This is a genomic window from Ohtaekwangia sp., from assembly GCF_036786105.1.
In the GTDB taxonomy this organism is placed as follows: Bacteria; Bacteroidota; Bacteroidia; order Cytophagales; family Cyclobacteriaceae; genus Ohtaekwangia.
The window spans coordinates 19814-77484 of record NZ_DAIQRQ010000017.1; the positions used below are offsets into that span (position 1 = coordinate 19814).

Below are 57671 nucleotides of genomic sequence, written 5' to 3' on the forward strand. Positions count from 1 at the left end.
GGTTTGCCGCTAATTACGGCGTGGGTACTTTTATAGAGTGGAAGCTCGAAAACCCCAATACCTATATCTTCTGGAATACACTCTACCTTTTTGAAGTATTGTGTATCCTCATCATTGGCATTTTCTTCTATGCCAACTGGTTGTTCCGTTTCAGAATATATTTCCAGGTTGCCGGCCATGCGGTGGGTGCTATGATGCACTTCCTCATTATGGGTACTTTGTCGTATTACCTGGAAGACTACGTGGAGGGTTATGCCGGTTGGGATTTCTGGAAAGCTCACATTATAGGATTGTTGAAATGGGAAGGGCTTCACTTTCACGACCAGTATATTATCACCGTTGGGGTATATTATGTGATCGGCTACTTCCAGGGCTTGCAGAAACAGGAGCAGGAAAAGAGCGAGTTGGCGTTGAAGAACCGCGAGATGCAGATATCGTTGTTGAAGTCGCAGATAAACCCGCACTTTCTTTTCAATACATTAAATTCCATTAACACGCTGATTGGCTCCAGCAAGGAGCAGGCGCGAAAAGTAATTACGCAGCTCTCGGATATTTTTCGTTATGCGCTCGATTCGCATGGCGACCAGATGGTAAAGCTTATTCAGGAACTTGATTTTATTGACAACTATATACGCATTCAACAAGTACGTTTTGGCGATCGGTTGAAATTTGTGAAGCAGGTAGATTTCTCTTGCCTGAATGTTGAAATTCCCCCGATGATTCTTCAACCCCTTGTTGAGAACTCTGTGAAGTATGGTATAGCACCGAAAGAAGATGGCGGTACAATCATTCTTACCGTGAAGCGTTTCAATAACATGATCTTTTTTGAAGTGAAAGATGATGGATTGGGCTCCAAAGCAAAAAAGGTAATGGATGGCAGCTCCAGTGGTGTAGGGATGAAGAATACAGATCAACGTCTCAAGAGTATATTTGGCCCTGGCTCAGGCCTGCGCATTCACTCCAATGAATGGGGATATTCCGTGAGCTTCTTTATACCATACGAGGAAGTGGTCGAAGAAATGAAAAGTAAAGCAGTGTAACTTATTAAAACTTAATTATACATGAACATAACCTGTGTTATTGTCGATGATGAAAAGTTAGCACGCGACCTCCTGCAAGAGTATTTGCAACAGATGCCAAATATTCAGGTAATTGGCGAATGCTCCAAAGGAAAAGACGCGGTAGAGTTAATAGATAAGGAAAAACCTGATCTCGTTTTTCTCGATGTACAAATGCCCGGCATGACCGGCTTTGATGTGCTCGATGAAATTACGCACGATCCGTATGTGATATTCTGTACTGCCTACGACCAGTATGCACTGAAGGCTTTCGAGAAGAATGCTGTTGACTATATATTGAAACCGCTCGATCAGGAGCGTTTTAAACTGGCGGTTGAACGCGCTATCGCCCGCATGAAGATGGAGCAAAACAATGTTGGCGAACTGCTGCGCAACCTGAAAACTGAAAACAAAACTTCGTACGACTCGCACATCTTTGTGCAGAAGTCTGAGAAGCTGCTGAACCTGCCGGTAGATGAGATTGTATACCTGGAAGCTTCCGGTGATTATACCATTCTCACTACCAAGAACGATCAGTTTGTAAGCTCATCGGGTATTGGTAAGCTGGAAGAAATTCTCAATCCGGAGATCTTTATTCGTGTGCACAGAAGTACCATTATCAACATCAACAGTTTGAAGGAAATTGAAAAACACTTCAACGGTGGTATGGTGGTAAAGATGCAAAACGGTAAGAGCTTCCCTGTGAGCAGAACCTACGCAAAACTTATCCGTAAAAAAGTGGTATAAAAATAGCTCCCACAGATTTCACAGACTTGCACAGAAATCTTTTTGGCATTATTCTGTGTACTTCTGTGAGTTCTGTGGGAAATTTTTTACGGTAAATTTATCTTCTCTGTGTCGGTATACTCTATCGTAACTTCCTTCCCGTGCAGTTTCATGATCTCTTTAATTTTAGCCTCAAAAGATTGCTGCGCCTGTTTTACAAATTCTGCCTGTTCGGCATAGCGCCTGGCATCGGTGATGAACGCATTCATCGCGTTAGATCGATCTTCCGGGTTCACCCAATTCCAAAGACCGTTTTCATCTTTGGATTTTACATCTCCCAGCGATTCGATCGATAACAGCTGTGGGTGAGGCAATGTAACAATTGCTTTATCGTCATTGATGCGAATAGAAAATTTCTGATTCAAATCAAATCCTGCCTTGGCCTCAAACGTTCCGGTGACGGTAATTTTCTTTGTGCTCTTCAACCACGTACTGTTCCATATATACTGATGTTGAAATTTTTGTGATATAGTAGCAAGTTCCAGTATAGGCGTTTGCTGTTGGAGCACAACTGTGTTGTTAACGGTTACTTCGGGAGTAAACTGAAAAGCTTCTTTGAAGTCTCGTCCTATCTGTTTGGCACCTTCATACGATCGTTGTGCTACTTTCGTAGGTATATACACGATTAGTACATAGGCAGTAATGCTTAGCGTAATGAGCAGAACAATGATGAGAATAATCTTTCGGTTGGAGAACATAGCAGTATAAGCAATATAGTACGTCAGTGAATTTGTTCAATAAGTTCAAGGCGTTTCACAATCGAATCGGGTAAAAGAATCGTTCCCGGTGAAAGCACTGCGTTAGCACCAATTTTTGCTCTATCGCCCACCAGTGCGCCAAACTTGGTGGAGGTTGTTATATACTCCTTATTGTTGATAAGCACTTTAATGGTTTTGTCAGAGCGTTCATTGTAGTGATTGGCAATAATAGAGCCGGCTTCCATATTTACCTGCGAACCTACAATAGAATCGCCGGCAAAATTGAAATGCGCGAGTGCCGCCAGCGGCATGATAAAGCTTGATTTTACTTCACAACCCGGACCAATGCTGGCACCTTCTCCGAGAAATACACCACCCCGCAAATATGCGTGCGCTCCTATAAAACATCCGGCCGAAATAATAATCGGACTTTTGAGTACGACATGCTCTTCGATGCGTGCATTTTTATGAATAGCGATGTTGTTTTGGATGCTATATTCGGATGAAAGTGTTTTGATTTTCTCCTCCACCAGCACCGATGCAGACGCTGTGATTTGCCACGGTAGTAATTCTTTTAATCCGGGAAAAAGCTGATTGAATGAGGAAATATAGAGTTGGATGTCAATCATAATTTATAGTTCATATAATTCGAGTGGCAGATTATCAGGGTCGGCAAAGAACGTAAATCGCTTGCCGGTATATTCATCAATGCGAATGGGTTCTGTTGTTACATTTTTATTAGATAATGCTTTTACTGCTTCTTCTATGTTATCAACTTCAAACGCAAGATGACGTAAGCCGCTTGCTTCCGGGCGCGATACACGTGGAGGAGGATCAGGAAATGAGAATAATTCGATCATATAGCGATCGCCTAACGCAAGGTCGAGCTTGTACGATCTGCGTTCGGCCCGGTAATATTCACCCAGTACACGAAAGCCTAGTACTTCGGTATAGAATTTTTTTGATACCTCATAGTTCGAGCAGATGATGGCGATATGATGAATATTTTTGATTTGCAACATGGTATACATAATCAACTTAAATTTCTGTAAAATTCCCGCATCATGGTTATCCTCTGGATTATTCTTGGAATAATTTTACTGCTGGCCGGCCTAGCTGACTGTAATCTTCTGTTTCTGTCAGGTCCACCGTTGTGCTTCATAGCACTGCTGTTGTCAATTAAAAACGGTGCCTTTGGTGCACCACACGGTTCCTGGTTATAGAAGGCTGGCTTTTTATTCGGAACGCTCCTAAAGGTGGTATGTTTGTTATGAGCTGGTACTTTATTGGCAGCCTGATGAAGTCGTAAGTAAAATTGTATATATCTTGTGCCTATAAATATATGGTAACACCTTTTAATCTTCCCATCCAGATACGTTGGTCTGATATAGATCAGAACCGCCACCTTCGCCATTCTGCCTATTATGACTATGGTGCTATGGCGCGTATGATCTTTTTATCGGAGCATGGCATTACGACACAAAAGCTTGATGAATTAAAGATCGGTCCCATCCTCTTTCGCGAAGAAGCCCTCTTTAAACGCGAAATTACCCTGGATGACAAGATTACACTTGATGTAGAGTTAACGCGCGCGGCAAAAGATTTTTCACGCTGGAGCCTGCGTCATAATTTCTTTAAACAAGATGGTACGCTGGCTGCCAATGTAACAGTAGATGGTGCGTGGATTGATCTTGAAAGAAGAAAGCTTGCTATACCGAACGAATTTATTCAGGGTATATTTAGCGAATTTCCGCGCGCAGCAGCGTTCGAGTGGATCATTCGCGAGGAGAAGAAAGCCTAAAGTATATTCTGTATCCACTGCTCGATTACACGCGGGTAATGTGTATACTCCAGCGCATGTACTTTCTCTGCAATCTGTTCCGGAGTGTCACCGGTATGTACCGGGCATGACGCCTGGAAGATAATTTTTCCTTCATCGTAATTGTCATCAACCGCATGGATGGTTATACCTGTTTCGGTATCTCCGGCATGTTTCACGGCGTTGTGGACGTTCATGCCATACATACCTTTGCCGCCATGCTTCGGTAAAAGAGCCGGATGTATATTGATGATCTTATGAGGAAATGCCCGGGTGAGGTAGGTGGGAATAAGCCAGAGAAAACCCGCAAGCACGATGTGTGTTACATTCTTTTCCTGCAACCAATCGAGTATCACGGTTTGCTCACGAAATTGCTGGCGATCGAACACGCGTGTTTCTATACCTGCGTTCCTGGCGCGTTGCAATGCATAAGCCTGTGCATGGTTACTGAGCAATAGCACAACATCGATGGAAGCGTGATCTTTAAAATGCTGAAAGATCTTCTCTGCATTGGTGCCACTTCCGGAAGCGAATACCGCCAGGTGATATTTTTTAGACATAAGCCCGCAAAGATAAGGCGACAGGTTTATTCATGAGTATAAAATTTATTATATACTTGAATCGCATTCAGAATAAGAAATTAACTTTAGCTGATTAACCGGTATAATGACTATGGAAACGTTTGGTGAAAAAGTAAAACGCACTACAAAGAAAGTAACGCGCATCATACTGCTGGTGGTGGTGCTGGGAGGTTTGATAACCTTTTCGGTTTTATACTGGGCAACGTATGAGGACGGTGTAATAGCCGGCACTATTCTGCGCATCAGCGAGAAGGGCGTTATATTCAAAACCTATGAGGGCAAGATTAACCTGGAAACGTTTGGCGCTTTGAAGGGAGCAAGCCCTATAGCAGAGTCGTTCGATTTTTCGGTAGAGAAAGACGAACAGGCGCTGATCAAGGAACTGCAGTCTGTGTCTCTCAGTGGCGAACGCGTTAACCTGTATTTTATAAAGCGCTATGCACGTTTCCCGTGGCGAGGCGACACCAAGTATTTTGCTACGCGGGTAGAGCGACTGGGTAATAAATAAAGGTGGTCTAGCGGTGCTCCATCTGCTGGATAAGCTCAGCCTTCTCTTCCATCAACCGGATGATTTTGCGCAGGTAATCGATCTCTTTGCGCGATAGTTCAAGCTGTCGCTGGTATTCGCTTTCCTGCTCAATGGGCAAGTTGCCGGCGGATATTTGCTCAGCACTTGTTTGAGGTTGATGAGTGTAGTATTGGAAAAAATTGTGATCGAGCACCTGCGATATTCTTAGCAGCAGTCCGGTATCAAGATGCCGCTTCCGGAAGATCCGATAAACATTCTGGCGAACGGTGCCGAGGGAATCAGCAAATTCGGTGAGCTTCATCTGGCGAAGGTCAAAGACCTCTTTGATTTTTGGGCCAATTTCAACGAGTGCCATGATCGTCTTTGTCTTTTTTTGAGATACTAAAGATACGTAAATTATAAGGTTACAGATGCCAGCTCGCTGGTTTACAGGTGTAACCAATAATTTTACAGAGTCGTAAATTGTCGCTAAACTTGTGTAACCAAAGCAAAATATGAGCTTTGCAGAATTTGCTCCGATCCTCAGTAGTTCTGAAAATATGGTAAAAGCCTTTTACCAAGACGAGTATGCTACCATTGAATTGGATGATTCCATTCCATGCATCCGCCTTACGTTAAATGGTGTTCCGCGTTACAGCGAGCACTATAATTTTATTCAGAAGAAGCGCCTGGAGCTCATGCAGCAGGAAATAAGAAACTACCCCAAGCTTCACATGCTCACTGATAGTCGTACAGCAGGCCCGGTATTGGATGAAGATGTATTGCATTTTAAAACGGAGATAATGCCCGCCATGGAACAAGCTGGCATTCGCTTCCTCGCCATTGTAATGCCCAGCAGTAAATTTACACAACTTACCATCCGCGACATGACGGCCCAGCCGAGGGTAATGACGATTCAATACTTTGAGTCGATGCGCGAAGCGAGACACTGGCTTCGCAAGATGACGGCTCTTTGATTCTGAAGCAGAAAGTTAAAAAGCCTGGTAATTATTTTTCGCTTGGATTCTTTTTACCCGCGAGCAGCTTTTCGATAATGGCTGTAAGACGTTTATTCCGTGTTTCTTCTTTTTTTGCATCGCGTATCCAGTTTGCATATTCCTTTCGGTTGGTATAGCTCAGCGACTCGAAGATTTTTTTCGCAGCGGCGTTTTTGGAAAGTGCTTTTTTGAGTTCGTCAGGAACGTCTACCACGCGTTCTTCAGTATCGAGATCTATTTCCACCGTTACTATGTCGCCAACCTTTTTACCGATGCTGGCACGAATGTCTTTACGCACCAATATAACATGGCAGCCAGTACCCATGTTGGCCAGTACTCCTCGATACGGGTGTCCATCAAACGTAGCCTTTACTTTTACCTGCCCCTTGGTTCCATATACTTTCTCAACATCAAACGGTATAGAGACGAATGCAGCGTCCATCGAAGTATCCGGGTTTTCCAGCACTGCTTTAAACACTTGTTTAAATGATTTAGCCATCGCTAAAAATATCTAAAATATTTTTGGATGCGATCACCCTCAGAAAAAACTTGATTCCGAAGAAAATGCTTCGTTTTTGCGGTATGAGTGGTATAAAAAACCGATAAACTGAAACAGGCCGTTGTTTTGTTAGGTGCATGGCGCTATCTTGCATGGCTCGAACCCAAACCCCTTGAAAGACCCTGTCAATTCTACATCAACGTGTTTGCCAGTATAACTATGCAGGATCTTATCAGGCACCTCCCCGCCGTAATCTACGAATACGCAATCTATCCTGATGGTAAATCGAAATTCACATTTGTCAGTGAATCCAGTGAGGCCATCCTGGGATTGACCCCGGAAGCTCTCATGGCGAATGCTGCGTTGCTGGATTCTATCGTACATGAAGAAGATCAGGAGCTGCAGCAAGAATCTTCTGCACGTTGCATTAAGGAAGGAAGGGATTGGACTTGGGAAGGGCGCATGAGGGTAAAGGAAAACAACATCTGGGTGGAAGTAAGATCTAATCACGAGCAACTTGCTGATGGAATCATCATCAGACGTGGCGTAATTCAGGACATAACAGAACGAAAGGAACTGGCGAAGGAAAGCGAACAACGCTATCTTACACTGGTAGACAGGCTCCCGATCGGCATTGTTATACATAAACAGGGCAAGCTGGTATTTGCCAATTCGCAGGCATACCAGATACTCGGCAGCAAAAAAACAACAGGACTTATCGGTACCGATGTGCTCAATTTTGTGCACCCCGATTATCATCAGCGCATAGTACGCAGAATGAAAGAAGGTGGTGGAATTTTATCGCCCATGGTGGAGCAGAAGTACGTGCGCATCGATGGAAAGATTATCGATGTGGAAACCATGTCGTCTCCCTTTACATTTCAGGGTGAAGCCTGCGTGCAGGTAATCTTCCGCGATATAACCGAACGCAAGCAAACCGAAGAACGCATCAAGAAAAATGAAACGCTGCTCACGCAGCTTTTCCAGAATATACCCATGGCGGTTGTGCAGCTAAACGAAATGGGTAAAGTAGAGCAGGTAAACAAAGGCTTCGAAGAGATGTTCGGCTTTACGCTGGAAGAGCTGAAGGGCAAGAGTATAAATGATTTTATAGTGCCCGAAGAACTCGTGCACGAAGGTGTCGATCTCAATAATCTGATCACTGCCAATCGCATTGTGAGTATAGAAACGATTCGCAAGACCCGAAACGGTAAGCTCATCAATGTAATTCTGTATGGAATGCCGGTAATGCTCGACCACCAGACCATCGGTATATATGGCGTGTATGTGGATTTTACCGATCGCAAAAAAGTTGAAGAAGAACTGAAGATCCGAAATACAGAGCTTGATAACTTCGTGTATAAAGTATCGCACGATCTGCGCGCACCACTGTCGTCAATACTGGGCCTGGTAAATCTTGCGCGACTTCCAGGTAATACCGACAACCCGATGGACTACATCGACATCATTGGTGAGAAGGTGCAACACCTCGATCATTTCATTGGTGATGTGTTAAGTCACTCGAAGAACCTGAAGATGGATGTCACTACGAGCCAGGTTGATTTCGAACAGATCATCGATCGCACATTCCAGGATCTCAATTACCTGGATGGTGCCAAAGAGATGGTACGCAATGTAAAGATCGAAGGCAATGTATTTTATAGTGACCCCTGGCGTATATCGGAGATTTTCCGCAATCTTATTTCGAACGCCGTAAAGTATCGCCAGCTTGACCTCACCAAGCCGCAGATCGATGTAAAGATATCGGTAGACAACCACCGGGCCGATATCAGCTTTGCCGACAACGGCATTGGTATAGATGAAGTAAGCCTGTCTAAAATATTTGAAATGTTTTACCGTGCCACCGAGCAATCTGATGGTTCCGGTATAGGACTTTATATTGTGAAGAATGCCGTGGAAAAACTGGGCGGACAGATTGCCGTATCAAGCCAGTTGAATATGGGAACACGTTTCCATATTATACTGCCAAATCGTGTAAATTTGGTGGTGCCAGCGGCGCAATCACAAGTTGTTGAACAACGATGAAAATTATTGAAGTAACTACTCCGCAGCTTGCGCGTGAGTTTATTGTATTTCCGGTTCGCCTCTACAAAAATGAACCGGCCTGGATACGTCCACTGGATAAAGATGTAGAGAATGTTTTTGATCCGGAGCAAAACAAAGCTTTCCGCCACGGACAATGTATCCGCTGGATATTAACCAACGATACAGGCGAAACCATCGGCCGCGTAGCTGCTTTCGTTAACGACAAGATTGTTCACAAAGGCAACGATCAGCCTACGGGCGGTATGGGCTTTTTTGAATGCATTAACGATCGTAATGCAGCGTTCATGTTATTTGATCAATGCAAAACATGGTTGCAATCCAAAGGCATGGAAGCTATGGACGGGCCGATAAATTTCGGGAGCCGCGATCGCTGGTGGGGGTTGCTCATTGAAGGATTTGATCGTGAGCCGAACTATCAATGCAACTATAATTTTTCCTATTATAAGGATTTCTTTGAAGCATACGGCTTCCAGGTGTATTTCTATCAGTTTACGTACGCACGTACCGTACGTGGACCGCTGTCGCCACGCCTGCAGGAAAAGGCAGATATAGCGCGGAGAGATCCGAATTATGATTTTCGCTATTTGCGAAAAGATGAAATGGAAAAACTGCCCGAATACCTGATGACGGTATATAACCGGGCATGGGCTAATCGCTCCGAAAATCCTGAACTCACCATGGCACAAGCGAAAGTGATTGTAAAACAGATGAAACCTATTATGGATCGCAAGCTGTTATACTTTGGATTTTATAAGGGCGAACCGGTTTCATTCTTTCTTTCGCTGCCCGAGATAAACCAGATATTTAAGTATGTAGAAGGAAAGCTCGACTGGTTAGGCAAGTTGAAGTTTATCTGGCACACACTGCGAAGAACCAATAAAAAAGCATTTGGTATTTTATTCGGCGTGGTGCCCGAGCACCAGGGAAAAGGGCTCGATGGCGCCATGATCATTAACGCCCGTGACGTGTTGCAGCCTGACGGCCGCTACGTGCAATATGAAATGAACTGGATTGGTGATTTTAATCCTAAAATGATTCTTGTAGTAGAGCAGGTAGGAGCCGATATTTCCAAGCGTCACGCCACCTATCGCAAGCTTTTTGACGAGACGAAGCCTTTCAAACGCGCACCGATATTAAAATAGCCGCGTTTTGCTTTTTTCCTGAAACTTCTTTTGTGGCAGCGTGTTATACAATTCGTTTACTTGCACGCGAATTTGTATCATGAATAAAACCGGAGTTCTTCTCATTAACCTGGGCACGCCTGATAGCCCTTCTGTGAGCGATGTGCGCTCGTACCTTTCTCAATTCCTCAACGATCCGCGTGTGATCGATATTCCGTGGCTGGCGCGCAAAGTGCTTGTAAACCTCATCATCGTTCCATTCCGTGCCCCAAAGTCGGCTAAAATATACCAGAAGCTCTGGACGGAAAACGGTTCGCCTCTGCTGTACTATAGCGAAGAAGCTAAACGTCTGCTGCAACAAGAGCTGCCTCAAGACTACCAGGTGCACCTGGCCATGCGCTATAAAAATCCTTCTATACCTGATGTGCTGGAGACGATGCGCAAAAAGAACTATAGCCGTATTATAATATTGCCTATGTTTCCACAGTATGCATCAGCTTCTACCGGCTCTGCACTGGAAGAAGTAATGCGGGTTATGAAATCGTGGTGGGTGATTCCGGAAGTGAAAATGATCAGCCAGTATTACAATCATCCAACCTTTATTGATGCCTTTGTGGCACGTGGTAAACAATATACAATCAGCGATTACGATCATGTATTGTTCTCATACCACGGACTGCCTGAGCGCCAGGTAGACAAGGTATATGATAGTGGTCTTTGCTCGGACCACGACTGTGAGCAGGAGATCACACACGAAAACAAATTCTGCTATAAAGCCACCTGCTACGCTACCACACGCCTGCTGGCGGAAAAGCTAAATATACCGGCTGATAAATATACCGTATGCTTCCAATCACGGCTCGATCAGAAATGGCTCAAGCCGTTCTCGGATGAAGTGGTTCGTGAGTGCGGAAGAAAAGGCATGAAGAAGCTACTCGTATTCTCGCCAGCCTTTACTGCCGATTGCCTGGAAACCGTAATTGAAATCGGAGATGAATACCAGGAGATATTTCACGAGCATGGTGGTGAAAAAGTACAGCTCGTAGAAAGCCTTAACGATCATCCGCTTTGGATCAGGTGCCTGAAAGATCTCGTGTTGGCAAACTAAATTAAGGTCTGATGTGGGTGTTAAGCTTTTTGGCCAGTTCATGTTTGTAGAGCGGGCCAATGGGCAATTCGGTTTTGCCGATAAACACCGAATTCAGATTATAGGAGTCGATCTTGTTAAGCGCTACTATGAACGAGCGGTGTATACGCATGAAGTCGTGCTCGGGCAACATTTCTTCCAGCGCTGTAATTGTTTGCTTGGTGATAACTTGTTTCTCTGGCAGAAAGATGCGCACATAATCTTTCAGACTCTCGATATAGCGGATTTCCTCTACCATAATTTTTACCATTTTACGATCTGCACGCACGTAGAGGAAGCGTTCATTCTCAGTGGCCAAGGATTCGCGGTTCGCCACGGCCTGATGTTTTTGCTCAGGATTAATGGCGCGATGCACGGCACGGAGAAAGCGATCAAGTGAATAAGGCTTTAGTAGATAATCAACTGCGCCCAGATCAAATCCATCTACAGCATAGTCGCGGTGGGCCGTTGTAAAAATTACCTTGGGTGGTGACGGCAATGCACGCAGAAAGTCGATGCCGGTAAGCTTTGGCATGTTGATGTCGAGGAAGATCAGATCAACATGATTTTGCTGGATAAATTCAAACGCTGCCATAGCATGATGACACGCGCCTGCAATCTCCAGCATAGGAGTGGCTTCGATGTAAGTCTGCAGAATGTCAAGTGCCGGAGGTTCATCATCTACCAGCAGGCAGCGTAGCTTAGGGGTCATGCTTCAATCAGTTTGATCGCATTCAGGGCGACCGTTAGCGTGATTACAAATGTATCGTCATCTTCAGTAATACGCAGATCGTGCGCATTTGGATATAGTAATTGCAATCTCTTCTTCACATTTTGTAAACCTATATGAATGGAGTTTGGATTGTCGGTATCAGCCGAGCGGCCATTGATCAATTTAAATTTCAAAAAATCCTCCTGTATATGCAGGTCGAGACTGATCCATGCCTGCTCCACCATTTCATTAGCACCATGCTTGAAGCTATTCTCCAGTAACGGCAGCAGTAGCAAGGGCGCAATTACAGATGTATCCAGATCACCTTTTATGTTCACCGCCATATCAAGCCGATTGCCAAAACGTGATTTTTCCAGCTCAATATAGTGTTGCAGTACTTCTACTTCTTTCACGAGCGGCACAACGGGCCGGGCACATTCAGTTAGTATATAGCGCATCAGCTGCGACAGCTTCAGGATAGCTTCAGGAGTTTCTTCCGATCGCTTCAGCGCAAGCGAATATATACTGTTAAGTGTGTTAAACATGAAGTGTGGATGTATCTGTCCCTTCAACACTTCAAGCTCTGCTTTTACACGTTCTTTTTCGAGCTGTTCGTTCTCAATCTTCTTGGTATACCACGTCTTGATTAGCTTGATGGCTACGGCAAAACCTGCCACCGTGAGCGAGCCGCGTAATCCTCCCATAAAAGAGTAGAAGAAGGAAAAATGCTTCAAAGGGAAATTTACACTTTCCCGAAAAGGACGTATCAGGTTATAGTTCAATACAGGTGACAGTACTGCAGTGATAAGAATAAGAACAATTACCCATAAGAATCCAGCCCAGTATCGTTCACGAAAGATATACATCGGCAACACAAAGTATATAATAGCATAGCTGAGAAAGATGTGCTGTGGCAGAAAGATGGCAGACTCTACAAACGAAACAGAAAAGATATCGCGTGTCTCACCGTTATTATAATAGAAGCCATAGATAAACCCCTGAAAAGCCCAGCATACTACCCAAAACAGAAAATGCCGACTGAACCGATAATCGCTCCGGTTGGAAAGAACGAGTTTAGAGAAGAAGCTATCCATTGATATAACATACTGGATCAGACGATGAAAGTTCAGCTATTCTTCTGTTTGTAGACGAAAGTGGCCAAATCGTAGACGGAGCACATTCATCGCAGTGTTTATTAAATCCGTCTAGAAATATACTCTGCCGGTCAGTCAAGTGAAAATATAGCCCGCAATTCTCCGTATTTCATACAAATAATATGCGTATGAAATCTAAAGCAACCCTTTTAGCCGCTGTACTCTTTGTAATTGTACAGGTATTTGTAGCCGTGGAGTCGTTTGGTCAGGAGAAGTCAATGTACTGGGTGGTGGAGACCAATGCTGTAGATAAGCAGTATTCTATTGTGAGGTTCTATGATAAAAGCAATCAGTTGATGCACGAAGTAAAGCTCGACCATGTATACCTGGACATTCGTAAACCAAAATATCAACGCAGGCTCAATCAGCTTTTAAAGAAATATGAGGAGCGCGCAGCGTTCATTTCCAAAGGAAGCAAATCGAAGCGATCGATTTGATTTTTAGATTAAATGGTTCGCCCGGCCACGCGATGGCCGGGCTTTTTATTTAATGGCAGATTCAGATGCCTTCCATATCTTTCAGCTCGATCTCCAGTGCTTTTGTACTGATGTATATTTCGTTCAGCGATAATGTCAGGGACAGCAACAGAAAAACGAGGCTCAATCCAAATATACCTTCTGCCCATCCTTCCGATTGCAGGTAAAAAAACAGCATACTCAGTACGCAAAAGAAAAAAGCTGTAATACCCGCTGCCTGCATGTGCTTTACGAGCATAAGCCTGCGCTTTAAATTCTTGATCTGCGCTTTGATAACCTCATGATCTTCATGAATGGTTTTATACTTCGCGTGGAGGTTCCGGATCAACGTTGCCAATGCCAGAAACCGATTGGTATAGGCAAGCATCAGCAGTGTAATGGCCGGAAAGAGCAAAGCCGGAGTATTAATGGATATCTGCATCAGTATGTTGATTATATATACTACTCTATACGCTGGAGTGTACGAAGCGACTTGGATAACCAACTGGTAACACCTACAACGGCAACTGTCATGAAGCCGCCGAAAATTACTGACGGCACCACACCCAACAGTCGTGCTGCAACACCGGATTCAAACATCCCGATCTCATTCGATGAACCAATGAATATATGGTTCACAGCCGATACTCTTCCTTTCATATTCTCGGGAGTCAGCGTTTGTAACAGTGTACCACGTATAATTACACTCACGCAGTCAAACACACCGCTCATCATGAGCAGAAACATCGATAACCAGAAACTTGTTGAAAGCCCAAAGAGGATCATGCATACACCAAAGCCGGCCACACAATAGAACAGTATTGCACCTGTATTCTTTTTGATCGGGTTGTGCACGAGGTATAGCGCCATGAGCAATGCGCCAACACCGGGCGCTGCACGCAGAAAGCCAAGGCCTATTTTTCCCACGTGCAAAATAGTATCGGCAAATATAGGTAAGAGTGCCACAGCACCTCCGAATAACACAGCAAACAGATCGAGCGATATAGCACCGAGCACAATCTTGTTGTGGAAAACAAATCGTAAACCGGCTTTGATCTTCTCAACAATACCTTCTTCTTCTGAAGTTGCCGGCAGCGGTTTGTTATCCACCATAAACATAAGCAGCAGCCCGGCCAATACCAGCAGCGCATCGGCTGTATATGCTACCGATATGCCAAAGAACCCATAAAGCAATCCGCCCAGCGGAGGGCCGGAGAGTGATGCAGTTTCCCATAATGTACTGTTCCAGGTGATAGCATTGCTATACAGTTCGCGCGGCACCAGCTGTGGCATAAAAGCGAATACAGCCGGTGTAAGAAAACCGCGGGCTATACCACTTATGAAGATAACAGTATAGATCGGCATAGCACCCATTCTTAGAAAGAACGGTCCGGGTTCCAGGGTAAAGAAGAGTAACAACGCAGAGCAAAGCAGCAATGTGGTAACGCAAAGTGTAATGATTTTTTTACGCTGCACTACATCGGCCACATGGCCGGCATAGAGCGATACACCAATAGAAGGTATAGCTTCTGCAAGACCGATCAAGCCAAGCGATAGTGCGTCTTTGGTAATCTCATACACTTGCCATGCTACTACCACCGCTTGTATCTGTACAGCCAGCGTGATGCAGAAGCGGGCTGAGATAAAGTAACGATAGTCGCGTATTTGTAAGGCCGCGTAGGGGGAAGTACTCATGGGTTTTTCAGAATCTTTTCAATGGCATCAACTGCCAGTTTTCTCCGTTGCTCGCGTTCACCTCGTATTTCCACAAAGGGTACGGGCTGATTTTTCATTTCGTTGAGGTATAAAGTATAGAGCTTCTCGCGTTGATCGGGATGCTCGCGCTGCGGATCTTCCTCCCAGGGTACATCTACATACGTGAGAAGATACAGGTCGTATTTGCGCGAAGCTATATTGTCCAGTATCTCCTGGTGGCATGAGCCGAATTTAAATTCACTCCATACCTTGATCACGTATAAGTTTGTATCGCAGATCAACACCCGGTTTGCATCACGCATCCACTCATCTTCCAATCGAAGTTGTCCATGAGCAATGGTGAGCAGGTCTTGCTGCTGATACGGCCTCACCAGGTTGTTAATATAGCCCCGTGCATATTCCGGTATCCATACGGTATTGAAATGGTCGGCCAGGAATTTTGACATATCGGATTTCCCCGTGCATTCCGGGCCGATTATCGCCACTTTCTTTATGGCGGGCAGATCGAAGGCATTCATAATGCTAAAATCGTTTATATTTCCCGGAAATTTATTCACCACCATCACAAAACATTTTTGACGTGAAACGCAGACAGGCACTACAGCATATAGGACTTGGGGTTTCGGCGGGACTGATGTTTCCTGCCTGGTTAAGTTCATGTAAGTCAGAAGATCCAAAGCCGGAGATCACCTATGATGGTGTAGTAGGTGTGATCGGTGCCGGTGCTGCCGGCATGCATGTTGCCGATATATTAAGAAGCAAAGGTGTTACCGTTAGAATATTTGAGGCCTCCGATCGTATTGGTGGCCGGGTGCGTTCCTTGCAACGTCTAACGCAGCCTACAACATCGTTACTCTTTGATCCCAACAATTTACCCATCAGTACATATCCCGCAGAGTTAGGTGCACAGTTTATATGGGGAGCCGATTCTGCCTGGGGAAAGATCATCAGTCAACTTAACGTTCAAACCGTTGAGTTTTCTACACTGGGTACGGAAAGCTATTTTGTAGATGGCACTATAAAAACGGCTGCCGACCTGGCAAGCGATGCTGATTATATAGCAGCTCGGAATTTTGTTGCCAACCTGGTTAGTAACAATAGCACCGGTTCTGTGCAGCAGGCAATAGCCAGTGCCGGTATCAGCGGCCGCACGCAGGCGATCTTAAATTCGTGGATCGGGAACAGGTTGGGCACTTCCAACGATCAGCTTGGCATAAAAGCAGTAGCCGAAGCGTTGGCATTACAGACCCGTAACAACCAACAATTTGTGCTGAAGTCGAACCTGATGGAGGATGCGTTGCTCTCACGATTTAGCAACGCTATTCAATATGTAGAGTTGAATACCGTAGTGAAGAGTATAGATTATAGCGGTGATAAGATCAAGGTAGGTGGCGATCAGAATGGAAGTACATTCACTGCGGAAGTTGATCGGTTGATTGTAACTGTACCCGTATCTATACTCAAGTCGGGCCTGATATCCTTTAGCCCTGCATTGCCTGCAACGAAAACAACAGCACTATCGCGAATGGCCATGGATGCCAGTATTCGCGTGCGATTGGAGTTTAAGAAAAATTTCTGGGGTTCTTCTAGTACATTTCTATACGGAGGTATACAGGCTCCTGAATATTACAATGCCGGCCTGGGGCGCGATGATGCTCATCAGACGTTGGATATAACGATTCAGGGTGCGAAGGCTGCAGAGCTTTCTGCCAAAGGTAAAGACATGGTGCCGGTAATTCTTGCAGAGCTTGATGCTGTCTTCAACGGGCAGGCCACACAGAATATAAGGCGCGATCCACAGAACAATATACTCTATATGATCATGGATTGGACCAAAGAACCCTATATTGGTGGAGGTACAGCTTATGTTACCCCTGCCGGAAGCAACCAGGACAGACTTGATCTGGCGGCAGCCATCAATAAAAAAGTATTCTTTGCAGGCGAAGCCACCGATAGTGCCGGAGAGTATGGCACTATTAGCGGAGCACTGCAATCTGCTGAACGGGCTTCTGAGGAAGTAGTTGATTCGATTGTGAACGCGTAGTCGCTATTCGCTCTTCAACGACTTTACCGGATTTACAAGTGCAGCTTTGATGGACTGATAGCTTACCGTAAGCCAGGCAATAATCAAGGCTGTGGCACCTGCCAGTATAAATACTCCTATACCGAGCTCGATGCGATAGGCAAAACCTTCCAGCCAGTTGTTCATAATATACCAGGCCAGCGGTGTGGCCAGTATAAATGCAAGGAATATAAGCCTCGTAAAATCCCGCGACAGCAATATAACAATACTACCTGCCGATGCACCCAATACTTTGCGTATACCAATTTCTTTTGTGCGCAGGCTAGCTGTATAGGCTGCAAGGCCAAACAAACCAACACAGGCTATAGCAATGGCAAGTCCTGAAAATATACCAAACACGGTGCCTGCACGTTTTTCAGATTCATATTGAGCGGTGAGATTCTGATCGAGGAATTGATACTTGAAGGGCTGATCAGGAACGAGCGTTTTCCACACAGCTTCCGCAGCGTGTATTACACCCGATGCATTTTTACCTTTCACACGCAAGTATACATAGCCGGCACCGCCACCCAATCCTTCATTGCTTAGTATAGCCAAGGGTGTAACCGGGTCGCGCAGCGATTGAAAGTTGAAATCTTTAATGATGCCGATAATGGTATACTGCACCGTTACATTTCCCGTTTGTCTGCGTTGCACTTGCGAAAGTTTTTTGCCGATGGGATCAGCGATGCCTAATGTTCTTACAGCAGTTTCATTGAGTATAATGGAAAGTGAATCGTTGGTTTCGGGCGCAAAGCTGTGGCCTTTTACAAAATCGAATCCTACGGTTTCCGAAAAGTAATCATCTATACCCATCGCTTTTGTGGTAAGTATTTCAGAAGAACCTTCGGGGGTAAATTGCGCTCCGAAGAAATCGCCCTGTCTGCCCAGTAGTGCAAAGCTGCCTGCTGCTTTTTCAACATCGGCGGTGCGGCGCATCTCTTCAATATAGGTTTTGGCTTTGCCTTGTAGCGCACCCGCACGTTCTACAATCAGCAACTGTTCTTTATTGTAGCCAAGCGACTTGTTTTGCATATACCTCATTTGCTCCGCTACTACTAGTGTGCCCACGATCAGGATGATCGAGATAAAGAATTGGAAAACCACCAACCCATTGCGCAGCCACGACCCTTTGGCCGTGCCACTAAAATTACCTTTCATTACCAGAACAGGATTGAATGATGATAAGGCAAACGCAGGATAGCTGCCCGCTAAGAATCCAACAAGTAAAGCAATGCCCATTAGTATTATTGGAAGTATACCCGTAAGGTCGAGCGAAAGATGTTTATCAACCAGGACGTTGAAAGAAGGCAATACCAGCAATGCTATTCCAAGTGCTAGTACGGTGGCAAATATACTCAGCACAACAGACTCTACCAGGAATTGCGTAACAAGCTGAGCCTTTAATGAGCCCATCGCTTTGCGTACGCCAACTTCGCGGGCACGTTCCGTTGAGCGGGCCGTAGCCAGGTTCATAAAATTGATGCAGGCAATAACAAGTATAAGAACTGCTACCGCGATGAGAAAGTATATATAGTGTATATTTCCTCCCGGCTGCATCTTGGCTTCAATGTTGCGTGGATCTAGATGTATAGAAGTGAGTGGTTGCAGGAAGTAGCGATAATCATTGCCTTCACGTTTATAGTCAACCCACGATTTGCCAAGGTCATGCTCGATCTGTGCGGCAGCGTATGTATCAACCATTTTTGGAAACTTTGCTTCCAGGGCTTTAACATCTGTTCCGGGCTTCACCTGAATATATACATGCGCGGAGAAACTTGTGAAGTTGTCGCGCTGGCCGTTGCCAAAGAAGTTATCATCCCACTTGAAAAGAAAATCGAATTTGAAGTGCGAGTTGTGCGGAATATTCTCGCATACACCAGTAACGTGATAATCCTGATTGAACATGCTAAGTGTTTTTCCAACAGCATCATCATTACCAAAATAACGATGTGCTGTTTCTTCCGTAACAACAACATCGTTTGTGTTGATCAGCACTTTCTTCGGATCACCCTTTAATAATTTCAGGCTGAAGAAGGTAAAGAAGTTGGAGTCTGCTGCCATCACAAAGTTTTCTTCAAATTGCTTTACATCATTATGCGCATCTTTATAGTTTACGACTACCTGATTGATCGGCCCGCCCATTTTGATCACACCGGAGACCTCCGGAAAATCGCGCTGCATTACATCCGCGTATGAATGCGGAATAACGGCATAGTTAGTAAAGTGATTCGGATATTTTCGTTCGAGACTAACCTTGTATATGTTGCGGGCGTTCGCGTGAAATGAATCGTACGAGAACTCATTCGTAACAAAGATCACGATGAGCAGGCAACTGGCAATACCAATGGAAAGACCCAATACATTGATAATGGTATAGATCTTTTGTTTGATGAGGCTGCGAAGGGCAACACGAAGATAATTTTGTAGCATGCCTTTAATTTCTTCGGTAAATCTGGAAAAAGCAATACCGTACGTAACGTGATAGGTATCGCTGCAAGTCTGAATAAGCACAAAAAAAATCACCCGGTGTGCGGGCGATCTTTTAGTCAAGTATATTGATAAATGTTACTGCAGCATTTTGAGCAGCGACGAAAGTCTGCTTTTCAAATTACGGCGATCAACAATGAAATCGAGGAAACCGTGGTCGAGCACGAACTCGGCACTTTGAAATCCTTTTGGCAGATCTTTACCGATCGTTTCACGAATAACGCGCGGACCGGCAAAACCAATCAGTGAACCGGGTTCTGCAATATTAAAATCACCCAGCATAGCATACGATGCTGTTACACCCCCGGTAGTAGGGTCGGTAAGCAACGATATATAGGGAACCTTTGCAGCGTCAAGTTGAGCAATCTTGGCGGAAGTCTTGGCCATCTGCATCAGCGACAAGCCGGCTTCCATCATACGGGCACCACCAGAGCGCGATATCATCAGGAAAGGCTTTTTGTTCTTGAGGCTGTGATCCATGGCACGGGCAATTTTTTCTCCCACCACAGAACCCATCGATCCTCCGATGAAGGTAAAGTCCATACACGCGATAGTGATATCCAGACCATTCAATTTACCATACGCGGTGCGCACAGCATCTTTCAATCCCGACTTTTCCTGCGATTCTTTGATACGCTTCGGATAAGGTTTAGTGTCTTTGAATTTCAGCGGGTCGGCCGACTCCATGTTCTCATCCAGTTCGGTGAACTTGTTGTCGTCAAACAATACTTCAAAGTATTCTTCCGAGCCAATGCGCACGTGGTAATCTTCTTCCGGCACAACGTAAGCGTTGCTCTTCAATTCACGGGTATGAATGATCTTGCCGGCAGGCGATTTAAACCAAAGTCCATCAGGCACCTCACGTTTCGATTCCGTGGGTGTTACTATACCTTTATCACTGCGTTTGAACCAAGCCATGGGGTAAATATTTTGGTAAAAAATAAAGCCGATGTATCGAAGCTGATACATCGGCCTGTTACGTTCGTCAATTATGCTACGTCAACCGATTTATCGAGGTATACATCCTGAATAGCGTTCAGGATTTCTACACCTTCTTTCAATGGACGCTGGAATGCTTTTCTTCCGGAGATCAGGCCCATACCACCTGCGCGTTTGTTAATAACGGCGGTGCGTACTGCATCTGCCAGGTCGCTTGCTCCTTTAGATTCGCCACCAGAGCTGATCAAGCCTGCGCGCCCCATGAAGCAGTTAGCAACCTGGTAGCGGCACAGATCGATAGGGTGCTCAGAAGTAAGCTCGCTATAGATTCTCTCATCGAGTTTACCATAGCTGCTTCCGCCGGTGTTCAATGCTTTGTAGCCACCGTTGTTCTCGGCAAGCTTTTGCTTGATGATGTCTGCCTGAATCGTTACACCCAGGTGGTTCGCCTGGCCGGTAAGGTCAGCTGATACGTGATAATCAACACCACCTTGTTTGAAAGCGTTGTTGCGGGTATAGCACCACAGGATGGTAGCCAGACCTAACTTACGGGCTTGCTCGAATGCTGCAGAAACTTCCTGAATCTGGCGTGTAGCATTTTCAGAACCAAAGTAGATGGTTGCGCCTACAGCAACAGCACCCAGATTCCATGCGTCTTCTACAGAGCCGAACATGATCTCGTCAGCCTTGTTAGGATAAGTCAGCAATTCATTGTGATTGATCTTTACGATGAAAGGAATGCGGTGAGCATACTTTCTCGACATCAAAGCCAGTGCACCATAGGTAGTAGCCACTGCATTGCAGCCACCTTCGATAGCAAGCTTTACAATATTTTCAGGATCGAAGTAGTCAGGGTTTTTAGCAAAGGATGCTCCGGCACTGTGCTCGATACCTTGATCGATCGGGAGGATAGAAAGGAAGCCTGTGTTGGCAAGACGTCCTGTTCCATATAATTGCTGGAGACTTCTTAATACTTGAGGTGAGCGGTTCGACTGTGCGAAGATGTTGTCTACAAAATTCGGATTGGGAAGGTGAAGCCGATCTTTTGAAATGGTTTTGCTCTGGTGCTTCAACAGGTAATCTGCGTCTTTGCCCAAAAGCTCTGCAATGTTCTTTGCCATAATTCTGAATTATTGGTCTGGTTACGGTTTTTAATGAGCGGGGACAAAGTTATCAATTATTTAATTGTATGCTAACCCGCGCAAATTTCGCGGTTTTACCGGCTTTGCAATCGTATTAGATTTGAAAAAAATATTTCCCGGCCACAGATGTATACCAATTTTTCGATGTTCAATCACTTGTTGGCTCCAAAGATTAAACGGTAAAAATGGAAAAAGCCATCCCGAAATTCGGAATGGCCTTCTATACTTTTGAGCGCGGTAACGCTTAGAGTTTTTCTTTGATACGGGCAGCCTTACCTTGACGGCCTTTCATATAGTACAGTTTCGCTCTGCGAACTTTACCTTGCTTGATCAATTCAATTTTATCGATAGTGGGAGATACGATCGGGAAGATACGCTCTACACCTACACCGTTAGATACTTTACGCACTGTGAAAGTCTCGCCGTTTGTACCGGTTCCTCTGCGTTGAATTACAGTGCCCTGGAATTGCTGCACACGTTCTTTGTTACCTTCTTTTATTTTCACGTGAACGTTGATCGTATCACCAGGATTGAAGCTGGGAAGAGATTCACGAACTTTAGCAAATTCCTGCTCAACTACTTTAATTAAGTCTGCCATAACTCGATGGTTTTGAAAATGGACTGCAAATGTATGGAAAGAATTGAGAAATTCAGAAGTCTGCCAGAAGATTTACGCGATTAATTATCAAAGCTTTGAATTTTGAGCCTATTGCAACAATTCCGGTCTGCGCTGGCGTGTTCGTTCCAGTGATTTATCGTGACGCCACTCTTCAATTTTAGATGAATGGCCCGACAGCAGCACATCCGGCACCTTCCAGCCCTTGTATTCTGCAGGCCGTGTATATACGGGTGGAGCAATAAGATTATCCTGAAACGAATCGCTTAGTGCAGAAGTCTCGTCCGAGAGCACGCCCGGGAGAAGCCGGATCACCGCGTCTGACACCACAGCTGCTGCCAGTTCTCCACCCGACAGAACATAATCACCAATGCTGATCTCGCGGGTGATCAGGTGCTCGCGTACTCGCTCATCCACGCCTTTGTAGTGCCCGCAGAGAATGATCAGGTTCTTCTTTAGACTCAGTTCATTCGCAATAGCCTGCGAAAAACGCTGGCCATCCGGACTCATATAGATAATGTCATCGTAGCTACGCTGTGATTTAAGATCTGTAATACAATTGTCTATAGGCTCGATCATCATTACCATACCGGCACCGCCACCAAAAGCATAATCATCAGTAGTGCGATGCTTGTTGGTAGAATACTGTCGCAGGTCTATAACATTTACTGTAACAAGACCTTTTGCCTGGGCTCTCTTTAAAATAGAATCCGAGAACGGGCTCTCAATCAATCGCGGCAATGTTGTAATAATGTCGATGTGCATGACTATATATAGTATAGACGAATCTGCTCGTCAAATATCCAAAAAACCTTCAGGAAGATCGACACTGATCTTCTTTTTAGACTTATTCACACTGATGATGAACGGACTGTTGATGGGTATCAGCACTTCTTTTTCATGATGCATCAATACCAGCAACCGGTTGGCTCCGGCCTGCATAACTTCCGTTACAAGGCCCAGGACTCCCAGCGTTTGATCAATCACTTCAAAATCTACCACCTCATCGTCATAAAATTCTCCCCGCGTAGATTTAGGTCGTGCAGTCTTTGGAAGATATATAGCCAGTTTGGAAATTTTTGCTGCTTCTTCCGGGGTATCAACATCTTCAAACTTTACAAATGCCTTGGCATCGCGCACCGATACGTGCTGAATAAAATAAGGCACCAGCCGCTCCTGGTTTGCCAGGAACACAGCATCTAATGTTGCAAAGTCGTTGGGAATATCTGCATCAATGGAAACAGTTACTTCTCCTTTTAGCCCGTGAGGTTTCAGAACCAATCCGATCTTATAGCAGGCGTCAATATTCATGGTTGGTATATATAAAAATAAATGCCGGTCCTGAAAGGTTCAGAACCGGCACATACATTAATTTCAGGTTTCTTAAGCCTGCTGTTCTTCCGTTGCAGGAGCTTCGCCTTCTGCTGCAGGAGCAGCGGCTGCGGCAGAAGCAGCAGCTTCAGCTTTCTTGCGAATAGCTTCAGCACGGGCTTCTTTAACTTTTGTTTCTGCTTCTTTACGAGCTTTGAGATCAGCTTGTTTGGCTTGTGAAAGCTTGCTGCGTTTCTCTTCGATCTTAGCATCCTTACCTTTCAGCCAGTCAGCTAATTTGGCATCTGCCTGCTCTTGAGTAAGGGCGCCTTTGAGAACACCGATCTGGAGGTGTTTCTTCAGAAGAATACCACGGTATGAAAGCATAGCTTTTACCGTGTCGCTCGGTTGCGCACCGTTCATTACCCAATGAAAAGCGCGATCGTCCTTAAGGTCAATCGTAGCAGGGTTTGTGAGCGGATTGTATGTACCGATCTTTTCAATGAACCGTCCATCGCGTGGAGCTCTGGCGTCAGCAACGACTACATCGAACATCGCCAGTTTCTTGCGGCCTCTGCGGGCCAATCTGATTTTAACCATTTCTTTGTTAGAATTTTAAAATTGTGGAACTCGTCCCGATTTTTAAAGGTCGCAAAGTTAATGGATTTTTTTGGCCCGGCAATCGCCCCGGTCATTTCTTAGGTACAAACTGCCAGCTTTTAGTGCATGGCTTTATTAATAGCCGATAACTTCTGGAACCACTGGTTCAATGTGCTTTCCTGGCCATCCAGTTCTACAACAACAGAAATTGTGTTGCTTTTTTCTTTACGGTTGGCATACGATAAAAGCGGTTCCTGAACGCCACTCGTTTGAAAAAGCGAGAAAAAATCAAAATTCAGCACTTTACTGATTCTTTCAAGCTGGTCTGTTTTAATCTCACTTCGTTCAAAAATGTCATAAACATTACGTGAGCTTGTGTTTAGCCTTTTAGCAAATTCTGAAAGCTTAAGGCCAGATTCTTTGTATCGGGTTTCAATTTCCCGTCCTATATGCAATGCCATGGCGCAAAATTAGATCGCATCTTACATAACTGACAGGAATGTGTGTGTGATTTTTAAGCGCGTAAAGCGTGAAAATTTGGCGTATTGCATTATTATTACATCAAATTATGATACATAAATACAAACACGGAGGTGACATGAAAGATAAACCGCGATTATGAGCCCTTTAAAGTTTAAACAGACAAAGCTGAATTCATTCAGGCGAGCCAATCCATTCTATAAAACCTGATAAGCTTTCCCGTTCCAGCGGACAAAAGGCACTGCACATCCCCTGTGAGTGCCTTTCTTTGTTTTGCAAAGCTTTGAAACGAACAAATAATTGCCTACGCGATTTACCAGTTTTTTTATAATTAATGCCTTCTCTACATTTGTTCACTTTCTATAAAATCATGGACAAATATTCATACATCTCCAATGCAGACGTTGGCTATGTCGACCAACTGTATCAAAATTATAAAAATGATCCTGCCTCTGTTGACCTCACCTGGCAAAAGTTCTTTGAGGGATTTGATTTCTCTCAACAGCGCTATGGCGATAAGCCGGCAAACGGTAACGGTGCTCCGGTAACGGATTCCCTCTCTATTAAAGAAACACAGGTTCGCAACCTGATCTTTCAATATCGCTCGTTTGGTCATTTGAAATCGAATACCAACCCGGTGCGCGAAAGAAGAAATCACAACGTAAATCTCGATCACAAAAGCGTAGGTCTTACCGATGCTGATCTTGACACCGAGTTTGATGTGGCTGCTGAGATCGGCATGCCGCGCACTACACTGCGCAAAATCATCGAAAGACTGAATACAGTGTACCTCGGAACGATTGGCTTCGAGCATAACTTTATCCGTAATGATGACATTCGCGCGTGGCTGTATCATAAGATTGAGAAGGAGTACTATGCTTACAACCCGGCACAGGATGAGAAGAAAAGAATACTCAACAAACTTAATGAAGCGGTTGTATTCGAGAACTTCCTGCATACAAAATTCCTTGGGCAGAAACGCTTTTCTCTCGAAGGAGGAGAAAACACTATACCAGCCCTCAACACTATTATTAATGTAGCTGCCGAGCTGGATGTAAAAGAAGTGGTAATCGGTATGGCACACCGCGGCCGCCTCAACGTACTGGCCAACATTCTGGGTAAAACCTACGAGCAGATCTTTACTGAATTTGAAGGAAACGTAAGCCCTGAGAACCTTACCATGGGTGATGGTGATGTGAAATACCACCTGGGCTATTCAAGCCACATCAATACACCTTCTGGTAAAAAGATATATGTAAAGCTTACACCGAACCCTTCGCACCTGGAAGCAGTAGATCCGCTGGTGTTGGGTTATACGCGCGGGCAGATCGATGATGAATATAAAGGAGAACTCTCCAAAGGTATGGCGATCCTCATTCACGGCGATGCTGCTGTGGCAGGTCAGGGTATAGTATATGAAGTTGTACAGATGTCCGGATTGCCAGGCTATACCACGGGTGGTACCATTCACTTTGTGATTAACAACCAGGTTGGTTTCACCACCGATTATGATGATGCCCGTACCAGTATATATTGTACTGATATAGCAAAGATCGTAGATGCTCCTGTACTGCACGTAAATGGCGATGATGCCGAAGCGGTTAGCTTTGCCTCCAAGCTGGCGGTAGAGTATCGCATGAAGTTCGGAAAGGATATCTTCATCGATCTGCTGTGCTACAGAAGACATGGGCACAACGAAAGTGATGAGCCGAAATTCACACAGCCTAAACTATATAACATCATCGCGAAGCATCCGAATCCTCGCGAGATCTATGTGAAGAAGCTTATTGAACGTGGCGATGTAGATGCTGCTCTGGCAGATGAAATGGATAAGAATTTCCGTAATCAGCTTCAGGACAGACTCAACGAAGTAAAACAAAAGCCACTTCCCTATAAGCCACAGAAGATTGAGGAGGAGTGGGAGCAAATGCGCTGGGCGAAACCGGAAGATTTCGACAAATCTCCGGAAACAGGTGTAAAAGAAAGTGTGATTGAGAAAGTTGGTAAAGCCCTGATTAATATACCAGAAGGCTTCAAGCCACTGAAGCAGATTGAAAAATTGCTGAAAGACAGAACGACCGCTTTCTTCGAAGATAAGGTATTGGGCTGGGCAGAGGCTGAGTTGCTGGCATACGGATCATTGCTACTGGAAAAAACTCCGGTGCGTATGTCTGGTCAGGACGTAAAGCGCGGCACGTTCTCACACCGTCATGCTTACTTCTTCGATGCGAACACCAACGAGCCGTATTGCGGCCTGAATAATCTTGATAAGAGCCAGGCAAAATTCCACATCTATAACTCACTGCTTTCTGAATTTGGTGTATTGGGTTTTGAATATGGTTATGCCATGTCATCGCCTACAGCATTGGTGTTGTGGGAAGCGCAGTTTGGTGACTTCGTAAATGGAGCGCAGGTAATTATCGACCAATTTCTGTCCAGCGCCGAATCAAAATGGCAACGGATGAATGGTTTGGTAATGTTGCTGCCACACGGCTACGAAGGTCAGGGACCAGAGCACTCAAGCTGCCGTCCGGAGCGATTCCTGCAACTGGCTGCTGAATACAATATGGTGATTACGAACCCTACTACACCGGCAAACTTCTTCCACTTATTGAGAAGACAGGTGGCATGGCAGTTCCGTAAACCTTGTATTGTGTTCTCGCCGAAGTCATTGTTGCGTCACCCGGCTGTTATTTCTCCTCTGAAAGATTTCACCTCGGGTTCATTCTCGGAAGTGCTGGATGATAGCACTGTAACAGCGAAAGATGTTAACCGTGTAATTCTCTGCAGCGGCAAAATCTACTACGATCTGGTTGAAGCACAACAAAAGAGAAAAACAAAAGATACCGCGATTGTACGTCTCGAGCAGCTTCATCCATTCCCTGAAAAACAGTTGAAAGCAGTGCTCAAGAAGTATAAAGATGCCAAACTGGTATGGGCACAGGAAGAGCCTGCCAACATGGGAGCATATTCATACATTGTGCGCATGATGCCGAAATATGATCTGGAGTTTGTATCACGCAAGGCCAGCGCATCGCCGGCTACAGGATACCTCAAGGTACATAAGGTTGAACAGGAAAAGCTTGTGAATAAAGCTTTTGAAATTTAACGAACCGATAAAAGTATAAAGTGTTGAGATTTGCATGGGAAAGAATAACTTGATTGTGCAATCCCGACACTGAATATGATTTGACAATCCCATAAATCTAAATTTATAATTGAATGGCATTACAGATAAAAGTACCCGCAGTAGGCGAGTCGATCTCTGAAGTAACAATAGCAAACTGGTTAAAGAAAGATGGTGACACCGTTCAGCTTGATGAGGTGATCGCTGAGCTTGAGTCCGATAAAGCAACCTTTGAACTGACGGCGCAAAGTGCTGGTGTTCTTAAGATCGTAAAGCAACAAGGCACTACTGTACCGATTGGTGATGTAATCGCAGAGATCGAATCCAACGGACAGGCTGCTGCTGCAAAACCTGCTGCTACGCCTGCACCCGCTGCATCCGCACCTGCCGCTGCTCCAAAGGCAACCGGTGGTGTAAAAGAAATGAAAGTGCCTGCAGTAGGTGAATCGATTACGGAAGTAACGATCTCTACCTGGCTGAAGAAAGATGGCGACTTTGTAAACGTAGACGATATCATTGCAGAAGTAGAATCAGACAAAGCAACATTCGAGCTTCCAGCAGAAGCCAGCGGTATACTTCGCATAGTAGCGAAAGAAAAAGAAACACTTCCTATCGGTGGTTTGATCTGTCGCATTGAAGTAGCAGAAGGTGCACCCGTAAAACAGGAAACGGCTACACCTGCAGCCGCTATTGCCACAGCAGGTGCTGGTGATAAAACATACGCAGCGGGACATCCTTCACCTGCCGCTGCTAAAATTCTGGATGAAAAAGGAATAACCCCAGGCCAGGTGCAGGGTTCTGGTGTAGGCGGAAGAATTACCAAAGAAGATGCGCAGAAAGCGCAGAGTACACCGGCAAAAGCAGCCGAGTCTAAGCCCCAGGCACCATCAGCGCCTCCGGTAATTGCAACCGGTGGTAATCGCGGTGAGCGCAGAGAAAAAATGACTTCGCTGCGTAAAACCATTGCGAAGCGCCTCGTATCTGTGAAGAATGAAACGGCTATGCTCACCACGTTCAATGAGGTGGATATGAAGCCGGTAATGGACCTCCGTTCCAAGTATAAAGATCAGTTTAAGGAAAAGTATGGTGTGGGTCTTGGCTTCATGTCGTTCTTTACCAAAGCCATTTGCGTAGCTTTGAAAGATTTCCCTGCCGTAAATGCATCGATCGATAAAGATGAAATTGTATACCACGACTATTGCGATGTGTCGATAGCCGTTTCTACACCGAGAGGTTTGGTAGTGCCGGTAATTCGAAATGCAGAATCACTGTCGTTCAACCAGATTGAAAGTGAAGTGATACGTCTGGCAACACGCGGACGCGATGGTAAACTTTCTATCGAAGAGATGACGGGTGGTACATTCTCTATCACCAACGGTGGTGTGTTTGGTTCCATGCTTTCAACGCCGATCATCAACCCTCCGCAGTCTGCCATCCTGGGTATGCACAACATTGTGGAGCGTCCGGTAGTGAAGAATGGTGAGGTTGTAGTTCGCCCGATCATGTATGTAGCTTTATCATACGATCACCGCATTATTGACGGCCGCGAGTCTGTGAGCTTCCTGGTGCGCGTAAAAGAGTTACTGGAAGATCCGGGAAGACTGATACTGGGAGTATAATCAACCATTTCTTATCTTGACAAAAACAAAAGACATGAAGTATAAATTGTTCCGGGTACTGCTCAGTATAATTTGTATCTCATGTCTTTTTACATATTCAGGCTGTGTAGATGATTGTGAATCCGATAGCGAACCCAATCTCTCCATCCATTTCAGCAATTCGCACAATTACAAAACGATCTATGGTCTTCATGGTAAATTGAAGCTTCGGGCTCCGTTCGATAATCCGCAATGGATCTCGATTCCGATGTCTATTAAAGATGATTCTACTGTGGTGATCTTTGAAGCGACTGACAAAACGGATACGCTTACGCTTCACTATAGCCGCACGGTAAAGATGGAATCGGTTCGTTGTGGTTTCCGAATCTTCTTTGATGACTTCGCCATTGTAAAACCAACAACCTTTACAAGTGCTTCGGTTTCGTCTGAACTGTATAACGAGCAACTAGATATTAACATCAATGATTAAGCGACTGCTGCTGGTATCGGTTTTTCTGTCTGCTGTGATTGTAACGAGAGCACAGGAGCAACCATCCTCGCAGGGTGAGCCGCAACGATCGTATGATACACATCGTTTTTTTCTCGGTGTTGATCTGATGCGCACATTTCCGTTGGTATACAATCGTGGATATGTATTCGAACCATCCCTCATTTACAAAACCAGCGAACATACCGTTATTGATCTTGCTGTAGGGTTTAACGACATCCGCAAAGACAAGCTATACTCGAACGTTGCCTATGCCAATACAGGTCGTTACTATCGCATTGGTATAGGGCAATTTGTAGGCAGCCATCGCACACGCTTTAATGACTTTAACCTGCAGGGCGCATTGATATACAGCGATTTTACAGAGACGGGCACAATAACATTTGCCGGCGATAACTATGGTGACCTGACGGAGATAAAGAAGCAACGGAACAAACTTTATATACTGGAGTTTCAGCCCAACTATACACTGCCTATCTCGGAGCGATTTTCGTTTAACTTTCAGGTACGGATTAACTATGTTATAACAAAGCCTGATGAAAAGCTTTTCCCGGTATATTATGTTCCCGGTGCAGGTTATGTTCAATCGGCTGGCGACCGCGATGGTATACCCAATAGCAACAGCATAACCGGTGGAATCTCCATACGTGTAGTTTATAAATTTTTGGAATTATAATTTTTACTGATCTTATATGCAATACAACGTCATTGTTATTGGCTCCGGCCCTGGTGGATATGTAGCAGCGATCCGTTCTGCTCAACTTGGATTTAAAACAGCCATCATTGAGAAATATGATACATTGGGAGGTACTTGTCTGAATGTAGGATGTATACCTTCGAAAGCATTGCTCGATTCTTCCGAGCATTTTGCGAATGCAAAAGAGCATTTTGCCGAGCATGGTATAGATATACCGACACCGAAAGTAAACTTTACGCAAATGATAAAGCGGAAAGGCGATGTGGTGAAATCCAATGTAGATGGTATCGCTTTTCTGATGAAAAAGAACAAGATCGATGTTCACAAAGGCACAGGATCATTTGTTGACAAAAACACGATCAAGGTAACAGCGAAAGATGGTAAAGAAACCACGCTTACTGCCGATAAGGTAATTATAGCAACCGGCTCCAAGCCCACACCGCTTCCATTTGCTGCATTCGATAAAAAAAGAATCATATCCAGTACCGAAGCCCTCGAATTGAAAGAAGTACCGAAGCACCTGATTGTGATTGGCGGAGGTGTAATTGGTATGGAGCTGGGTTCTGTATATGCGCGTATCGGTTCCAAGGTAACGGTAGTTGAATTTCTCGATAGTCTTATTCCTACCATGGATGGTACGATGGGCAAAGAGCTTCAGCGCGTGGCAAAGAAGATGGGCATGGATATATACCTTGGTCATAAAGTTACTGCTGTTGAAAACACCGGCAACGAGGTAATCGTAAAAGCGGAGCCGAAAAATGGTGGCAATGCACTGGAATTGAAAGGCGACTACTGCCTGGTAAGCATAGGACGCAGACCCTATACCGATGGCCTTGGCCTGGAGAAAGTGGGTATTGAAACGGTGAAAGGACAGATTCCGGTAGATGACCACCTGAAAACAAAAGTGGATAATATATATGCCATTGGCGATGTGGTGCGTGGTGCTATGCTTGCACACAAAGCGGAGGAAGAAGGAGTATATGTAGCCGAGCAGCTTGCCGGCCAGAAGCCACACGTAAATTATCTGCTTATTCCCGGTGTAGTATATACCTGGCCGGAAGTAGCCAGCGTAGGATATACTGAAGAGCAATTGAAACAGGCAGGCAGAGCGTATAAAGCAGGAAGCTTCCCCTATAAAGCACTGGGTCGCGCCCGCGCCAGCATGGATACCGATGGATTAGTAAAAGTACTGGCCGATAAACAGACGGATGAAATATTAGGAGTGCATATTATAGGTGCCCGCGCTGCTGATATGATCGCTGCCGGTGTAACCGCAATGGAATTCCGGGCATCGGCAGAAGATGTAGCGCGCATGTCGCATGCACACCCTACCTATATGGAGGCCGTGAAGGAAGCATGTCTTGCTGCTACCGATAACAGGCCAATCCATCTATAAAAAGTAAGAAATTACTGGAACGGCAGGCAGTATAATCTACCGCCTGTCGTTTTTATTTTATATAAAGACCTCTATGAATGTTTTCAGCCCTGTAGCTGGTCTCGCTATCGTTGCAAGTTTCAGGCGATAACGAGGGACTGCAACCGTGCTTTAGTTTACGAAGCCTTCTGTAATCTATAGCGAATCAGCGCGCGACAGGCGATGGTCACTACGATCGGTATGAGCGAAATGTTTAATTTCTGGGGCAGGAAGGGCCACACCAGTAAAGTGATTACAGAAATTATACCGACTATCAGGCTATACTTTTTCAACCAGCCGGGCTGGCGTATCAATGCTATAGCAGCAACAATATTGGTTGGTAATGCCCACAGTATATTATAATTATAAGACGATTTGTGATCTGTAGCAAACCACAGAAAGATCAGCAATAACCCGATAAGGCCGGTGGCGGTAAATACCATAGCATCAAACCAGGTTGATAGCTTCTTTCGTCTCCAGTCTATCAATGTAAGGATAATGGCTATAAGTGCAACGGCCGAAAAAACATACAACGGATGTGGCAATCCCTTCGGATCATCTTCTGGTCGGGATTCATATACAATGCGTTTCTCTTTCACCAAAGGCACCGGTATACCGTTGTGTGTGATCGTGGCATGATCGAATCCTGATTCAACATAATCGGGTAGAAACATATACTCATAAGGCGAAGCTTTACGGTCTATCTCAGAGCCGAGGCACACATCGATGCCCAAATCGCCCCAGGGTTGTTTGGCAAGGTACAGATCGGTAAGTTCGCGAATGCTGTAAGATGTTTTTATATATGTGCCATCAAACTTTACACTGTCACCCAGCGTGCGCAGAATGACGCCCGGCATTTTAGTGGCACAGTTATCAAAGAAATAATCGTAGCGGTATTGCTCGTTCTCAGGCAATGCGTTCCATTGCAGGTACTCGTATACTTTCTGTTTTTGAGCAGGCGTGAGGTTGAGCACTTGCTCGTGGATATAGCGGTTGTAGTATATATACACATCGCGGAATCTCGGATATTCAAAAACACCCAGTTGATAGTACATGTATCCACGGGCAAAGTTGATGTAAAAATTAGGTTGATTAAAATTGAAAACACCGTAGTTATACGCCTCATCAATCTGTTGTGCCGGATCGTACACACGGAAAGCGCTGTGCCCGAAAGCCGAGTATAATTCTCCCTGCCACGGCCCGAAAGTAATTACCGAAATAACAGCCTGGTCGGAGAGCCGGGATTGTGCACAGATAACAGATGGGATACAAAAGAGCAGGAACAGAAATTTTTTCATGAGGAAACGAGTGGTTTTCAAAGCCATAAATGAATTTCGAAAGATAACCACATTACCATAATCCAACCGATACTTTTGGACAGTATCTTGCACCATCATGATGCGTGCGTGGAAAGATCAGTTGAATTTTGCCTCCGGCCTTACATCCAGGCGGATGTGGAACGCAGCGCAGATATTTTCCAGCTATCACTGGTCGCAATACACAGGATCTGCGGTTATTCAGGGCATGCCTGTCAGCATATCGTTTGAACCGACTACTTCGTGTAACCTGCGTTGCCCCGAGTGCCCCAGCGGGCTCAGATCGTTTACACGGCCTACGGGTATGTTGCAGCAACCGTTGTTTCAGCAAGTGATCGATCAGCTTGCCCCTACACTTAGTTACCTTACTTTTTACTTTCAGGGCGAGCCGTATTTGCATCCGCAATTTCTGGACATGGTGCAATACGCAGCCGAACGAAAGATATATACGGCAACATCAACCAATGCACACTATCTGAAGGATGAAAATGCCCGGCTTACCGTAGCGTCAGGTTTAGATCGCCTGATTATTTCTATTGACGGCACCACGCAGGATACATATCAATCCTATCGAGTAGGAGGAAGCCTGGATAAAGTGATCGAAGGCACACGCAATATTCTGGCGTGGAAAAAGAAACTCAAATCGCTTACGCCACACGTTATCTTTCAGTTTTTGGTGGTGAAGCCGAATGAACATCAGATACCCGAAGTATATGCGCTTGCAAAAGAATTAGGTGTTGATCAGGTAGTGCTCAAGACTGCGCAGATATATGATTACGAACAAGGTTCTGATCTTATACCCTTGCAGGAAAAATATTCGCGCTATCGTAAGTTGAATGATGGCACATATACCATCAAGAACAGACTTGATAATCATTGCTGGAAGATGTGGCACAGTTGTGTGATTACGTGGGATGGTAAAGTAGTGCCGTGTTGTTTTGATAAAGATGCGCACCATGTGTTGGGCGATCTCACAAAAGATTCATTCGAATCGATCTGGAAAGGAAAAGACTATCAGAATTTCAGAGCAGCGTTGCTCCGGTCGAGAAGCGAAATAGAGATTTGCAGAAATTGTACAGAAGGTACAAAAGTGTGGGTATAGATCAGAAGCCCTTTTCTTTCATTTGCTTTTCAATCTTGGCAAAGTCGAGCGAAGAAGCAGCACCACATTTACCACAACCCGATTCGCATGCCGATTTGGCTTTAAGATTACGATAAAGCATACGCCCCACATAAAAGAGAGCGGCCAGAAACACCAGGGCTACAATCGCATTCTGAATCATATCGCAAGATACTTATACTTCAGAGAACTCTACACACATCGCGAAGGTTCCACAACGCCCATTAAATGTCCGCAGCCGGACGAGCACTTACAGATCCGTACAAGCAACATTTCGCATAGGCTTCAAAAACCGCATGTTTTATACATAATCCGGTATGGCACGATGTTGAAAGAAGGACGATGGGCCCTGAAAATCTAATAACTATGTTTAAAAATTATCTTAAAACCGCCATCCGAAACCTGCTGCGCAATAAAGGCATTGCTGTTATCAACCTGGCAGGACTTACCCTGGGCATAGCGTGTAGCCTGGTGTTGTTTCTGATGGTGCTGTATATGAGCAGCTACGATAATTTTCAATCGAAGCGCGACCGTATATACCGCGTGGTGAATAAATGGCAAGGTAACAATGGTATTGAATATCAGTCTGGTGTGCCGGCTGTATTGCCTGATGCATTTCGTACTGATTTCCCTGAAGCTGAACAAGTAGTATTTATTTCAAAAGGCAGAAGCTCGCTTGTATCTATACCCGAACGAAACGGTGAGTACAAAAAGTACCAGGAAGATGAAGGTATAGCCTACACAGAGCCATCGTATTTTAAAGTATTTGATCGCCCTATACTTTCCGGCAATGCCGATAAAGCGCTGGACGAACCCAACGAGGCAATTGTAGCCGCATCGTGGGCTAAAAAATATTTCGGTAAAGAAGATGTCGTTGGCGAAGTATTAAAGTACGATGACCAGGAGTATCGCGTAACAGCTGTGATGGAAGATGCTCCATCCAATACTGATTTTCCGTTTCATTTGCTGCTCTCTTACAGCACCATAAAAAAAGCTCGTGATGAAAGCAGATGGACGAGCATCTGGAGTGGTGAGCATTGTTACTTTTTGTTAAAGGAGCAAGAGTTGATCGCACATGTGGAAAGACGCATGCCTGCATTCTCCAAAAAATATCTGGGTAATGATAATTCAGAGGCTAAATCAGAATTTTTTGTAGTGCCTTTAACTACGATACATTTTGACGATCGCTTTGAAACCTATTCTGAAAGTACTGTAACGCGCAGCACACTTATGGGCTTTGCTGCCATTGGGTTGATATTAATCATTACGGCATGCATCAACTTTATAAATCTTTCTACAGCGGAAGCGATCAAACGATCGAAAGAAGTGGGCATTCGAAAATCACTTGGAAGTACACGTGCCCAGTTAGTGCGACAGTTTCTAGGTGAGACCACACTGGTTACACTTACCGCAGTGATATTGGCACTGGCCATGACACAACTCACCCTCGGTTTTGTAAATCCGTTTATGAAATTGAATCTGACGCTTGATTTTACAAATGGCGCCTTATGGGTATTCCTGCTTTCTGTTACCGCTGTGGTGTCCATATTATCAGGGCTATATCCTGCGTTTGTTGTATCGGGTTATAAACCTGTGCTGGCATTGAAGAACCTGATCACCAATAAAAATTCATCAGGCTATATTTTGCGCAGAGGTTTGGTAGTACTGCAGTTCTGTATATCGCAGGTACTCATTATCGGTACCATTGTTATCGTAAACCAGATACGATACTCGCAAACCAAAGAATTAGGCTTTGCAAAAGATGCCATCATTATAGCACCCATCCCTGAAAAAGAACAACCCAATGCCCCTGGTGCCGGTGTGAGCAAGATGCGTACACTGCGTGATGAATTGGCACGTGTGCCTGGTGTTATAACAACCAGCCTGGCGAGTGCCCCGCCATCGTACGGCCATGTATCAAGTACCGATTTTCGTGTGCAGGGTGCCGACAAGTCATACGAAACACAGGTAAAACAGATCGATGGCAATTATCTGGATTTATATAAGATCGAATTGCTGGAAGGACAGAACGTACAAGACCTCGATACGGCCAACGGATTTTTGGTGAACGAGCGACTGGCCCAGATTGCCGGCTTCAACAACCCCACTGATATGATCGGAAAAGTTGTCAAGCTATGGGGTAAAGATCTTCCCGTGGTAGGTATCGTAAAGAATTTTCATACCATGTCGTTACATGAGCCTATCGAAGCCACCATGCTCTTTAACCGCATCAGAAATTATGAAACGCTGGCAATAAAAGTAGATATGCGCCAGGCACAAAACGTGATTAACGCACTAAAAACAAAATGGGAAGCCACCTATCCGGAACATTTATTTGAGTATCAGTTTCTCGATGAAAATATAGGAGAGTTCTACGAAGGTGAACAACGCTTGTCGGTATTGCTTACAGCATTTACTTCCATGGCTATATTTATTGGTTGCCTGGGCCTGTTTGGTTTAGCCACGTTTATGGCTAACCAAAAAACAAAGGAGATCGGTGTAAGAAAAGTGCTGGGAGCATCTGTAGAAAGCATTGTGCTCATGTTCTCGAAGGAGTATATAAAGCTCATCCTGTTGGGCTTTCTGTTTGCAGCACCACTTGGCTGGTTTGTAATGAATATGTTCCTGGAAAAATTTGTGTACAAAATTGAACTGGGCCCCGCTATATTTCTGCTTACACTGGGAGCTACATTACTTATTGCCATGCTTACCGTAGGTTATAAATCCGTTCGCGCAGCCACCGTTAACCCCGTAAACGCCCTGCGCTCCGAGTAGTCTTTTAAAACTTTAACCCTTGAACTTTAAACTTATTTAACCATCCTTTCTCCTTCATACCTTGAAAAAGCCTTTAGAAATAAAGGCTTTTTTACATTTTTATGCGGTTTTTAGCGTCTTTAACCACTTGCTAAGAACAATTTGACAATTGCTCATTTCTAATCCCATTGTGTTAGAAATCTTCGTAAGTTGTATATATTTCTACCCCCTCTTCTATGAAACTCAAACAACAAATCACACTCCTGATTAGTCTGGCATTACTCGTGCCTTCCGTACTAATCAGTTCGATTGCTATCTCCAAGATAAAATCACAAGTAACCAGCGACATCGAGTTTTATCGTGTGGATGAAATGAACAAACTCAAAATGTATATCAAACACATCACGGATATTGCCTATGGTGTTGTGGAAGTAAACTACAAGCAGATGCAGGATTCGCTGGCTTCGATTGATAGTACCGTATCCGCAGATGTTCTGAAAAAGCAAATGCTCGATAAATGTCTGACTACACTATCTCAAATACGATTCGATAAGGGTGAGGGTTATTTTTGGGTAACGGATAACAAGTTACCTTACCCAACCATGCTGATGCATGCCGAAAAGAAAAATCTGAAGGGTGTTGTACTGGATGATCCCAAGCACAACGTAGAGCGCAACACCAACCGGAATATATACCAGGTTCGTTCCGAGCTTTGCAATGCCAAAGGCGAAGCGTATGTAGAATATAGCATGAAGAAGCCGGGTTCCAGTGAAGTAGTGAATAAGCTTTCGTATTCACGCTTGTATGCACCATTGGGCTGGATTATTTCCACCGGTTTTTATACCGATCATATTGAGCATTCCATCGCCGCCAAGGAAGCCGATGTAGCCAAACAGATTCGCCAGGTTTCGATTGCTATTGTAGGGATTACAATACTGATACTGGTTACGGGTTTAACGATATCTTTCTACTTCAGCACGCGCCTTACGCAGGCGATCATTACCATCAAAGAAAAACTCGCGCAATTGGCGCGTGGTGAACAAACGGAAGAGGTGTCTTCATCTCGTAAAGATGAAGTGGGCGATATGACCACTTCACTCAATTCGCTGGTGAAAGGGCTGCGTAGCTATACTTCTTTTGCCAAAGAAATAGGTAAGGGCAACCTGGTGCAGACTTTTGAACCGCTCAGCAAGTCAGATATACTTGGCAACGAGTTGCTCGACATGCGCAACAACCTGAAGAAAGCTGCCGATGAAAAGAGCGTTCGTGATTGGGTGAATGAAGGCATGGCACAGATGGGCGAAGTATTGCGTGGACACAGTGGCGATACCCGGGAGCTGGCGCACGAGATCATCAAATCGCTCATCAAGTATCTGAAGGCAAACCAGGGTGCATTGTTCCTGACGGTATTAGGCGATAGGGAAGAGGATGCATACCTGGAGCAGGCTGCAACGTACGCTTACGACCGGAAGAAATTCATGTCGAAAAAAGTAGAAATGGGAGAAGGCCTTGTGGGGCAATGTGTGTTGGAAAAGGCCACCATTCACATGGTTGATATTCCTAAAAATTATGTTGCTATCACATCTGGTTTGGGGGAAGCACTTCCTGAAACTATACTCATCGTTCCGCTGATCCATAATGAAGAGGTATATGGTGTGATTGAGATTGCATCCTTCAGCAGGTTGCGGCCCCACGAGATACGCTTTGTAGAGAAGGTAGCCGAAAGTATAGCAAGCACGGTATCAACAGTACAAATTAACGAGCGCACCAAGCGCTTGCTGGAACAAAGCCAGCAAATGGCGGAAGAGTTGAAAGCACAGGAAGAAGAGCTTCGTCAAAACCAGGAAGAGTTACAGGCTACACAAGAGCAAATGCGCAGACGCCAGGTTGAACTGGAACGCGAAAACGAAATGTTGAAGCGAGAAAAATCGGTGATCATCGAAACAAAAATGATTGGTCAGTTGCCTGCCGAAGCATGGACAAACAAAAGCTTTTAATGAAAAGAAAGACCTGCCTGCCCAATGAAACGATCTTTTATAGCGCTTGCTTTTTTATTGCTCCATTGCCCGCTTCGTGCACAGGAAAATTATTGGATCAAGCCGGATAGTCTTTTCAAATATGTACAACCCGTAGCAAGTCTTCAATTCTGGAGTGCTTATACACAAGGTGAAAAAGCACAGCTTACTGCCAATGGCCCGATGGAAGCAGTGCAAAATCGCCTGAACTTTTTTATCCGCAGGGCGCGCATTGGTTTTAAAGGCAAGCCCTATAAGAAACTGAATTACGTGCTGATGATCCAGTATGATAATATAGGGAAAGATAAATTCAGCGGTGTGCGTGGGTCAGCAAATACCGGTACACTGGGTATACTGGATGCCTATGCTACCTGGCGCCTCAGCAACAACGACATGGCTTCTGTAACACTTGGTTATTTTCACCCGCAGATCAGCCGCGAGTGTGTTACTGGCGACTTGCTTGTAAACTCGCTCGATAAATCGCCAACGCAAAGCTATATACGCCAGGATATTGATGGTAAAAGTTACGGACGTGCCACTGGTATAAACCTGGGTGGTATGACGGCCAAACATTTTGTTACGATCGATTACAACATTGGTATATTCAGCAACAACACAACCTCTACACAATTTGCAGAAAGCACCGGGCGATATTGGAGTCCGCTGGTAGTAGATCGTGTAACGTTTACCATTGGCGATCCTGAAAAGAAAACGTATGCCATCAATTATGATGCAAACAATTACTACAGCAAACGCAAAGGTATAACCCTCGGTCTCAACAGCTCCATGCAAGGCAAGACCGATATATTTACTGCTAACTATGCCGCTGGGTTTGATGTGCTCTTTAATTATAACAACTGGAACATTGATGGCGAGTGGATGTACATGGAGAGACATAAGGAAGGCCAGCGCCATGTTATGAAAGCTTCTCACATCCGGGCCGGGTATAACATTATTGTGAAGGATAAATACTTTCTGGAGCCTTGCGTGATGGTGGCAGCGTTTGATGGCGATGAAGGTGCACAATTCAGTGGCGAAGATCAGACGCTGGATGTCGGCTTGAATTGGTATCTCAACAAGAAGAATTGCAAGCTCAGCATACACTATATCGCTCAGAAAGGTCATGGCGATAACAACTATACCGATAATGCTACCTTTAAGAAAGGTGATTTTGCGGCCCTGGCATTGGTTGTGTTGATGTAATTAAATTTTTAACAACATCAGTTATACTGTATAAACGATGGCGGGTTTACAAACCGTCCGCTATATTTCAGCCGCACGTTTGTACTTATCTTGAAGCTGAATTCACTCACACCCTTCACAGCAGTAGGGAAGTAAAAAGCACGCAACTCAATCGTGCCGAAGATCAGGTTTTCATTTCGGATGCGCACGCCACCCGTTGTACCCCAAAAAAAGTCGTGTGTCTCAGCCGTCTTTGGTACAACTTTCAGAATAGCATTTTCAAGTGACAGGAACGGGGCAAACCGGAAACCTATCAGCTTCCAGTTTGTGAAAAGTGTCGTCTCCAATCGGAGGGAAATGCGTTGTGAGCCATAAAGGCTGTCGGGTGCGAAGCCTGTTAATTCATCATTCAACGTGAGCAGCTCGCGTGTAACGTTGTTAAACGACCGCGCATATCCCGCCTGTACCAAATGCCTGATCTTTACTTTGCCAGGCTCATAGAGCTTGCTATACATCGTTCCGTTGACATAGAAGAAAGTGTCAGACGATTTTTTGTTTGTGAAGAATGTACCGATGCCGGTTTGCAGCGTAGCAAAGCTTCCGTTCCTGTTCACAAATCCTTTCACCAGGGAAGCTCCCGCATACATTCGCTTCATGCCGAGTTCTTTTACCCAGCCTGTGGTAATGCTTACAGTTTTACCATAAGGCACGTCTTCCGTTCTTCCGAAACCATATATATAGCGCGTCTTATAGAAGTTTTGATTATAGAAAGTCATTTCACCCAGCACAAATTTTTGATCGTTGTAAATGGGATTAAATTCTTCCTGAGGTTGCCTGGGTTGTTGCGAGTAATGCTGCCGGTAATAACGGATTGCGATGAAATGCCGATCGCGGTTTCGTGCCAGATTGCCAATGCTGAAGTTGTAACCGCCCCACACATCTTCAATGTTATACCTGTATTTTCTGAAAAGACTATCAGGATGCTGATATACATTGCGCGACCAGTTACGACTCACTTCAAGACCTCCTGCAAGTCGCGAGTACGGTGAAACCAAGGGGCGATCCAGGCGCACAAAATAGGCATATTCATTTTCGTTGCCGAGGCTTCGTGCATTGTCAAGTTGAGTATAGCCTACCGTTGCATTGATAAGACTTCCACCCAAACTGGATTTGCGATACAATACATCAAAGCCAATAAAGGGAGCACGGTTCCCCATAAAACCAATGTCCGTTTGCAGCCGCTGACCCATACCGAACAAGTTGGCATCATAGAGGCCGATCCGGTAATCATCTATACCAGACGTAGACACGCGTCCGCCCAAACTGAACACATCTCGCGTTACAATTTCCAGGTCTACCGAGTCTTCGCTGATTCGGTGCACGATGATCTTGGAATCGAGAATGAAATCCAGATCGCGCAGATAACGTTCATTGTCCGCTACACGATAGGGGTTCAGTGGTTTATTCTCGCGAAGGAACAGGTTGTTACGGATAATGTTTTCGCGCGTAGTAGAGTGAAGGGAGTTCGCAACTTTGGTAATGCGGTTCCGGAAACTACGCGAAGAGTCATACATCGTACGCTCGAATCCGATGTGGTTGATAATAATATGACGGATGATCTTGCCCTCATATGGCAGAAAAGGCGCTTCACTTTTTATGGTGATCTCAGCGTCAGGACCAGGCTTTTTTGAAATGGTCTTTATTACCTCCTTCGAAAGCCGGTTGTCAAGAATCCTGTTCCGGGTCGTGTCGGTTTGCGCGCGCAGTTCCGTGTAAAGAACCAGGAGTAAAACAAACAGCGCAAACAGCCTCATGCCAGACAATTGAAAAGATTGATTGGAAGATACGAAAAAGGTTAACGAAGAAGCCCTCTGTATATTGAACTTTCGGTATAACTTTTCTCAGTGTTATTCAATGCAAAAACTGTTCCCTCTGCTTCTATGGGTCTCGCACAGGCAGAAGATGATTGTTTTAGCATTAATGTTAAATACTGAATTACTGTTGCGAAAATTCACATAGAACCGGTAGATGATCGGAAGGATAATATGCACCATCATTGTCAGTAATAACCTGGTAATTTTTGGCTGTCCACCCATCCGTATAAAATATATAGTCGATCACCTTGCAGGCATTCTGGGTAACAAAAAAGGTGCAGAACGTTCCCTGCGTTTCGGATGCAGGACGGGCAGTATATAATTTCAAAATATTTCCATTAATCATGGTAGTATAGGCCGACTGCGAGGGCTCGCTGTTGAAGTCGCCCGTTACAAGTACGGGAAGCCCGTTACCCAGCAATGCTATTTTTTGTTTGATCAGCACAGCGCTCTTTTCGCGAGCCACTTCACCGATATGATCAAAGTGTGTATTCACAGTCAGAAAATCTTTCTTCGAAGCGAGATCGTGTACAACGGCCCACGTTGCAATGCGCGTAATGGCAGCGTCCCAGCTTTTGCTTCCCGGCACCTCGGGTGTTTCTGAAAGCCAGAATGTATTTTGTCTGGTAATGGTAAATCGTTGTTTCTTGAGCAGAATGGCTGAGTATTCGCCGTTTGTTTTTCCGTCATCGCGCCCTACACCCACATAAGTATAGCCTGGCAGGTTGTTTAGCAGATCCTGTAGTTGATGATGCAGCGCTTCCTGTACACCCAGTATATCAGGATTGTATTTCCGGATCAGCGCATATACTTTTTCAGTTCTCTTCGGCCACTGATTTATACCATCCGATTCGTGATCGAGACGAATGTTATAAGTCATTACTTTCAATGATTGTGCCTGTGCTGCCAGTGATAGCGTCATGAGTAAAACAAGCGAAAAAAAATTATTCATTAGGAATGCATGGTTGTACTGCAAGATAAACAGCAGTAGGTTAATTTGGTTTTAATTTTCTATCAGCAGTTGATTACCACCAAAATACTGCGTAGTATTATAGACCAATTCAAACGCTGCATTGCTTCGTTGGCTTTATATTTTGTGCGGGAGCAAAAAAGCAAACAGCTATATCATTCCCCGGTTGTACTGAACTTATGCTCACATAAACCCTCTGTCTATGAAACACGCTCAAGTCTTCTCCTCTCGCACCGTATCCGGTTGAATCGTAACAGCCCGTTCCGTTTTTGCTCTTCTTTGCAGCCGCAAGGCTGATCGTCCCTGCTTTCTATTTCTTCACTTTACGCGAACGTTATATTACGAATGGATAGTATCATTAAAATTGCTGTAGCCGAGCTGGGCCAGAAAGAAGTGCCCGGTGCCGGAAACAATGCAGCTATAGTCCGCTATGCACAGGAATCGGGCTTTACCAATATCAATAATGATGAAACATCGTGGTGCAGTATATTTCTGAACTGGTGTGCTAAAAAAGCCGGCCTTCGCGGTACCGGCAAAGCAGATGCACGCTCCTGGTTATTGGCAGGGCAGCGTGTAGATAACAATCCCGAGCCAGGTGATATAGTAGTGTTCTGGCGCGAGAGCATCAACTCCTGGAAAGGCCACGTAGGTATATTTTTCGGTTTTTCGAAAAATAACACGCGTGTGTATTGCCTTGGTGGCAATCAGGGCAACCAGGTTTCCATCTCCGCTTTTCCCGTTGCCAATGTGTTAGGATTTCGCAGGCTGGCAACATCCACGGTAATGGTGCTTCCTGATAAAGCACTTCGCCCCGGCAGCACGGGCGATGACGTAAAGATACTTCAAAACGCTTTGAAGCTTGCCGGTTTTGATTGTGGTACTTCGGATGGTATATTCGGCACCAGGACAGAAGCTGCAGTAAAGGCATTGCAGAGCACCCGGGTAAACCTGCCGATAAGTGGTATATTCGATGTCGCTACAAGGCTATATCTGCTCGAAGTTTTAAATCAATAATTAACCCTATATGTCTGGCTTTGCTATTCTCGATCTCGTTATTGGCTTGATATTCATTTACTTTTTACTCAGCCTGGCATGTTCTGCCGTACAGGAAATTATTTCGAGTTTTCTGAAACTTCGTCCGAGAGTACTGAATGAATGGGTGCGAGACACCTTCAAAAAAGGTGGAACCGGCGATGCTATATTGGAACATAAACTTATTGATGGCCTTACCGGCAAAGGAAGGATGGCCTCGTATATACCTGCCGATAAGTTTGCAAAAGTTTTACTGGATATTGTGCATCGCCAGTTGAGCGACAAGCCCTATACTATCGATACGCTGCAACAAGCCGTAACCAATACGAACCTGCTTGACGATGATCTGAAACGAAATATACTTCAGTCCATAGCCGAAGCAAACGGAGAGATTGATAAGGTACGGAAAGATATTGAAGTCTGGTTCGACCAAGCCATGCAGCGCGTATCAGGTACCTATAAAAAGAAAGCACATGTTATTATACTTTGTATCTCGCTGGTGTTAACCGTACTGGTTAATGCAGATTCGATTGATCTCGCCCGCTACCTGTACGAAAACCCTGCCGTGCGACAAAGTCTTGCCGATCGTGCATCGCAGATCGTAAATGATTCTTCTTACATAGACCTGGTAAATGAAGCCAAAGCAGCGAAATACGATTCGTTGCATCCCTGGAAAAATGCTGACGAGGCCGTGAAGCAAGTCAATGCCAGTGTAAAAGAATTAAAAACATTCAAAACAGAGCTTGACGCTACTGCACTGCCGGTAGGCTGGCAGAAAGACGTCAAGTATAACTGGATAACAAAAATATTCGGGTTGCTCGTAACAGCGTTGGCTGTATCGCTGGGAGCTCCGTTCTGGTTCGATATGTTGAATAAACTTGTAAACCTGCGCAGCGTGGGAAAGAAACCTGAGTCAAGCACTGAACAGGATTCGAAGTAAGCGAACCGGTAGCATATATATAGGGTGCCTGTTTTTTATTGAGATGATCGCCTTCGATCCTCTATATTGTATTTGCATCCGGAGTAGGTGGCAATAGATATCCGGATGTGCGAAGCTGTTGGTCTGTATATAAATGAGATCCTATGAAACTGCCTGCCCTGACGAAGAAGTTTTGGATAGTTATCGCTACGATTATCGTAGTGGGTCTATTGTTTGCCTATTACCTGCTTGTGTATGTTAGTAACCGACAGGCAGAAGTAATAGCACAGAATTATCGTGTGTTAAAAAGGGCTGCGGATAATTCGATAGACCTGCGCAAAAACTTTGAAGCAACGATTAACAATTATAAGAACGTTTCACCTAACGAACCTGCGCTGGTTAGGCTTCTGGCGGTGCAGAAGATATACTGTGTCAAAACCGCTGCAGACCAGCAATATAAAGACCTGGACTCTATTTACTTCTCTTCTAAAACATCTGGCGGCTGTACGGTGCGAATGGCAGTATCCGATTTTCTCCCAAGTGCTATTCCAAAGTCATCTTGCTTCGATGATCTCTTTCTGATCAGAACACTGCATAAAGATGCATCAACCAAATTTACCGACATCGGTTATCAAACATTCTACAACCGAATCGAGCTAAAAAAGATGGATAGTCTTTTTGCGCTGGATCATGGTTTGGAGAGCAGTCCGATCGTGGATGCTCGTTTGTTTGGAACCGACTATAAGATTTTTACCACGCGCATACTGATTGCGGATAACGAATCATGGATTTTATGCGGTGCTGTCAAAAATTCAAATTTTAATAAGAAGATCCATGAGGTTGATACCTATACCATCAGCTTCGCCATTCTTATTCTATTGTTTGTATTGCTTGCGATGCCTATTCTGAAATTGATAGTAATGAATGCGGTGGAGCGGCTACGCATTGTCAACGTGTGGTTTACAGGCTTCTCGATTATCGTAGGCACAGCAATCATTATACTTATACTCATATCTGCAAATCATTTCTTCAGCAATAAAGGAGTTGTAGAGAATAGATTGAAAAAGCTTGCTATCGCTGTGAATGGAAATTTTGACAAAGAGTTGAATGAAATCTACGATCAGCTTCGGAATATTCAGGATAAAGTAAATATACCGGGTGACAGTAATCTTGCGGCTTATGATAATTTTTTCAAAACGGATACATATTCAATTAGAACGAATATTCCACCGATCAAGCTTGTGCGATCGGTAGTCGATCCATTCAAACTAAATAAAATTCTGACGTACAAATTTACCAACCAGGTGATGTGGCTTGATGCCAGGGGCGATCAGTTATTCACGCTGGCAACGCAATCTGTAAATAGTTTTAATCTGAGTGCGCGTGAATACTTCACAAAAGCAAGAGACGGAAACTTGTGGACTGTGCCGGGGAAAGATTTAACTAAAAAATTTTCGTTACAATCTATACGGTCTTATCGCAATGGTAGAAATGCTGCCGGCTTTGGTATCCCATTGAAAAAGAATGATGCCCGGGTACTGGCCATGTCAACACGGTTGCATTCCATTATGGATCCGTTGCTTCCGCCTGGCTACGGTTTCTGCATCATGAGTGATAATGGCGATGTGTGGTTTCATTCAGAAAGGCAACGCAACATGCAGGAGAATTTTCTGGACGAAACTGAACGAAATAAGAAGCTGGTGGCGGCTGTTGCCGGAAGAATGCAGCTTTCGTTCAATGCGCCATACGATCACCGAACACATCAGATGTATATACTTCCTGTTAGAAATTTGCCACTATATCTGGTTACGTTTTATGACATGGACTATTACAAGTCGCCTCTGGTGTTATCTGTAGGCTATGCATTTGTATTGATGCTTTTCATGTTTGCTTTGATCGGCATACAATTGCTGCTGCAATTTGTAAGTGTATATCGCCCGACTAAGCTTAAGGTTAAGCGATTTTATTTAAGTTGGCTGCGGCCCAGAAAAATTACTGAAAAGCAATCGACTGAACCAAAAGAAGCCGCTGTGCTTAGAGAGGCAACAATAGAGAAATATCTTCGGTCGGTCGGTGCATTGGCCATGCTAAACATTTTGTTAATAATTCTATTGTTTGCGAGGCACGAGTCAGCGTTTACATTTGGATTCATGGTGTTGCCGCTATATATACTCCTGTTTCAATACCTGCTTTTTGAACGCGAAAATATTTTGCGAAAAGACCCTGAAGCAAAAGTAATACGTCAATCTTTTATCTGGTTGAGTATTGTACTGATTGTGCTGGTAAACTATTTTATCGCCGGGTTGATTGATGATGCGATTCTTATGGTAGCGATACAAATCGTTTTTGCAGGCATTCTGTTGACCGGATATTTTTTGAAATCGTTGAAGCGCCTCATAAAATCAGAGTTTATAGAAAAGCATGCACAGAAGCTATACTTTACAATGGTCTTTCTGTGGCTTGCTGCCGTTTCAGTGCTTCCGGTTTTCGCATTTTACCGAATGGCTTATCATGAAGAATCGCTTACATGGACCAAGTATTTGCAATGGGAAATTGCTCAAAGCGAAACCAAACGAAATGTGAATGTTCAAACTGAATTGGCAGCTTATAAAAAAGATATAGATGCACTCAAGGAGAAGAGTAATTACCTGGGAATAGTGGGTGGTTTTCTCAAATCCGATAAGTTGAATAAATCCTATTCATTGCAAGGCGATACGCTTCGCTATTATTTTGAATTTATATCGCGGCCACCTTTAAACAAATTACTCGATAAAACATTTCCTGTACTGCAGGTTTCAGCAGGCGATAGTGTGTGGTGCTGGTTTGATTCGGAGGATCAATCTAAAGTAGCAATGAAATTTGCTCCGGGAGACGGAAAGCCCTGGTTTTATACAGCAGCTGCCGAACATTTCGATCTCCTCGGCAGTAATTACTTCGTGTTGTTTTTTATTTTACTCATTGGTTTCTTTTACCTCATCTTCCATGTTACGCGTTTTGCCGTGCGAAGTATATTCGGGCTAGGCGTTGTGCTGGATACTCGATTGCTTCAGGATTCACTGACGGAGATTAAGGCAGGTGACTTATCTAAACAGCCCCGCATTTTTTTAGTCGGGCTTCCGTATGCAGGAAAAAATTCACTGCTCGCGGATTTCTCATCTGTTATTAACCTGCGGACTAACCTGGATACTATCAACGTTCCACAGAATGCCGGAGTGATTGTTATAAAGCATTTTGAATACGGTATCAATAGCCATGATGTGAATGATAAGAAGCTGCAATTACTTTTGAGGCTCGTTAACGATGATTCCAAAAAGATCATCATCGTATCTACTATGCAGCCCACCGCTATTTTTGAGTTTTATGAAGAGGCCCTTCAACGTGCTCCTCAGGGAGCGGAGTCTGCAATTTATAAACAAGCTATCCGCCAATGGAAGAATGTGATGAGTGGATTTATACTATATTTTCAGCCGCTTTCTAAGGAAAATAAGATGGCCAATGCAGATGAATTTGTTCAATCAGAACTTAACCACGGACAATTTTTACCAGCACTTGAGCATCACATTCCATTTGAGAGTACCGATACTTATGCATGCCAGGAAAACTTTGTACTAAAGATAGAAGAACTGGCCGATGCCTATTATCAATCGCTGTGGAACTCATTCTCGAACGCAGAGAAGTTCCTTTTGTATGATCTGGCAAAGGACCGGTATGTAAACCTGAAAAATGTAAAAACGATACGTTTGTTGCTTCAGAAAGGCGTGATCGCAGCAGACGATTCTATACAGATCATGAATAAAAGCTTTGGAAACTTTATACTTTCTGTAGTAAGTGAAGATGAGGAAATACAGATGGAAAAGGAGCTGAGCCAGAAAGGAAGCTGGAATATAGTGCAGTCTGTATTGATTGTTCTACTGATTGGCCTGGTGGCTTTTATAGCCATTGCCCAGCAAGACTTATTCCGCGATTTAAATGTGTTGATTGGCGCTTTGGGTTCTGCGATTGCCTTGCTTACCCGCTTTGGAGGTTTATTCAATTTCGCCAAACCTAAAGATGGATAAAGTATAAGGAGTATACTGTTCAGCTCGCGCTAAACAGTATACTATATATTACCTCTTACAAATGATCATTTTGTTCGTGTAATTGCGCATCTACTACGGCAATGGCAGCCATGTTCACAATCTCGCGGATGGAACTTCCGAGTTGAAGTACGTGAACCGGTTTTTTCATACCTAACAGGATTGGGCCTATCGCCTCTGCGCCTCCAATCTCCATCAGTAATTTGTAGGCTATATTTCCGGCAGCAAGGTTCGGAAAGATCAGCGTGTTGGCACCTTCGCTTGCCAGCGTGCTGAATGGGAAAGTTTCCTGTTGCAGGGCCGTGTTCAGGGCTACGTTGGCCTGTATATCGCCTTCTACGATAAGCGATGGATTCTTTGCCTTCGCCAGGCGTACAGCTTCGCGTGTTTTATCGGGTATTTCTCCTTTTGAAGATCCAAAGTTAGAGTATGATAGCATGGCGATGCGTGGCTCCATGTCGAAGAATTTTACACCGCGTGCTGTAAGCTCGGTAATCTCGGCAAGCTCCTGTGCGTTTGGATCAACGTTCACCGTTGTGTCGGCAAAGAAAAATGTGCCGCGTTTGTTGGTAATGATATACATACCGGCTACACGATTTACGCCTTCGGCTGTACCAATAATCTGCAGTGACGGCAATATAGTTTTAGGATAATCTTTGGTAAGACCGCTCACTAACGCATCTGCGTCACCAAACTCCACCATCATGGCACCAAAGTAATTGCGTTCGCGCATCATGCGTACGCTGTCGAGATAAGTTAAGCCCTTGCGCTGGCGCTTCTTGTAAAGCACTTCTGCATAACGCTTCACCATATCATCGTCTTCGCGTGGATAATATATAGGGCAATCGTGCAGATCGAGGTTGTGCTCTTCAATCAATGCCAGTATCTCTTCACGGTTTCCGAGCAAGATTGGTTTCGCTATACCTTCATCTTTCAGAATCTGCGCAGCTTTCAAAATCTTGTGATGGTTCGCTTCAGAAAACACCACGCGCTTTGGATTCTTCTTGGCGCGATCGATGATGCGCGACATCAGCTTTTGATCTATACCAATGCGCTTCTGTAGTTCATGATGATACGCACCCCAATCGGTGATGGGATGTTTCGCTATACCTGAATCCATTGCGGCCTTTGCTACCGCAGGCGATACCGTTGTGATCAGGCGTGGATCAAGTGGCTTTGGAATTAAATACTCACGACCGAACTGTATTTTATCCGTACCATAAGCCTTCACCACCATATCGGGTACAGGTTCTTTGGCGAGGTTTGCCAATGCGTGAACAGCGGCAAGCTTCATGGCTTCATTTATCTCGGTGGCACGCACATCGAGTGCACCGCGGAATATATAGGGGAAACCAAGTACGTTGTTTACCTGGTTAGGATGATCAGAGCGACCAGTGGCGAGAATAGCATCTTCTCTGGTTTTGCGCGCCAGGTTATAATCGATTTCCGGGTTGGGGTTAGCCAATGCAAACACGATCGGATCTTTCGCCATGTTGTTGAGGTCATCCGGAGTAATGGCATCTGCCACCGAAAGACCTATAAATACATCAGCACCTTTCAATGCTTCCTGGAGCGTGCTGCACTGGGTGTCATTTACAAATTGCTTTTTGATAGCATCGAGTCCCGTACGGGATGTGTTCAACACACCTTTGCTATCGCACATGATGATGTTCTCTCTTTTGGCGCCGAGCGCTATATATAGTTTGGTGCAGCTTACGGCAGCAGCACCGGCACCATTCACCACGATCTTGATCTGATCGATCTTTTTCTCAACAATCTCCAGTGCATTGAGCAATGCTGCACAGGAGATGATGGCCGTTCCATGCTGATCATCGTGCATGATCGGAATGTTCATCTTCTCACGCAGCTCGGTTTCTATTTTGAAACACTCCGGGGCTTTAATGTCTTCCAGGTTTACACCACCAAATGTAGGCTCCAGCGATTTTACGATCTTGATAAATGCATCCGGATCTTTCTCATCGATCTCAATGTCGAACACATCTATACCGGCAAACTTTTTAAAGAGCACACCTTTACCTTCCATCACCGGTTTGGAAGCTTCTGGCCCTATATCTCCCAAGCCAAGCACAGCAGTACCGTTAGATATAACAGCAACCAGGTTGCCTTTGGATGTATACTTGTAAACGTCTTCTTTGTTGGCAGCAATTTCTTTGCAAGGCTCGGCTACTCCGGGCGAGTATGCCAGCGCCAGGTCAAGCTGTGAGCTTAATACTTTGGTTGGAACAACTTCAATCTTACCCGGCTGCCCGTGCATGTGATAATTCAGGGCATCCTGTTTTCTGATCTTAATCGACATAGTATGAAATTAGACGCCAAATATAATCAGCGAATGTTGAAAGAGAAGCTTCAATATTTTTTCAAAACTGGAATAGAATGTGGAATTTGCCGCGCGATTAAAGCTGCATGGAAACAGAATCCATGCATTATGCACACAACGGCCTAAATACTATAGCGTACGATGGAAAAATCTGATATGATTTACGGCACCCGCGCGGTGATGGAAGCAATTCTGGCAGGAAAACAAATTGAAAAGATTATGATTCAGTCGGGGCTTGCCAACGACCTGATCAAGGAACTTATCACTACAGCCAAAAAGAATCAAGTATCGTATGTGTTTGTACCCGCCGAGAAGCTGAAACGCATGTCATCCAAAAATCACCAGGGTGTTATATGCCTGCTCGCAGCAGTATCTTTTGCATCGTTGGATAATCTGATCGATCGTGCTTTCAGTGATGGTCGTGAGCCATTTTTTCTTTTGCTCGATCGTATAACAGACGTACGAAATTTTGGAGCGATTGCACGTACAGCCGAGTGTGCCGGCCTGGATGGTATTGTAATACCCGAGAAAGGAAGCGCGCCCATCACGAGCGATGCCATGAAAACCTCAGCCGGTGCGTTGAATCATATACCTGTTTGCCGCGAACGTGATTTCAAGAAGACCATGCAGCTTCTGCGCGACAGCGGTATACGTGTGGTGGCCTGCACAGAGAAAGCAAACAAAGATTTATACGAAGTAAATCTCTCCGGGCCAATCGCGTTGATCATGGGCTCTGAAGAAGATGGTATCAGTGATGTGTTACTGCGCGAAGCCGATGAGCTTGCCAAGATACCCATGAAAGGAAAGATCGGCTCGTTGAATGTTTCCGTGGCTGCCGGTGTAAGTATATATGAAGTGATACGACAACGGGGCAAATAGTAGTTTAAAACGTATAAAGTATATATAACAGAAAAGGCAGTGCTGAACACTGCCTTTTGTTTTTTATAGTGAGTGCTATTTACTTCCTGAAGTTCAGCACACAGCGCTCAATAATATCGCAGCACTCGTGTATCTGCTCCTCGGTAATTACCAACGGAGGTGCCAGGCGAATGATATTGCCGTGTGTAGGTTTGGCGAGCAAACCATGCTTCATAAACTCTACGCATAAGTTCCACGCTGTGCCGCTCTCCGGTGTATCGTTGATTACGATGGCGTTGAGTAATCCTTTGCCGCGCACAAGTGTGATTAGTGATGACTTCCTGATTAATGCCTGCATGCGCTCACGAAAAACTATACCAAGACGTTCTGCATTCTCTGCCAGCTTCTCGTCTTTGATTACCTGCAAGGCCTCTATACATACGGCTGCTGCCAGCGGATTGCCACCAAAGGTAGAACCATGCTCTCCGGGTTTGATAACAAGCATAATATCATCATCTGCCAGTACACAGGATACAGGCATCGTTCCACCTGAAAGTGCTTTGCCGAGTATCAGCAAATCTGCGCGCACATCTTCATGGTCAGATGCCAGCATCTTGCCCGTACGTGCTATACCGGTTTGTATCTCATCCATCATCAGCAACACATTGTGCTGACGACATAGTTTTTCAGCGGCCTTCAAATATCCTTCAGCCGGAACAAACACACCGGCTTCGCCTTGTATAGGTTCAATCCAGAGTGCGCACACATTCGGGTTTGCAAGTGCAGTAGCCAATGCCTCTACATTATCGTAATCAATAATTTCAAAGCCCGGCATAAAGGGACCGAAGCCCTTGCGCGAATCGGTATCGGTCGATGCCGAGATGATGGCAGTAGTGCGGCCATGAAAATTTTTCTTTGCAGCAACAATCACTGCCTGATTGTCGGGTATACCTTTTTTGGTGTAGCCCCACTTGCGTGCAAGCTTGATGGCTGTTTCGTTTGCTTCGGCACCGCTGTTCATGAACAGTGCTTTTTGATACCCGAAGGTTTCGCAGATATACTTCTCTGCAAGGCCAAGCTTGTCGTTATAGAAAGCGCGCGAAGTAAGCGTAAGCTCTTTGGCCTGGTTGATCATCGCGTTAATGATGCGCGGATGACAGTGCCCCTGGTTCACCGCGCTATACGCAGAAAGTGAATCGTAGTAGCGCTTTCCTTCTACATCCCAAACAAACACTCCTTCGCCTTTGCATAACACTACGGGAAGCGGGTGGTAATTATGTGCACCATATTTGTCTTCCAATAGAATTGCCTGCTGGCTGGAGTTAATTGTCTCGATCATAGATTTTCAGAATTATAGACTACAAATCTATCAAATAGGTGTGTGAAACCCTAAATGATTGTATTATCGCGAAAGTTATTTCCGTTATGAGTAACCCCGTTTTACAAACAGCAGAATTGATCTTCCGCAAAATCCATCTTGTTCGCGATCACAACGTATTACTGGATACCGATCTGGCTGAATTGTATGGAGTAGAAACAAAAGCTCAGAACAGGCTGTTAAAAGAAACAAAGACAGATTTCCGGATGATTTTATGTTTGAATTGTCAATAGATGAGTGGCATTCTTTAAGGTCATAATTTGTGATCTTAAAGAATGCCACTCTGAATATTTTACGAAGTTATCAAAGAGCTTCTTGAACCTGCTTCAAAAAATCATCGGCCTATAGGCTTCAAGATTAATCGCGGGAAAGAATGAACGTTATTGGCCCTCATTGGGGTTGTTAATATATTTACAGCGCATGGAAATTATTTTTTTAGCAGTTGGTATTGGCATCGGTGCAGGAGCAGCTTGGCTTGTTTTTAAATTCAAATCTTCTGCTGAAACACAATCGGCAGCGTCTTCTATATTGCTTGAACAGGAAAAGAACAAAGGGCTGCAAGCGCAATTGAGCGAGCTGAAGCACGAACTGGAGGTTGAGCGGCATAAAGTACTGGAATCAAACAACAGCCTCGCAGCTTCAGAAGCAGATTATCGCAACCTGCAGGAGAAGTTACAGGATCAGCGCAAAGAGCTTGAAACATTGAACGAGCGATTCACGCTGCAATTCAAGAATCTGGCGAACGATATTTTCGAAGAGAAGAGCCGCAAATTTACCGAGCAGAATAAATCGAACCTGTTCGATCTGCTCAAGCCACTCGGAGAAAAGATTATGGAGTTTGAAAAGAAAGTAGAAGATACTCACAAAGACAATATCTCCCGTAACTCAGCCCTGCGCGAGCAGCTTGAAAACCTGCAGAAGCTCAATGTGCAAATGACGCGCGAAGCCGAGAACCTGACGCGTGCTTTGCGTGGCGATACAAAAACGCAAGGTGCATGGGGTGAATTTATACTCGAAAGCATCCTTGAAAAATCCGGGCTGGAGCGCGATCGTGAATATTTTATACAAGAGTCGTTTACAACCGTAGAAGGAAGATTGCGCCCCGATGTGATTATACGATTGCCGGAGAGCAAGCACGTAATCATCGATTCGAAGGTGAGCTTAACAGCCTATAATAATTTTGTAAATGCAGAGTCGGAGGAAGAGAAGGTAGTATATCTGAAGAACCACCTTACTTCTATTCGGCAGCACATGAAATTGCTGGGTGATAAAAATTACCAGAAGAACATCAGCGATAGCAGCCTCGATTTTGTGATCATGTTTATTCCCATCGAGCCGGCTTATATACTGGCGATACAAAGCGAAAAAACTTTATATGAAGAAGCGCTTGAAAGACGCATTGTATTTGTAAGCCCTACGCTGCTGATACCTTCGCTGCAACTGATCAAGAACACGTGGAAGCAGGAATACCAGACACGCCACGTGCTGGATATAGCCAACAAAGCTGGCGACCTGTACGATAAATTTGTAGGCTTCTCCGAAGATCTTATAACGCTCGGCCGCCACCTCGAGTCTTCCAAGAAATTCTACGAAGAGTCGATGAAGAAATTATCAGTAGGAAGCGGAAACCTGGTGCGCAGAGTAGAAGACCTCAAGAAGCTCGGCGCACGCGCCAGCAAGAATATAGATGCTAACCTGTTGAAACGTTCCGAAGATCAGGGCGATCTTTTTGAAAAGTAATGAAACGATTTGCCACGAAGACCGGCATAGTATATTGCTGAGCTTCGTGGCAATTTGATGTTCAATAAATACGACCGATGTTGGCCACGATGATCTTCTTCAATTCCTGCGGATCGATCAATCCCTGTTTGCTGTAAATAATCTTTCCACCCGGAGCTATAAACAATGTATAAGGCAGCGAACCTTCCCACTTTTTATCCAATGCTTCTAAAAAAGCATACTTGTTGCCTTTGAAAATATAGTTTTTGGTTGATGCCTGTTTCTTCGTGAGGAAGTTCAGTGCATTGGGCTTGCGATTGATGTCATCCAGGCTAATGGTGATGAGTTCGAATTCGCGGTTGCGATACATCCGGTTCATGTTTACAAACTCGGGAAACTCGGTAACGCAAGGTCCGCACCACGTAGCCCACACGTTTATGAGTTTGTAATTTATACCATCGTTTTGAAGCAGTTGCTTAAGTTGCGGCAGGTCAATATCATTGAGAGAAATCGGTTCTTTGGCCCACTCTTCAGCCGCTTTGTTAGCATACTCGCGCTTGTCGGGCCACTTGATGGAACATCCAAATGTTTTTGTTTTCTCTACCGGCACGGGGTTACCTGCCAGCAGTGCATCCAAGGCATTGCGTGTATCGTGAGTCCTGGCTGTGCCGGGCTTTTCGCCATCGTCAATGCGGCCGGTATAGCGCAGTGCTCTTTTCTCATCGAATATAAATACATGGGGTGTTGCCTGCGGTCCGTACTTCATGGCAACGGCCGAAGTTTCACCATCATATAAATAGGGAAAATTATACTCTTTGTCTTTTGCACGAATCTTCATCTCCTCGAATGTATCGCTCAGATCGGTATAGCCAAGCTCATCCAGGCGTATGGCTTTCGGGTCGTTGGGCGATATAGCCACAACCCCTACACCGCGTGTGCTATAATCGGTTACTAACTGCTTGATGCGATCTTCATACGCCTGCGCCGTAGGGCAGTGGTTGCAGGTAAATATGACGACAAGTAATTTATACTGACTGAAATCTTTCAGGGTATACGTTTTCCCATCAGTGGCGGGCAGCGAAAAATCAGGGGCCGCAGCACCGATTGCCAGCGGAGTCGGGTCCGTAACAGCATACAGGATATGAGAAAAGAGCGCCAGAACAAGAAAAATAGCATACTTCATAGCAGAGGGGTTTTGGTGAGATACAGCTTTTAAAATTAACTAAAAGTCGTTTTTTGATGAATGACCGGCTGTCTCTTAAAAATTTACCGGTCGGGCATCCCATTTGATCGGTCATAACGACTCCCGGTCGATTCACTTATACTATGGGGTAATGATAACAAGTTAATATCTTTGCAATACTATTTATGCGAATCCTAATCACCCTGTTATTGATTGCGATAGCTTGCGCCACGCAGGCGCAGTCTTCAAAGCGAAAGCGAAAGAGAGAATCTTCTTCGCAGGCTACGGAGCAAAATTCGCCTACCACGCTGGAGCCTTACTATCCAAAAAAAGAGTATGGTCCCCGGAAATCGCGCAACAAAAAAAGGGGCGGAGGCCCCACATACGAATCGCAAGATGAATATGAGGCCCGCATGCGCGAAACAGTGAAAACGATTCGTAGAAACGAAAGGCTGATGATGAAGCCTCAGTATTCCAACCCGATGTATTTTGGGCATAAACGCCCGCCCAAGAAAAGGCCACCCAATAAAATGAAGTATTGCAAAGTGTGCGGCATTCGCCATTAAATCGGAAAATTCAATCAACACCACGCGATAGTAAGCAGCCTCCGAGCAATCGAAGGCTGTTTGCTTTTATATAGTGCACCATATATTGC

Annotated in this window: 51 protein-coding genes and 1 pseudogene; 26 read left to right on the forward strand and 26 right to left on the reverse strand. The window is 44.7% G+C overall.

Annotated elements, in window-relative coordinates; all coding sequences use genetic code 11:
* The coding region (locus tag V7Q33_RS09910) for a sensor histidine kinase (RefSeq protein ID WP_333819742.1) at nucleotides 1–1040 on the forward strand (1040 nt) is incomplete at its 5' end.
* Between the two features lie 21 nt (nucleotides 1041–1061).
* On the forward strand, nucleotides 1062–1805 hold the full coding sequence (locus V7Q33_RS09915; RefSeq protein WP_079687297.1) for a LytR/AlgR family response regulator transcription factor: 744 nt from the start codon (nucleotides 1062–1064) through the stop codon (nucleotides 1803–1805).
* Nucleotides 1806–1891: 86 nt separating this feature from the next.
* On the opposite strand, the gene V7Q33_RS09920 is transcribed toward V7Q33_RS09915, so the two are convergent.
* From V7Q33_RS09920 to gloA2, 3 genes are read right to left on the reverse strand one after another with little or no spacing between them, the layout of a single operon-like run.
* Complete coding sequence (locus V7Q33_RS09920; protein WP_333819743.1) at nucleotides 1892–2542, reverse strand: DUF4230 domain-containing protein; 651 nt, start codon at nucleotides 2540–2542, stop codon at nucleotides 1892–1894.
* Between the two features lie 23 nt (nucleotides 2543–2565).
* Entirely contained in the window at nucleotides 2566–3171 is a 606-nt protein-coding gene (locus V7Q33_RS09925; RefSeq protein ID WP_331981862.1) for an LpxA family transferase, read from the reverse strand.
* Nucleotides 3172–3174: 3 nt separating this feature from the next.
* Nucleotides 3175–3564 (reverse strand): SMU1112c/YaeR family gloxylase I-like metalloprotein, encoded by a 390-nt coding sequence (gene gloA2, locus V7Q33_RS09930; protein WP_331981865.1) that lies wholly within the window; start codon nucleotides 3562–3564, stop codon nucleotides 3175–3177.
* Between the two features lie 320 nt (nucleotides 3565–3884).
* Here gloA2 and V7Q33_RS09935 point away from each other — a divergent pair, with 320 nt between their 5' ends.
* Nucleotides 3885–4343 carry an acyl-CoA thioesterase gene (locus tag V7Q33_RS09935; RefSeq protein ID WP_331981868.1) on the forward strand — a complete coding sequence of 153 codons (459 nt, stop codon included), beginning with the start codon at nucleotides 3885–3887 and terminating at the stop codon, nucleotides 4341–4343.
* Here the strand turns inward: V7Q33_RS09935 and purN are convergent.
* Complete coding sequence (purN, locus tag V7Q33_RS09940) at nucleotides 4340–4921, reverse strand: phosphoribosylglycinamide formyltransferase (protein ID WP_331981871.1); 582 nt, start codon at nucleotides 4919–4921, stop codon at nucleotides 4340–4342. The genes V7Q33_RS09935 and purN overlap by 4 nt on opposite strands.
* 112 nt (nucleotides 4922–5033) lie before the next feature.
* Between purN and V7Q33_RS09945 the strand changes: the two genes are divergently transcribed.
* Nucleotides 5034–5450: a hypothetical protein gene (locus V7Q33_RS09945; protein ID WP_333819744.1), complete on the forward strand. Its 417-nt coding sequence runs from the start codon at nucleotides 5034–5036 to the stop codon at nucleotides 5448–5450.
* Between the two features lie 7 nt (nucleotides 5451–5457).
* On the opposite strand, the gene V7Q33_RS09950 is transcribed toward V7Q33_RS09945, so the two are convergent.
* Entirely contained in the window at nucleotides 5458–5826 is a 369-nt protein-coding gene (locus V7Q33_RS09950) for a hypothetical protein (RefSeq protein ID WP_333819745.1), read from the reverse strand.
* A gap of 139 nt (nucleotides 5827–5965) precedes the next feature.
* Between V7Q33_RS09950 and V7Q33_RS09955 the strand changes: the two genes are divergently transcribed.
* Nucleotides 5966–6427, forward strand: a complete 462-nt coding sequence (locus tag V7Q33_RS09955; protein WP_333819746.1) for a hypothetical protein — start codon at nucleotides 5966–5968, stop codon at nucleotides 6425–6427.
* Nucleotides 6428–6458: 31 nt separating this feature from the next.
* On the opposite strand, the gene V7Q33_RS09960 is transcribed toward V7Q33_RS09955, so the two are convergent.
* Nucleotides 6459–6947: a YdeI/OmpD-associated family protein gene (locus V7Q33_RS09960; RefSeq protein WP_333819747.1), complete on the reverse strand. Its 489-nt coding sequence runs from the start codon at nucleotides 6945–6947 to the stop codon at nucleotides 6459–6461.
* 219 nt (nucleotides 6948–7166) lie between these two features.
* Here V7Q33_RS09960 and V7Q33_RS09965 point away from each other — a divergent pair, with 219 nt between their 5' ends.
* The 3 genes from V7Q33_RS09965 (at nucleotide 7167) to hemH (ending at nucleotide 11243) form a co-directional block, all read left to right on the forward strand.
* On the forward strand, nucleotides 7167–8993 hold the full coding sequence (locus V7Q33_RS09965; protein WP_331981888.1) for a PAS domain S-box protein: 1827 nt from the start codon (nucleotides 7167–7169) through the stop codon (nucleotides 8991–8993).
* Nucleotides 8990–10156 (forward strand): hypothetical protein, encoded by a 1167-nt coding sequence (locus tag V7Q33_RS09970; protein ID WP_331981891.1) that lies wholly within the window; start codon nucleotides 8990–8992, stop codon nucleotides 10154–10156. The genes V7Q33_RS09965 and V7Q33_RS09970 overlap by 4 nt, the downstream gene beginning before the upstream one ends.
* A 79-nt stretch (nucleotides 10157–10235) precedes the next feature.
* Nucleotides 10236–11243: a ferrochelatase gene (gene hemH / locus V7Q33_RS09975; protein ID WP_333819748.1), complete on the forward strand. Its 1008-nt coding sequence runs from the start codon at nucleotides 10236–10238 to the stop codon at nucleotides 11241–11243.
* Between the two features lies 1 nt (nucleotide 11244).
* Here hemH and V7Q33_RS09980 read toward each other — a convergent pair whose 3' ends face one another.
* Entirely contained in the window at nucleotides 11245–11973 is a 729-nt protein-coding gene (locus V7Q33_RS09980; protein ID WP_333819749.1) for a LytR/AlgR family response regulator transcription factor, read from the reverse strand.
* Complete coding sequence (locus V7Q33_RS09985) at nucleotides 11970–13067, reverse strand: sensor histidine kinase (RefSeq protein ID WP_333819750.1); 1098 nt, start codon at nucleotides 13065–13067, stop codon at nucleotides 11970–11972. The genes V7Q33_RS09980 and V7Q33_RS09985 overlap by 4 nt, the downstream gene beginning before the upstream one ends.
* 188 nt (nucleotides 13068–13255) lie before the next feature.
* Here V7Q33_RS09985 and V7Q33_RS09990 point away from each other — a divergent pair, with 188 nt between their 5' ends.
* On the forward strand, nucleotides 13256–13564 hold the full coding sequence (locus tag V7Q33_RS09990; protein ID WP_333819751.1) for a hypothetical protein: 309 nt from the start codon (nucleotides 13256–13258) through the stop codon (nucleotides 13562–13564).
* Between the two features lie 61 nt (nucleotides 13565–13625).
* Here the strand turns inward: V7Q33_RS09990 and V7Q33_RS09995 are convergent, their stop codons facing one another.
* From V7Q33_RS09995 to V7Q33_RS10005, 3 genes are read right to left on the reverse strand one after another with little or no spacing between them, the layout of a single operon-like run.
* The gene (locus tag V7Q33_RS09995; RefSeq protein WP_331981904.1) at nucleotides 13626–14024 is read right to left on the reverse strand and encodes a DUF2721 domain-containing protein; all 399 of its coding nucleotides are present in this window, start codon (nucleotides 14022–14024) and stop codon (nucleotides 13626–13628) included.
* Nucleotides 14025–14044: 20 nt separating this feature from the next.
* Nucleotides 14045–15277 carry an MFS transporter gene (locus V7Q33_RS10000; RefSeq protein WP_331981907.1) on the reverse strand — a complete coding sequence of 411 codons (1233 nt, stop codon included), beginning with the start codon at nucleotides 15275–15277 and terminating at the stop codon, nucleotides 14045–14047.
* Nucleotides 15274–15861 carry an ATP-binding protein gene (locus tag V7Q33_RS10005; RefSeq protein ID WP_331981910.1) on the reverse strand — a complete coding sequence of 196 codons (588 nt, stop codon included), beginning with the start codon at nucleotides 15859–15861 and terminating at the stop codon, nucleotides 15274–15276. Before V7Q33_RS10005 ends, V7Q33_RS10000 begins: the two co-directional genes overlap by 4 nt.
* A gap of 17 nt (nucleotides 15862–15878) precedes the next feature.
* Here V7Q33_RS10005 and V7Q33_RS10010 point away from each other — a divergent pair, with 17 nt between their 5' ends.
* Complete coding sequence (locus V7Q33_RS10010) at nucleotides 15879–17342, forward strand: flavin monoamine oxidase family protein (RefSeq protein ID WP_333819752.1); 1464 nt, start codon at nucleotides 15879–15881, stop codon at nucleotides 17340–17342.
* A 3-nt stretch (nucleotides 17343–17345) separates the two neighbouring features.
* Here the strand turns inward: V7Q33_RS10010 and V7Q33_RS10015 are convergent, their stop codons facing one another.
* The 8 genes from V7Q33_RS10015 to V7Q33_RS10050 all read right to left on the reverse strand — a co-directional run bounded on the left by V7Q33_RS10015 (nucleotide 17346) and on the right by V7Q33_RS10050 (nucleotide 24919).
* Nucleotides 17346–19793, reverse strand: a complete 2448-nt coding sequence (locus V7Q33_RS10015; protein ID WP_333819753.1) for an ABC transporter permease — start codon at nucleotides 19791–19793, stop codon at nucleotides 17346–17348.
* A gap of 135 nt (nucleotides 19794–19928) precedes the next feature.
* The gene (gene accD, locus V7Q33_RS10020; RefSeq protein ID WP_331981919.1) at nucleotides 19929–20768 is read right to left on the reverse strand and encodes an acetyl-CoA carboxylase, carboxyltransferase subunit beta; all 840 of its coding nucleotides are present in this window, start codon (nucleotides 20766–20768) and stop codon (nucleotides 19929–19931) included.
* A 71-nt stretch (nucleotides 20769–20839) separates the two neighbouring features.
* Nucleotides 20840–21910, reverse strand: coding sequence for a class I fructose-bisphosphate aldolase (locus tag V7Q33_RS10025; protein ID WP_331981922.1), 1071 nt, complete (start codon nucleotides 21908–21910; stop codon nucleotides 20840–20842).
* 265 nt (nucleotides 21911–22175) lie between these two features.
* Nucleotides 22176–22529 carry a 50S ribosomal protein L19 gene (gene rplS / locus V7Q33_RS10030; RefSeq protein WP_331981925.1) on the reverse strand — a complete coding sequence of 118 codons (354 nt, stop codon included), beginning with the start codon at nucleotides 22527–22529 and terminating at the stop codon, nucleotides 22176–22178.
* Between the two features lie 108 nt (nucleotides 22530–22637).
* Entirely contained in the window at nucleotides 22638–23312 is a 675-nt protein-coding gene (gene trmD, locus V7Q33_RS10035; RefSeq protein WP_331981928.1) for a tRNA (guanosine(37)-N1)-methyltransferase TrmD, read from the reverse strand.
* A gap of 30 nt (nucleotides 23313–23342) precedes the next feature.
* Nucleotides 23343–23858: a ribosome maturation factor RimM gene (gene rimM / locus V7Q33_RS10040; protein ID WP_331981931.1), complete on the reverse strand. Its 516-nt coding sequence runs from the start codon at nucleotides 23856–23858 to the stop codon at nucleotides 23343–23345.
* Between the two features lie 72 nt (nucleotides 23859–23930).
* Entirely contained in the window at nucleotides 23931–24458 is a 528-nt protein-coding gene (locus tag V7Q33_RS10045) for a 30S ribosomal protein S16 (protein ID WP_331981934.1), read from the reverse strand.
* Nucleotides 24459–24577: 119 nt separating this feature from the next.
* On the reverse strand, nucleotides 24578–24919 hold the full coding sequence (locus V7Q33_RS10050) for a hypothetical protein (RefSeq protein ID WP_333819754.1): 342 nt from the start codon (nucleotides 24917–24919) through the stop codon (nucleotides 24578–24580).
* Nucleotides 24920–25308: 389 nt separating this feature from the next.
* Here V7Q33_RS10050 and V7Q33_RS10055 point away from each other — a divergent pair, with 389 nt between their 5' ends.
* The 5 genes from V7Q33_RS10055 to lpdA all read left to right on the forward strand — a co-directional run bounded on the left by V7Q33_RS10055 (nucleotide 25309) and on the right by lpdA (nucleotide 32264).
* Nucleotides 25309–28047 carry a 2-oxoglutarate dehydrogenase E1 component gene (locus V7Q33_RS10055; protein ID WP_333819755.1) on the forward strand — a complete coding sequence of 913 codons (2739 nt, stop codon included), beginning with the start codon at nucleotides 25309–25311 and terminating at the stop codon, nucleotides 28045–28047.
* A 113-nt stretch (nucleotides 28048–28160) separates the two neighbouring features.
* Entirely contained in the window at nucleotides 28161–29684 is a 1524-nt protein-coding gene (gene odhB / locus V7Q33_RS10060; protein ID WP_333819756.1) for a 2-oxoglutarate dehydrogenase complex dihydrolipoyllysine-residue succinyltransferase, read from the forward strand.
* Between the two features lie 16 nt (nucleotides 29685–29700).
* Nucleotides 29701–30153, forward strand: coding sequence for a DUF6452 family protein (locus V7Q33_RS10065; RefSeq protein WP_333819757.1), 453 nt, complete (start codon nucleotides 29701–29703; stop codon nucleotides 30151–30153).
* Entirely contained in the window at nucleotides 30146–30847 is a 702-nt protein-coding gene (locus tag V7Q33_RS10070; RefSeq protein ID WP_331983456.1) for a hypothetical protein, read from the forward strand. The genes V7Q33_RS10065 and V7Q33_RS10070 overlap by 8 nt, the downstream gene beginning before the upstream one ends.
* A 16-nt stretch (nucleotides 30848–30863) precedes the next feature.
* The gene (gene lpdA, locus V7Q33_RS10075) at nucleotides 30864–32264 is read left to right on the forward strand and encodes a dihydrolipoyl dehydrogenase (RefSeq protein ID WP_331983454.1); all 1401 of its coding nucleotides are present in this window, start codon (nucleotides 30864–30866) and stop codon (nucleotides 32262–32264) included.
* 155 nt (nucleotides 32265–32419) lie between these two features.
* Here lpdA and V7Q33_RS10080 read toward each other — a convergent pair whose 3' ends face one another.
* A complete protein-coding gene (locus tag V7Q33_RS10080) occupies nucleotides 32420–33580 on the reverse strand; it encodes a lipoprotein N-acyltransferase Lnb domain-containing protein (protein WP_331983452.1) in 1161 nt (386 codons plus the stop codon).
* A 97-nt stretch (nucleotides 33581–33677) separates the two neighbouring features.
* Here V7Q33_RS10080 and V7Q33_RS10085 point away from each other — a divergent pair, with 97 nt between their 5' ends.
* Nucleotides 33678–34700 carry an SPASM domain-containing protein gene (locus V7Q33_RS10085; protein WP_331983450.1) on the forward strand — a complete coding sequence of 341 codons (1023 nt, stop codon included), beginning with the start codon at nucleotides 33678–33680 and terminating at the stop codon, nucleotides 34698–34700.
* Between the two features lies 1 nt (nucleotide 34701).
* On the opposite strand, the gene V7Q33_RS10090 is transcribed toward V7Q33_RS10085, so the two are convergent.
* Nucleotides 34702–34881, reverse strand: a complete 180-nt coding sequence (locus V7Q33_RS10090) for a FeoB-associated Cys-rich membrane protein (RefSeq protein WP_331983448.1) — start codon at nucleotides 34879–34881, stop codon at nucleotides 34702–34704.
* Nucleotides 34882–35084: 203 nt separating this feature from the next.
* On the opposite strand from V7Q33_RS10090, the gene V7Q33_RS10095 reads away from it, so the two are divergent.
* From V7Q33_RS10095 to V7Q33_RS10105, 3 genes are all read left to right on the forward strand, one after another.
* The gene (locus tag V7Q33_RS10095) at nucleotides 35085–37493 is read left to right on the forward strand and encodes an ABC transporter permease (RefSeq protein WP_331983446.1); all 2409 of its coding nucleotides are present in this window, start codon (nucleotides 35085–35087) and stop codon (nucleotides 37491–37493) included.
* 215 nt (nucleotides 37494–37708) lie between these two features.
* A complete protein-coding gene (locus V7Q33_RS10100) occupies nucleotides 37709–39469 on the forward strand; it encodes a cache domain-containing protein (protein WP_333819758.1) in 1761 nt (586 codons plus the stop codon).
* Between the two features lie 24 nt (nucleotides 39470–39493).
* Nucleotides 39494–40690, forward strand: a complete 1197-nt coding sequence (locus tag V7Q33_RS10105; RefSeq protein ID WP_333819759.1) for a porin — start codon at nucleotides 39494–39496, stop codon at nucleotides 40688–40690.
* Between the two features lie 17 nt (nucleotides 40691–40707).
* Here V7Q33_RS10105 and V7Q33_RS10110 read toward each other — a convergent pair whose 3' ends face one another.
* Nucleotides 40708–42483, reverse strand: a complete 1776-nt coding sequence (locus V7Q33_RS10110; RefSeq protein WP_333819760.1) for a hypothetical protein — start codon at nucleotides 42481–42483, stop codon at nucleotides 40708–40710.
* 181 nt (nucleotides 42484–42664) lie between these two features.
* Nucleotides 42665–43495 carry an endonuclease/exonuclease/phosphatase family protein gene (locus tag V7Q33_RS10115; RefSeq protein ID WP_333819761.1) on the reverse strand — a complete coding sequence of 277 codons (831 nt, stop codon included), beginning with the start codon at nucleotides 43493–43495 and terminating at the stop codon, nucleotides 42665–42667.
* A 363-nt stretch (nucleotides 43496–43858) separates the two neighbouring features.
* On the opposite strand from V7Q33_RS10115, the gene V7Q33_RS10120 reads away from it, so the two are divergent.
* The 3 genes from V7Q33_RS10120 to V7Q33_RS10130 all read left to right on the forward strand — a co-directional run bounded on the left by V7Q33_RS10120 (nucleotide 43859) and on the right by V7Q33_RS10130 (nucleotide 49522).
* Nucleotides 43859–44527: a C40 family peptidase gene (locus V7Q33_RS10120; RefSeq protein ID WP_333819762.1), complete on the forward strand. Its 669-nt coding sequence runs from the start codon at nucleotides 43859–43861 to the stop codon at nucleotides 44525–44527.
* A gap of 10 nt (nucleotides 44528–44537) precedes the next feature.
* A complete protein-coding gene (locus tag V7Q33_RS10125) occupies nucleotides 44538–45485 on the forward strand; it encodes a coiled-coil domain-containing protein (RefSeq protein WP_331983434.1) in 948 nt (315 codons plus the stop codon).
* Nucleotides 45486–45628: 143 nt separating this feature from the next.
* Nucleotides 45629–49522: a hypothetical protein gene (locus tag V7Q33_RS10130; protein ID WP_333819763.1), complete on the forward strand. Its 3894-nt coding sequence runs from the start codon at nucleotides 45629–45631 to the stop codon at nucleotides 49520–49522.
* Nucleotides 49523–49577: 55 nt separating this feature from the next.
* Here the strand turns inward: V7Q33_RS10130 and V7Q33_RS10135 are convergent, their stop codons facing one another.
* Nucleotides 49578–51857, reverse strand: coding sequence for an NADP-dependent malic enzyme (locus V7Q33_RS10135; protein WP_331983430.1), 2280 nt, complete (start codon nucleotides 51855–51857; stop codon nucleotides 49578–49580).
* Nucleotides 51858–52019: 162 nt separating this feature from the next.
* Between V7Q33_RS10135 and rlmB the strand changes: the two genes are divergently transcribed.
* The gene (gene rlmB / locus V7Q33_RS10140; RefSeq protein WP_331983428.1) at nucleotides 52020–52757 is read left to right on the forward strand and encodes a 23S rRNA (guanosine(2251)-2'-O)-methyltransferase RlmB; all 738 of its coding nucleotides are present in this window, start codon (nucleotides 52020–52022) and stop codon (nucleotides 52755–52757) included.
* A 79-nt stretch (nucleotides 52758–52836) separates the two neighbouring features.
* On the opposite strand, the gene rocD is transcribed toward rlmB, so the two are convergent.
* Nucleotides 52837–54075: an ornithine--oxo-acid transaminase gene (rocD, locus tag V7Q33_RS10145; protein WP_331983426.1), complete on the reverse strand. Its 1239-nt coding sequence runs from the start codon at nucleotides 54073–54075 to the stop codon at nucleotides 52837–52839.
* A gap of 86 nt (nucleotides 54076–54161) precedes the next feature.
* Between rocD and V7Q33_RS10150 the strand changes: the two are divergent.
* Both V7Q33_RS10150 and rmuC read left to right on the forward strand, forming a co-directional pair.
* Nucleotides 54162–54373: pseudogene (locus V7Q33_RS10150) on the forward strand (ORF6N domain-containing protein).
* Between the two features lie 161 nt (nucleotides 54374–54534).
* A complete protein-coding gene (gene rmuC, locus V7Q33_RS10155; RefSeq protein ID WP_331983425.1) occupies nucleotides 54535–55854 on the forward strand; it encodes a DNA recombination protein RmuC in 1320 nt (439 codons plus the stop codon).
* A 61-nt stretch (nucleotides 55855–55915) separates the two neighbouring features.
* Here rmuC and V7Q33_RS10160 read toward each other — a convergent pair whose 3' ends face one another.
* Nucleotides 55916–57016 (reverse strand): redoxin family protein, encoded by a 1101-nt coding sequence (locus V7Q33_RS10160; RefSeq protein ID WP_333819764.1) that lies wholly within the window; start codon nucleotides 57014–57016, stop codon nucleotides 55916–55918.
* A gap of 185 nt (nucleotides 57017–57201) precedes the next feature.
* On the opposite strand from V7Q33_RS10160, the gene V7Q33_RS10165 reads away from it, so the two are divergent.
* Nucleotides 57202–57582 carry a hypothetical protein gene (locus tag V7Q33_RS10165; protein ID WP_331977071.1) on the forward strand — a complete coding sequence of 127 codons (381 nt, stop codon included), beginning with the start codon at nucleotides 57202–57204 and terminating at the stop codon, nucleotides 57580–57582.
* Nucleotides 57583–57671: the final 89 nt, after the last annotated feature.

Coding starts and splice junctions, on each gene's coding strand:
- V7Q33_RS10055 (WP_333819755.1), top strand. CDS start 25,309: ATGGACAAATATTCATACATCTCCAATGCAGACGTTGGCTATGTCGAC.
- V7Q33_RS10110 (WP_333819760.1), bottom strand. CDS start 42,483: ATGAGGCTGTTTGCGCTGTTTGTTTTACTCCTGGTTCTTTACACGGAA.
- V7Q33_RS10115 (WP_333819761.1), bottom strand. CDS start 43,495: ATGAATAATTTTTTTTCGCTTGTTTTACTCATGACGCTATCACTGGCA.
- rmuC (WP_331983425.1), top strand. CDS start 54,535: ATGGAAATTATTTTTTTAGCAGTTGGTATTGGCATCGGTGCAGGAGCA.
- accD (WP_331981919.1), bottom strand. CDS start 20,768: ATGGCTTGGTTCAAACGCAGTGATAAAGGTATAGTAACACCCACGGAA.
- V7Q33_RS09985 (WP_333819750.1), bottom strand. CDS start 13,067: ATGGATAGCTTCTTCTCTAAACTCGTTCTTTCCAACCGGAGCGATTAT.
- V7Q33_RS10130 (WP_333819763.1), top strand. CDS start 45,629: ATGAAACTGCCTGCCCTGACGAAGAAGTTTTGGATAGTTATCGCTACG.
- V7Q33_RS10120 (WP_333819762.1), top strand. CDS start 43,859: ATGGATAGTATCATTAAAATTGCTGTAGCCGAGCTGGGCCAGAAAGAA.
- V7Q33_RS10070 (WP_331983456.1), top strand. CDS start 30,146: ATGATTAAGCGACTGCTGCTGGTATCGGTTTTTCTGTCTGCTGTGATT.
- V7Q33_RS09915 (WP_079687297.1), top strand. CDS start 1,062: ATGAACATAACCTGTGTTATTGTCGATGATGAAAAGTTAGCACGCGAC.
- lpdA (WP_331983454.1), top strand. CDS start 30,864: ATGCAATACAACGTCATTGTTATTGGCTCCGGCCCTGGTGGATATGTA.
- V7Q33_RS10090 (WP_331983448.1), bottom strand. CDS start 34,881: ATGATTCAGAATGCGATTGTAGCCCTGGTGTTTCTGGCCGCTCTCTTT.
- V7Q33_RS10135 (WP_331983430.1), bottom strand. CDS start 51,857: ATGTCGATTAAGATCAGAAAACAGGATGCCCTGAATTATCACATGCAC.
- V7Q33_RS09920 (WP_333819743.1), bottom strand. CDS start 2,542: ATGTTCTCCAACCGAAAGATTATTCTCATCATTGTTCTGCTCATTACG.
- V7Q33_RS10125 (WP_331983434.1), top strand. CDS start 44,538: ATGTCTGGCTTTGCTATTCTCGATCTCGTTATTGGCTTGATATTCATT.
- V7Q33_RS10160 (WP_333819764.1), bottom strand. CDS start 57,016: ATGAAGTATGCTATTTTTCTTGTTCTGGCGCTCTTTTCTCATATCCTG.
- rocD (WP_331983426.1), bottom strand. CDS start 54,075: ATGATCGAGACAATTAACTCCAGCCAGCAGGCAATTCTATTGGAAGAC.
- V7Q33_RS09960 (WP_333819747.1), bottom strand. CDS start 6,947: ATGGCTAAATCATTTAAACAAGTGTTTAAAGCAGTGCTGGAAAACCCG.
- purN (WP_331981871.1), bottom strand. CDS start 4,921: ATGTCTAAAAAATATCACCTGGCGGTATTCGCTTCCGGAAGTGGCACC.
- rplS (WP_331981925.1), bottom strand. CDS start 22,529: ATGGCAGACTTAATTAAAGTAGTTGAGCAGGAATTTGCTAAAGTTCGT.
- V7Q33_RS10000 (WP_331981907.1), bottom strand. CDS start 15,277: ATGAGTACTTCCCCCTACGCGGCCTTACAAATACGCGACTATCGTTAC.
- V7Q33_RS09970 (WP_331981891.1), top strand. CDS start 8,990: ATGAAAATTATTGAAGTAACTACTCCGCAGCTTGCGCGTGAGTTTATT.
- odhB (WP_333819756.1), top strand. CDS start 28,161: ATGGCATTACAGATAAAAGTACCCGCAGTAGGCGAGTCGATCTCTGAA.
- V7Q33_RS09925 (WP_331981862.1), bottom strand. CDS start 3,171: ATGATTGACATCCAACTCTATATTTCCTCATTCAATCAGCTTTTTCCC.
- rlmB (WP_331983428.1), top strand. CDS start 52,020: ATGGAAAAATCTGATATGATTTACGGCACCCGCGCGGTGATGGAAGCA.
- V7Q33_RS09935 (WP_331981868.1), top strand. CDS start 3,885: ATGGTAACACCTTTTAATCTTCCCATCCAGATACGTTGGTCTGATATA.
- V7Q33_RS09965 (WP_331981888.1), top strand. CDS start 7,167: ATGCAGGATCTTATCAGGCACCTCCCCGCCGTAATCTACGAATACGCA.
- V7Q33_RS09995 (WP_331981904.1), bottom strand. CDS start 14,024: ATGCAGATATCCATTAATACTCCGGCTTTGCTCTTTCCGGCCATTACA.
- V7Q33_RS10045 (WP_331981934.1), bottom strand. CDS start 24,458: ATGGTTAAAATCAGATTGGCCCGCAGAGGCCGCAAGAAACTGGCGATG.
- V7Q33_RS10105 (WP_333819759.1), top strand. CDS start 39,494: ATGAAACGATCTTTTATAGCGCTTGCTTTTTTATTGCTCCATTGCCCG.
- V7Q33_RS09950 (WP_333819745.1), bottom strand. CDS start 5,826: ATGGCACTCGTTGAAATTGGCCCAAAAATCAAAGAGGTCTTTGACCTT.
- V7Q33_RS10085 (WP_331983450.1), top strand. CDS start 33,678: ATGATGCGTGCGTGGAAAGATCAGTTGAATTTTGCCTCCGGCCTTACA.
- V7Q33_RS10165 (WP_331977071.1), top strand. CDS start 57,202: ATGCGAATCCTAATCACCCTGTTATTGATTGCGATAGCTTGCGCCACG.
- trmD (WP_331981928.1), bottom strand. CDS start 23,312: ATGCACATCGACATTATTACAACATTGCCGCGATTGATTGAGAGCCCG.
- V7Q33_RS10095 (WP_331983446.1), top strand. CDS start 35,085: ATGTTTAAAAATTATCTTAAAACCGCCATCCGAAACCTGCTGCGCAAT.
- hemH (WP_333819748.1), top strand. CDS start 10,236: ATGAATAAAACCGGAGTTCTTCTCATTAACCTGGGCACGCCTGATAGC.
- V7Q33_RS09955 (WP_333819746.1), top strand. CDS start 5,966: ATGAGCTTTGCAGAATTTGCTCCGATCCTCAGTAGTTCTGAAAATATG.
- V7Q33_RS10005 (WP_331981910.1), bottom strand. CDS start 15,861: ATGGTGGTGAATAAATTTCCGGGAAATATAAACGATTTTAGCATTATG.
- V7Q33_RS10080 (WP_331983452.1), bottom strand. CDS start 33,580: ATGAAAAAATTTCTGTTCCTGCTCTTTTGTATCCCATCTGTTATCTGT.
- V7Q33_RS09990 (WP_333819751.1), top strand. CDS start 13,256: ATGAAATCTAAAGCAACCCTTTTAGCCGCTGTACTCTTTGTAATTGTA.
- rimM (WP_331981931.1), bottom strand. CDS start 23,858: ATGAATATTGACGCCTGCTATAAGATCGGATTGGTTCTGAAACCTCAC.
- V7Q33_RS10015 (WP_333819753.1), bottom strand. CDS start 19,793: ATGCTACAAAATTATCTTCGTGTTGCCCTTCGCAGCCTCATCAAACAA.
- V7Q33_RS10050 (WP_333819754.1), bottom strand. CDS start 24,919: ATGGCATTGCATATAGGACGGGAAATTGAAACCCGATACAAAGAATCT.
- V7Q33_RS10025 (WP_331981922.1), bottom strand. CDS start 21,910: ATGGCAAAGAACATTGCAGAGCTTTTGGGCAAAGACGCAGATTACCTG.
- V7Q33_RS09945 (WP_333819744.1), top strand. CDS start 5,034: ATGGAAACGTTTGGTGAAAAAGTAAAACGCACTACAAAGAAAGTAACG.
- gloA2 (WP_331981865.1), bottom strand. CDS start 3,564: ATGTTGCAAATCAAAAATATTCATCATATCGCCATCATCTGCTCGAAC.
- V7Q33_RS09980 (WP_333819749.1), bottom strand. CDS start 11,973: ATGACCCCTAAGCTACGCTGCCTGCTGGTAGATGATGAACCTCCGGCA.
- V7Q33_RS10100 (WP_333819758.1), top strand. CDS start 37,709: ATGAAACTCAAACAACAAATCACACTCCTGATTAGTCTGGCATTACTC.